Origin of the sequence: Staphylococcus sp. HMSC62D11 (genome assembly GCF_001839145.1) — a bacterium.
Classification (GTDB): Bacteria; Bacillota; Bacilli; order Staphylococcales; family Staphylococcaceae; genus Staphylococcus; species Staphylococcus lugdunensis.
The window spans coordinates 1-57671 of the sequence record NZ_KV840174.1; the positions used below are offsets into that span (position 1 = coordinate 1).

The 57671-nt window shown below is 33.9% G+C and carries 54 protein-coding genes and 1 pseudogene (1 of these 55 running past the window's edge); 36 read left to right on the forward strand and 19 right to left on the reverse strand.

Going from position 1 to position 57671, the window contains the following annotated elements; translation table 11 throughout:
* Positions 1 to 394 precede the first annotated feature (394 nt).
* The 3 genes from HMPREF3267_RS00020 to HMPREF3267_RS00030 are packed head-to-tail and all read right to left on the reverse strand — an operon-like array spanning position 395 to position 3626.
* Entirely contained in the window at positions 395 to 1615 is a 1221-nt protein-coding gene (locus HMPREF3267_RS00020) for a NupC/NupG family nucleoside CNT transporter (RefSeq protein ID WP_002479009.1), read from the reverse strand.
* 9 nt (positions 1616 to 1624) lie between these two features.
* Positions 1625 to 2536 carry a pseudouridine-5'-phosphate glycosidase gene (locus tag HMPREF3267_RS00025; RefSeq protein WP_002492513.1) on the reverse strand — a complete coding sequence of 304 codons (912 nt, stop codon included), beginning with the start codon at positions 2534 to 2536 and terminating at the stop codon, positions 1625 to 1627.
* A complete protein-coding gene (locus HMPREF3267_RS00030) occupies positions 2520 to 3626 on the reverse strand; it encodes a carbohydrate kinase (RefSeq protein WP_002460690.1) in 1107 nt (368 codons plus the stop codon). The genes HMPREF3267_RS00025 and HMPREF3267_RS00030 overlap by 17 nt, the downstream gene beginning before the upstream one ends.
* 300 nt (positions 3627 to 3926) lie before the next feature.
* Here HMPREF3267_RS00030 and HMPREF3267_RS00035 point away from each other — a divergent pair, with 300 nt between their 5' ends.
* Both HMPREF3267_RS00035 and HMPREF3267_RS00040 read left to right on the forward strand, forming a co-directional pair.
* Positions 3927 to 4745, forward strand: coding sequence for a CPBP family intramembrane glutamic endopeptidase (locus HMPREF3267_RS00035; protein WP_062078223.1), 819 nt, complete (start codon positions 3927 to 3929; stop codon positions 4743 to 4745).
* A 19-nt stretch (positions 4746 to 4764) separates the two neighbouring features.
* A complete protein-coding gene (locus tag HMPREF3267_RS00040) occupies positions 4765 to 5346 on the forward strand; it encodes an NDxxF motif lipoprotein (protein ID WP_002460688.1) in 582 nt (193 codons plus the stop codon).
* 158 nt (positions 5347 to 5504) lie between these two features.
* Here the strand turns inward: HMPREF3267_RS00040 and HMPREF3267_RS00045 are convergent, their stop codons facing one another.
* The gene (locus tag HMPREF3267_RS00045) at positions 5505 to 6305 is read right to left on the reverse strand and encodes a CPBP family intramembrane glutamic endopeptidase (protein ID WP_002479005.1); all 801 of its coding nucleotides are present in this window, start codon (positions 6303 to 6305) and stop codon (positions 5505 to 5507) included.
* A 288-nt stretch (positions 6306 to 6593) separates the two neighbouring features.
* On the opposite strand from HMPREF3267_RS00045, the gene HMPREF3267_RS00050 reads away from it, so the two are divergent.
* Positions 6594 to 7241: a CPBP family intramembrane glutamic endopeptidase gene (locus HMPREF3267_RS00050; protein WP_002479004.1), complete on the forward strand. Its 648-nt coding sequence runs from the start codon at positions 6594 to 6596 to the stop codon at positions 7239 to 7241.
* Between the two features lie 91 nt (positions 7242 to 7332).
* Here the strand turns inward: HMPREF3267_RS00050 and pcp are convergent, their stop codons facing one another.
* From pcp to HMPREF3267_RS00065, 3 genes are read right to left on the reverse strand one after another with little or no spacing between them, the layout of a single operon-like run.
* Complete coding sequence (gene pcp, locus HMPREF3267_RS00055; protein ID WP_002479003.1) at positions 7333 to 7971, reverse strand: pyroglutamyl-peptidase I; 639 nt, start codon at positions 7969 to 7971, stop codon at positions 7333 to 7335.
* 44 nt (positions 7972 to 8015) lie between these two features.
* Positions 8016 to 8942: a DUF979 domain-containing protein gene (locus HMPREF3267_RS00060; protein WP_002460683.1), complete on the reverse strand. Its 927-nt coding sequence runs from the start codon at positions 8940 to 8942 to the stop codon at positions 8016 to 8018.
* Positions 8923 to 9639, reverse strand: coding sequence for a DUF969 domain-containing protein (locus HMPREF3267_RS00065; protein ID WP_002460682.1), 717 nt, complete (start codon positions 9637 to 9639; stop codon positions 8923 to 8925). The genes HMPREF3267_RS00060 and HMPREF3267_RS00065 overlap by 20 nt, the downstream gene beginning before the upstream one ends.
* A 284-nt stretch (positions 9640 to 9923) precedes the next feature.
* On the opposite strand from HMPREF3267_RS00065, the gene HMPREF3267_RS00070 reads away from it, so the two are divergent.
* Positions 9924 to 11297, forward strand: a complete 1374-nt coding sequence (locus HMPREF3267_RS00070; protein WP_002492370.1) for an MFS transporter — start codon at positions 9924 to 9926, stop codon at positions 11295 to 11297.
* Between the two features lie 117 nt (positions 11298 to 11414).
* On the opposite strand, the gene HMPREF3267_RS00075 is transcribed toward HMPREF3267_RS00070, so the two are convergent.
* The gene (locus HMPREF3267_RS00075) at positions 11415 to 12395 is read right to left on the reverse strand and encodes a choloylglycine hydrolase family protein (protein WP_062078221.1); all 981 of its coding nucleotides are present in this window, start codon (positions 12393 to 12395) and stop codon (positions 11415 to 11417) included.
* Between the two features lie 210 nt (positions 12396 to 12605).
* Here HMPREF3267_RS00075 and HMPREF3267_RS00080 point away from each other — a divergent pair, with 210 nt between their 5' ends.
* From HMPREF3267_RS00080 to HMPREF3267_RS00095, 4 genes are read left to right on the forward strand one after another with little or no spacing between them, the layout of a single operon-like run.
* On the forward strand, positions 12606 to 14537 hold the full coding sequence (locus HMPREF3267_RS00080; protein ID WP_002460677.1) for a BglG family transcription antiterminator: 1932 nt from the start codon (positions 12606 to 12608) through the stop codon (positions 14535 to 14537).
* Between the two features lie 15 nt (positions 14538 to 14552).
* On the forward strand, positions 14553 to 14999 hold the full coding sequence (locus HMPREF3267_RS00085) for a PTS sugar transporter subunit IIA (RefSeq protein WP_002478998.1): 447 nt from the start codon (positions 14553 to 14555) through the stop codon (positions 14997 to 14999).
* Entirely contained in the window at positions 14999 to 15283 is a 285-nt protein-coding gene (locus tag HMPREF3267_RS00090) for a PTS sugar transporter subunit IIB (RefSeq protein ID WP_002460675.1), read from the forward strand. Before HMPREF3267_RS00085 ends, HMPREF3267_RS00090 begins: the two co-directional genes overlap by 1 nt.
* Positions 15284 to 15297: 14 nt before the next feature.
* Positions 15298 to 16659: a PTS ascorbate transporter subunit IIC gene (locus tag HMPREF3267_RS00095; RefSeq protein WP_002460674.1), complete on the forward strand. Its 1362-nt coding sequence runs from the start codon at positions 15298 to 15300 to the stop codon at positions 16657 to 16659.
* A 61-nt stretch (positions 16660 to 16720) separates the two neighbouring features.
* On the opposite strand, the gene HMPREF3267_RS00100 is transcribed toward HMPREF3267_RS00095, so the two are convergent.
* Complete coding sequence (locus HMPREF3267_RS00100) at positions 16721 to 17683, reverse strand: oxygen-dependent tRNA uridine(34) hydroxylase TrhO (RefSeq protein ID WP_002478997.1); 963 nt, start codon at positions 17681 to 17683, stop codon at positions 16721 to 16723.
* Positions 17684 to 17913: 230 nt separating this feature from the next.
* Between HMPREF3267_RS00100 and HMPREF3267_RS00105 the strand changes: the two are divergent.
* From HMPREF3267_RS00105 to rbsK, 4 genes and pseudogenes are all read left to right on the forward strand, one after another.
* Positions 17914 to 18890, forward strand: a pseudogene (locus tag HMPREF3267_RS00105) (SMP-30/gluconolactonase/LRE family protein).
* 149 nt (positions 18891 to 19039) lie between these two features.
* Positions 19040 to 19606, forward strand: a complete 567-nt coding sequence (locus tag HMPREF3267_RS00110; RefSeq protein WP_002478995.1) for a VOC family protein — start codon at positions 19040 to 19042, stop codon at positions 19604 to 19606.
* A gap of 13 nt (positions 19607 to 19619) precedes the next feature.
* A complete protein-coding gene (locus tag HMPREF3267_RS00115; protein WP_002478994.1) occupies positions 19620 to 20024 on the forward strand; it encodes an SRPBCC domain-containing protein in 405 nt (134 codons plus the stop codon).
* Positions 20025 to 20146: 122 nt separating this feature from the next.
* A complete protein-coding gene (rbsK, locus tag HMPREF3267_RS00120) occupies positions 20147 to 21031 on the forward strand; it encodes a ribokinase (RefSeq protein ID WP_062078216.1) in 885 nt (294 codons plus the stop codon).
* An 89-nt stretch (positions 21032 to 21120) separates the two neighbouring features.
* Here the strand turns inward: rbsK and HMPREF3267_RS00125 are convergent, their stop codons facing one another.
* From HMPREF3267_RS00125 to HMPREF3267_RS00140, 4 genes are read right to left on the reverse strand one after another with little or no spacing between them, the layout of a single operon-like run.
* Positions 21121 to 21756, reverse strand: a complete 636-nt coding sequence (locus tag HMPREF3267_RS00125) for an ABC-2 transporter permease (protein ID WP_002478992.1) — start codon at positions 21754 to 21756, stop codon at positions 21121 to 21123.
* Positions 21756 to 22598 carry an ABC transporter ATP-binding protein gene (locus HMPREF3267_RS00130; protein ID WP_002460661.1) on the reverse strand — a complete coding sequence of 281 codons (843 nt, stop codon included), beginning with the start codon at positions 22596 to 22598 and terminating at the stop codon, positions 21756 to 21758. Before HMPREF3267_RS00130 ends, HMPREF3267_RS00125 begins: the two co-directional genes overlap by 1 nt.
* A 58-nt stretch (positions 22599 to 22656) precedes the next feature.
* Entirely contained in the window at positions 22657 to 23373 is a 717-nt protein-coding gene (locus HMPREF3267_RS00135; RefSeq protein WP_002460660.1) for a DUF3169 family protein, read from the reverse strand.
* Positions 23370 to 23573, reverse strand: a complete 204-nt coding sequence (locus HMPREF3267_RS00140) for a helix-turn-helix transcriptional regulator (RefSeq protein ID WP_002460658.1) — start codon at positions 23571 to 23573, stop codon at positions 23370 to 23372. The genes HMPREF3267_RS00135 and HMPREF3267_RS00140 overlap by 4 nt, the downstream gene beginning before the upstream one ends.
* 644 nt (positions 23574 to 24217) lie before the next feature.
* Here HMPREF3267_RS00140 and HMPREF3267_RS00145 point away from each other — a divergent pair.
* Together HMPREF3267_RS00145 and HMPREF3267_RS00150 are read left to right on the forward strand one after the other, a co-directional pair.
* Positions 24218 to 24589, forward strand: coding sequence for a hypothetical protein (locus tag HMPREF3267_RS00145; RefSeq protein ID WP_002478990.1), 372 nt, complete (start codon positions 24218 to 24220; stop codon positions 24587 to 24589).
* Positions 24590 to 25761: 1172 nt separating this feature from the next.
* Positions 25762 to 26604 carry an SDR family oxidoreductase gene (locus HMPREF3267_RS00150; RefSeq protein WP_002460656.1) on the forward strand — a complete coding sequence of 281 codons (843 nt, stop codon included), beginning with the start codon at positions 25762 to 25764 and terminating at the stop codon, positions 26602 to 26604.
* A gap of 187 nt (positions 26605 to 26791) precedes the next feature.
* On the opposite strand, the gene HMPREF3267_RS00155 is transcribed toward HMPREF3267_RS00150, so the two are convergent.
* Positions 26792 to 27151: a hypothetical protein gene (locus HMPREF3267_RS00155; protein ID WP_062078214.1), complete on the reverse strand. Its 360-nt coding sequence runs from the start codon at positions 27149 to 27151 to the stop codon at positions 26792 to 26794.
* A gap of 12 nt (positions 27152 to 27163) precedes the next feature.
* Positions 27164 to 28216 (reverse strand): LLM class flavin-dependent oxidoreductase, encoded by a 1053-nt coding sequence (locus HMPREF3267_RS00160; RefSeq protein WP_002478987.1) that lies wholly within the window; start codon positions 28214 to 28216, stop codon positions 27164 to 27166.
* Positions 28217 to 28861: 645 nt separating this feature from the next.
* On the opposite strand from HMPREF3267_RS00160, the gene HMPREF3267_RS00165 reads away from it, so the two are divergent.
* Positions 28862 to 30841: a GA module-containing protein gene (locus HMPREF3267_RS00165; protein ID WP_062078209.1), complete on the forward strand. Its 1980-nt coding sequence runs from the start codon at positions 28862 to 28864 to the stop codon at positions 30839 to 30841.
* Between the two features lie 505 nt (positions 30842 to 31346).
* On the opposite strand, the gene HMPREF3267_RS00170 is transcribed toward HMPREF3267_RS00165, so the two are convergent.
* Entirely contained in the window at positions 31347 to 33353 is a 2007-nt protein-coding gene (locus HMPREF3267_RS00170) for an amidase domain-containing protein (protein WP_062078207.1), read from the reverse strand.
* Between the two features lie 308 nt (positions 33354 to 33661).
* Between HMPREF3267_RS00170 and HMPREF3267_RS00175 the strand changes: the two genes are divergently transcribed.
* Positions 33662 to 36499 (forward strand): YhgE/Pip domain-containing protein, encoded by a 2838-nt coding sequence (locus tag HMPREF3267_RS00175; protein WP_037544332.1) that lies wholly within the window; start codon positions 33662 to 33664, stop codon positions 36497 to 36499.
* Between the two features lie 62 nt (positions 36500 to 36561).
* On the opposite strand, the gene HMPREF3267_RS00180 is transcribed toward HMPREF3267_RS00175, so the two are convergent.
* Positions 36562 to 37050 carry a hypothetical protein gene (locus HMPREF3267_RS00180; protein WP_062078206.1) on the reverse strand — a complete coding sequence of 163 codons (489 nt, stop codon included), beginning with the start codon at positions 37048 to 37050 and terminating at the stop codon, positions 36562 to 36564.
* 178 nt (positions 37051 to 37228) lie between these two features.
* Between HMPREF3267_RS00180 and HMPREF3267_RS00185 the strand changes: the two genes are divergently transcribed.
* A complete protein-coding gene (locus HMPREF3267_RS00185; protein ID WP_062078204.1) occupies positions 37229 to 37543 on the forward strand; it encodes a hypothetical protein in 315 nt (104 codons plus the stop codon).
* Positions 37544 to 37612: 69 nt separating this feature from the next.
* Here HMPREF3267_RS00185 and HMPREF3267_RS00190 read toward each other — a convergent pair whose 3' ends face one another.
* Positions 37613 to 38011 carry a YolD-like family protein gene (locus tag HMPREF3267_RS00190; RefSeq protein WP_062078202.1) on the reverse strand — a complete coding sequence of 133 codons (399 nt, stop codon included), beginning with the start codon at positions 38009 to 38011 and terminating at the stop codon, positions 37613 to 37615.
* A gap of 173 nt (positions 38012 to 38184) precedes the next feature.
* Between HMPREF3267_RS00190 and arcA the strand changes: the two genes are divergently transcribed.
* The 4 genes from arcA (at position 38185) to HMPREF3267_RS00210 (ending at position 43005) form a co-directional block, all read left to right on the forward strand.
* Positions 38185 to 39423 (forward strand): arginine deiminase, encoded by a 1239-nt coding sequence (arcA, locus tag HMPREF3267_RS00195; RefSeq protein WP_002492452.1) that lies wholly within the window; start codon positions 38185 to 38187, stop codon positions 39421 to 39423.
* 294 nt (positions 39424 to 39717) lie between these two features.
* Entirely contained in the window at positions 39718 to 40479 is a 762-nt protein-coding gene (locus HMPREF3267_RS00200; protein WP_002478494.1) for an alpha/beta hydrolase, read from the forward strand.
* 369 nt (positions 40480 to 40848) lie between these two features.
* On the forward strand, positions 40849 to 41988 hold the full coding sequence (locus tag HMPREF3267_RS00205; protein ID WP_037545682.1) for a CapA family protein: 1140 nt from the start codon (positions 40849 to 40851) through the stop codon (positions 41986 to 41988).
* Positions 41989 to 42162: 174 nt separating this feature from the next.
* Complete coding sequence (locus tag HMPREF3267_RS00210) at positions 42163 to 43005, forward strand: poly-gamma-glutamate hydrolase family protein (protein ID WP_037545679.1); 843 nt, start codon at positions 42163 to 42165, stop codon at positions 43003 to 43005.
* A 31-nt stretch (positions 43006 to 43036) separates the two neighbouring features.
* Here HMPREF3267_RS00210 and HMPREF3267_RS00215 read toward each other — a convergent pair whose 3' ends face one another.
* Positions 43037 to 43663: an FMN-dependent NADH-azoreductase gene (locus tag HMPREF3267_RS00215; protein WP_037543342.1), complete on the reverse strand. Its 627-nt coding sequence runs from the start codon at positions 43661 to 43663 to the stop codon at positions 43037 to 43039.
* Positions 43664 to 43906: 243 nt separating this feature from the next.
* Here HMPREF3267_RS00215 and HMPREF3267_RS12180 point away from each other — a divergent pair, with 243 nt between their 5' ends.
* The 15 genes from HMPREF3267_RS12180 to HMPREF3267_RS00285 form a co-directional block, all read left to right on the forward strand.
* The gene (locus tag HMPREF3267_RS12180) at positions 43907 to 44008 is read left to right on the forward strand and encodes an SE2200 family small protein (RefSeq protein WP_002478498.1); all 102 of its coding nucleotides are present in this window, start codon (positions 43907 to 43909) and stop codon (positions 44006 to 44008) included.
* A gap of 266 nt (positions 44009 to 44274) precedes the next feature.
* On the forward strand, positions 44275 to 44937 hold the full coding sequence (locus tag HMPREF3267_RS00220) for a Wzz/FepE/Etk N-terminal domain-containing protein (RefSeq protein ID WP_002460638.1): 663 nt from the start codon (positions 44275 to 44277) through the stop codon (positions 44935 to 44937).
* Between the two features lie 11 nt (positions 44938 to 44948).
* The gene (locus tag HMPREF3267_RS00225; protein ID WP_037540927.1) at positions 44949 to 45644 is read left to right on the forward strand and encodes a polysaccharide biosynthesis tyrosine autokinase; all 696 of its coding nucleotides are present in this window, start codon (positions 44949 to 44951) and stop codon (positions 45642 to 45644) included.
* On the forward strand, positions 45645 to 46412 hold the full coding sequence (locus HMPREF3267_RS00230) for a tyrosine-protein phosphatase (RefSeq protein ID WP_002460634.1): 768 nt from the start codon (positions 45645 to 45647) through the stop codon (positions 46410 to 46412). It abuts the gene before it with no gap.
* A gap of 34 nt (positions 46413 to 46446) precedes the next feature.
* Positions 46447 to 48246 (forward strand): polysaccharide biosynthesis protein, encoded by a 1800-nt coding sequence (locus HMPREF3267_RS00235; protein WP_002478500.1) that lies wholly within the window; start codon positions 46447 to 46449, stop codon positions 48244 to 48246.
* A 10-nt stretch (positions 48247 to 48256) separates the two neighbouring features.
* Positions 48257 to 49279 (forward strand): nucleoside-diphosphate sugar epimerase/dehydratase, encoded by a 1023-nt coding sequence (locus HMPREF3267_RS00240; RefSeq protein ID WP_002492483.1) that lies wholly within the window; start codon positions 48257 to 48259, stop codon positions 49277 to 49279.
* Between the two features lie 11 nt (positions 49280 to 49290).
* Positions 49291 to 50400 carry a polysaccharide biosynthesis C-terminal domain-containing protein gene (locus HMPREF3267_RS00245; RefSeq protein ID WP_062078200.1) on the forward strand — a complete coding sequence of 370 codons (1110 nt, stop codon included), beginning with the start codon at positions 49291 to 49293 and terminating at the stop codon, positions 50398 to 50400.
* A gap of 4 nt (positions 50401 to 50404) precedes the next feature.
* The gene (gene wecB / locus HMPREF3267_RS00250; RefSeq protein ID WP_002460630.1) at positions 50405 to 51532 is read left to right on the forward strand and encodes a non-hydrolyzing UDP-N-acetylglucosamine 2-epimerase; all 1128 of its coding nucleotides are present in this window, start codon (positions 50405 to 50407) and stop codon (positions 51530 to 51532) included.
* A complete protein-coding gene (locus HMPREF3267_RS00255) occupies positions 51529 to 52152 on the forward strand; it encodes a CatB-related O-acetyltransferase (protein ID WP_002460628.1) in 624 nt (207 codons plus the stop codon). Before wecB ends, HMPREF3267_RS00255 begins: the two co-directional genes overlap by 4 nt.
* 10 nt (positions 52153 to 52162) lie before the next feature.
* Positions 52163 to 53278: a glycosyltransferase gene (locus tag HMPREF3267_RS00260; RefSeq protein WP_062078196.1), complete on the forward strand. Its 1116-nt coding sequence runs from the start codon at positions 52163 to 52165 to the stop codon at positions 53276 to 53278.
* Positions 53279 to 53294: 16 nt separating this feature from the next.
* Complete coding sequence (locus tag HMPREF3267_RS00265; protein WP_002478504.1) at positions 53295 to 54476, forward strand: lipopolysaccharide biosynthesis protein; 1182 nt, start codon at positions 53295 to 53297, stop codon at positions 54474 to 54476.
* 5 nt (positions 54477 to 54481) lie between these two features.
* Positions 54482 to 55744, forward strand: coding sequence for an O-antigen polymerase (locus HMPREF3267_RS00270; protein ID WP_002478505.1), 1263 nt, complete (start codon positions 54482 to 54484; stop codon positions 55742 to 55744).
* A 23-nt stretch (positions 55745 to 55767) separates the two neighbouring features.
* Complete coding sequence (locus tag HMPREF3267_RS00275; protein ID WP_062078194.1) at positions 55768 to 56976, forward strand: glycosyltransferase family 4 protein; 1209 nt, start codon at positions 55768 to 55770, stop codon at positions 56974 to 56976.
* 1 nt (position 56977) lies between these two features.
* Positions 56978 to 57535 carry a sugar transferase gene (locus HMPREF3267_RS00280; protein ID WP_002478507.1) on the forward strand — a complete coding sequence of 186 codons (558 nt, stop codon included), beginning with the start codon at positions 56978 to 56980 and terminating at the stop codon, positions 57533 to 57535.
* Positions 57535 to 57671, forward strand: the start of a protein-coding gene (locus tag HMPREF3267_RS00285; RefSeq protein WP_002478508.1) for an NAD-dependent epimerase/dehydratase family protein. Its footprint extends 733 nt past the window's final position; the window shows 137 of its 870 coding nt (coding positions 1-137); the start codon lies at positions 57535 to 57537; the stop codon falls past the right edge of the window. Before HMPREF3267_RS00280 ends, HMPREF3267_RS00285 begins: the two co-directional genes overlap by 1 nt.

Consider the following 57671-nt stretch of genomic DNA (forward strand, 5'->3'; position numbering starts at 1 on the left):
ATGAAATTGTTGAAACAATCCCAGATAATGAATTTGATGAATTCAAACACTATCGTGGGACTACATCTTATTCCCCTAAAATGATAACGAGCTGTATATTATAATACATAAGAGAAAAGACAATTTCTATTAAATAATTTTAATAGAAATTGTCTTTTTTACATTGTTTAAGAACTTAATGTCCAGACCTTTTTAGTATAAATCCACAAGAAAAGTACGTCTTAATCATATTTGTTAATGTTAAAGACACATATAAGTATGGATTATATAAAGAAGCACAAAGACGATTCTTAATTTTAAATCATCTTTGTGCTATTATATTGGGATTTATGTCCCACGTTCGTATATATATTTATTGGATTTAAGAGCTACGATAGTGTAGAGGATGATGTCATTATAATACCAAACCGATAAGGCTTGCTGACACGATTGAAGCTAGAGTTGCACCTAAAAGTAGTCGTAGTGCAAATGTCGCTACTTTATTGCCTTGCTCACTACTAATTCCTTTGATGGCTCCCACCATAATACCAACTGTCCCAAAGTTGGCGAAACTGACTAAGTATACCGAAATAATACCTTGTGTTTTAGGTGATAAAGATGAAGCTATCTTTTGGAAGTCTAACATTGCAACAAACTCATTCGTAATTAATTTAGTAGCCATAATCGATCCAGCACGAATCGCTTCTTCCCATGGTACACCCATAATAAAAGCGATTGGCGCAAAAATATAACCAATGATTTGTTTGAAGTCTAGACCCACCAGATCAAAGACAATTGTAATGCCTTTCATTAATGAGATAAATGCGAGTAACATGATGGCGACCGTTACTGCAATCTTGAAACCATCAATCGCGCTGTCTCCAATCATTTGGAAGAATGCAGGTTTCTTTGCTTTAGTTGAACCATTTACCGTCTTCTTGTTTGTTGCTTGTGTATCAATCACGTTTAAATCTACTTCCTTGTCATCAGAATGATAAGGATTGATGATACTTGCGATAATTAATGCGCTGAAGATATTTAACATAACGGCAGTTACAACGTATTTTGGTTCAATCATCTGCATATAAGAGCCTAGCATTGCCATACTAACTGCACTCATCCCTGAAGTTGTAATCGTGTATAACTTTTCTTTAGACAGCTTTGGAATAATATCTTTAACTGTTAAGTAAACTTCAGGTTGACCTAACATCGATGTTGAAATAGCAATATAGCTTTCTAGTTTTCCCATGCGTGTAATTTTATTGATAATATAACCGACAACTTTAATAATGAAAGGCAAGATTTTGAAATAATTTAATATGCCAATGAGCACTGAAATAAACACTAATGGCAATAACACATTTAAGAAGAAATTATAGCCACCTTTATTTTGCAAGTCTCCAAATACAAAATCTATACCAGCTTTACTAATATTCATCAGCCCTTCAAAGAAAGTTCCCATGGCGGTCAGAATATGTAAACCTATCGTGGTGTTCATCATAAATAAGACAAGCAGTACTTGGATTACTAACATAATCAATGGTTTTTTATAGTCAATTGCTTTCCTATTAAAGCTAAAAATAAATGCTACGATTAAAGCAAAAGCAACACCTAACATCCCAAATAGTATTGACATGATTATCACCTACAGTTGATTGAAAGCAACCGCTATTTGAGCACCAACGACAGCGTTATTTTCAACTAATTTAATATTTGTTTGTAAACTTTTTCCTGCAGTTTTTTCAACAATTGTTTTGAGTAAGAATGGTGTAGAATCTTTCCCGTGGATACCTTGAACTTTTGCTTCTTTGACAGCATCATCAATGATTGCATCGATGTAGTCTTTAGGTAGTTCATCTTTTTCAGGAACTGGATTAGCAATGACCATACCACCTTCAAGATGTAAATCTTGTTTAGCTTTAAAAATACGTGCTATTTCTTCGGGTGTGTCTGCACGACTTGTCAATGCTACGCCACTTTCTCTAGTGAAAAATGCGGGCAGTTCGTCTGTTTGGTAGCCAATAACAGGCACACCTTTTGTTTCTAAATATTCCATTGTTTTTGGCAGATCTAATATTGATTTAGCGCCTGCACAGATAACGCTAACATTTGTTTTTGCAAACTCATCTAAATCTGCAGAAATATCCATGGTTTCTTCTGCACCTTTATGCACGCCACCAATACCACCAGTGACAAAGAATGGTATGTCAGCTAATGCTGCACAAATCATTGTAGATGCTACAGTTGTGGCACCAATGCGTTTAGTAGCAATGATTTCTGGTAAATCACGACGAGAAACTTTAGCAACATTTTCACTATGTGCGAGTGTTTCTAAATCTGCCTCGTTTAAGCCGATTTTAATTTTTCCATTTATCAAAGCAATCGTCGCTGGAACAGCACCATGGTCACGAATGATTTGCTCTACATTTTTGGCCATTTCGATATTTTGAGGGTAGGGCATACCATGAGAAATGATTGTTGATTCTAAAGCGACGATCGGTTGATTATGCTTTTTCGCTTCAGCTACTTCGCTTGAAAATTCAAGATATTGCTTCATAATTATATTCCTCCATATCACGTTTAAGTTGTTCATTATCAAGGTTTTGACGTACGGTATAATTTGTTTCAACCGTTTTTAAAGAATTGACCATGCCGGATTTAATAATATCTTGGAGTGAGAAGTCATTGAGCCAACTATAAATCACTGCACTAGTAAAGGAGTCACCAGCTCCAGTCGCATCGACAAAATGCTGTGCTGGAGAAATAGGTACGATGTGTTCTGTATGACAATTTTTAAAAATAAGTGGTTCAAGACCGTTTGTAATGATGACATTAGACACGCCGAGTTCAACCCATTTTTCTGCAGCACGTTGCATGTCAGAAATATTGCGAATTGACATATTAAGATATGTCTCACTCTCATCACGATTGATGATTAACCAATCTACGGCATGCAAGGATTGAGGCATGCGTACCATCTTAGGTGAAGAAACTGGCACGATAACAAACTTAATATGATTCTTTTGGGCAAAAGCACTAAGAAATTCTAGCGCGCTTTTAGGTAAATTCAAATCAGCAACGAGACACTTTGCTTTAGTTAAAATTTGTGCATAACGTGCTAAAAAATCAGGTGTAATCTGTTCATAGATTTCCATATCAGCAAAGCCATATTCCATATCGCCATCTTTAATGACAGCAGTGTATGAGCCTGTGCTAGCATTTTCTATTGGTTGTATGGCGCTTAAATCCATGAAAGGTGAAGACATTCTATTAATCATATCCCATTCACTATCATTACCACTTGCAGTTAAAAAGGTCACTTTCTCTCCTAAACGGCCTAAATTTTCTGCAATATTCCTACCAACACCACCGATGGATCTGGAGGAGGAAACAGGATTAGATGTTTTTGGTTGTAAGGGTGTATCAATATAGAATTTGCGATCGACGTTAGCCGCGCCAATGCAAACAATCGGGCTTTCTTCATTTATGACATAAGCCTTACCAAGTATGTATCGTTGGCGCATTAATCCGGAAATAATATTTGCAACTGCCGGTCGTGATAATCCTATGCGTTCAGCTAATTCAAGTTGTGTAATATAAGGGTTTTCTTTAACCAAGTTGAAAATTGCTTGTTCATTTTTATTCATCTGTGCACCTCCTTATAAACATATGTTTTTAATATAAACAAATGTTTTAATATTCATATATATAGTAACATATTACATGCATTTTAGTAAACGTTTACAATCGAAATTTTGCATATAGAAGTGTGTAAAAAGTCATAAACATGAGGAATTATAGGTTTTTAACTAATTTGTGAACTGAAAATAGTTGATGTTATATATGATGGTTTAAGAGAATTATTAGTTTATTGAAAAATATGATAATATGTATTTGTATTTGAAGTTAATGTAATCATAGTCATTTAAGGGAAGGAAAATACATAAATGAACTATATAAAGATTTTGGGGATGTTTGTTTTAGCATTTTTGATGATTATTGTTGCACAAGCCTTAGGAGCTATTTTTGATGAGATGATTCCATTTTTAGGGATAGGTATAATCATCAGTGCATTAATTTATTGTATTGTGATTTATTTTTTTGTGCGGTTAATGATAGAAAAGGGACTAAAGCAAAGACGCGTAGATTATCGAATTGTATCACCACATTTTGATATCAGAGCGGTTATACTTGGTATCATTTTACCGCTTAGCGTTATACTATTCTATTTGATTTTTGTGCCTGGGGAACTTAAAATCTCACATTTTAAGACACAGGATACGTTGTTCCGTTCGCTATTTTGGGATATTTTCCAAGTGGCTGTAGCCGGTGCTATAGTTGAAGAGCTTGTTTTTCGTGGTCTATTGATGGGCTATATTGAGAAAAAGACTAATATTGTTGTTGCCATTTTGACTACGAGTATATTTTTTGGCGCAATTCACGTACTTAATGGCGCGTTAAATGTAGGAAGCTTTCTTCAATTATTAGTTGGTGGTTCTTTGGCAGGTGTTATGTTTGGATTAACTGCTTATGTCTTCCGTAGTATTTGGGCAAGTGCGACATTGCATTTCTTCTGGAACATCAGTCAAGTCTTTTATATCACAGAGAAACAAGTTGACGATAAAGTATTTCAATACATACTCGATAGTCATAACTTTGCACTTACAGGTGGTGAATTTGGTTTTGAAGCGTCAATCATATCTATTTTGGGTTACGTGAGTGTTATTGTAGTGTTAGTTATGTTAAGGCGGAGATTAAGACAATAGATAAAATAGGAGTTTGATTATGAAAAAATTTGTACTTATATTAACATTATGCTTGCTATCATTCATAATTGTCGCTTGTGACACAGAAGACGATCACGATGATGACGATGATAGTGTGACGAAGAAAAAAATACCTACTCAAATTTTCAATAAACAAACAACAAATGATTCAATTTCTGAAAAGACAATGAAGCAAGATATTCAGCTTTATTTAGATACTGATCGTGAGTTGACAGATGCAAAATTCTACTATATGGATATCATAGATTCTGATGATAAGTTAACGACATCACAACAAGATGAATTTGCTAAATTGATGCAACTTACTGATCAAAATGATCAAAATTTTGCGCGCTATATTCATAATAACGTGTTACCAAAGGGTGGCTATGATAAGTTCACGAATAAAATAAGTGAATATACAAAAGCAAGTAATAAAATAGACAAGAAGAGTTATGAACTTTCTAAAAAAGATGACGCATCTGTACTTGATGATATTAAACAGTTAAATGAGGATAGAGACGTTGTCAATGGAAGAGAACAGAAGAAAATTGAAAAGTTCTTAAAAGCAAAAGGCATTAAAACAAAGGCATATGATTAATTAAACAGAGTAGCCACGTGCTTTAGTTGTATTGTCTTGAATTAATTGAATAAAAATAAACGCATATAAAAATGGCAGTTTTCATATAAATCCAAAGAAAATTGCCATTTTTTAATACTGCGAAACTGTTTATTTTTTATGTCATAGCCTTTTTCTGACTAGTGAAGTAAGACATAGAAGTAGCCTATGAGCAGGATAATACCAGTAGTACTATTATGAATCATATGAACCATCATGCTATCTCGAACATTACCGCGTCGTGAATAAGCAAGATAAAAAATAATTCCCATAAACATAAACATTAATATTGAAATAATGTCAGTTACGCTATGTTGTAAAGCAAAGATCAAGGATGACAAGATTAATGGCAACCAGAAAGCTGCACGACTAAATAATGTTTCCTTAAAAATACCTCTATAAATGAGCTCTTCAAGATACGGCGTGAGTATACTAATTGTTAGTATAAACATCAAAAATGGAAAAATTTGAGGTAATTGACTTGCATCTGAGATCTGATGATTCGCATCACCTAATAGCATTTTGTCATTTTCGCTTTGCCCCGATCCAGTTGTGATATGTAGCAAATAACTAAAAGCCAGTGCCAAAACACGTAACAATACTGCCCAACCAATATTAATACCGATATCTTTTAGTTTAAATTTCTGACGTTCTTCATATGAATGGCGTATGTAATAACGTCTAATGAGCCACGTAATGATTGTCGCTATAACTATAAATAGGCATGTAAGTATTGCTCCGCTGAATGAATTAAATATAGAAGACAACTTGAGGATTCCAAAAATTATTAAGATCACCATTTGTGATAAAAGCATCCAGCCAATAAAGATCAAAATATTTAGGATGATATTACCTCTAGGTTTTACATTTTTGGTACTGCTTTCTATCGTGCTATTTGTTTCGTTGTAGCGCTGTTCTGTTGAAGTATGGTAATCATTCACTATAAACCCACCCTTTTATGTTGATTTTGAAATCATAACAATGCAACATTGCGCATCTACATGAGTAATGTAACATATAATTGACATCATCTACAAGTTGTTATAGTGCTTCACAAGAATTTTAAAAAAAGGATGCTTAAAATTAGCTTAAATTGTTTCGTAAGAACTTGTGCTTGTGTTAAAAGCACGATAAAGTTTGCTTATAAAGTATTTGAAATATACGTATTAGTGAAGAAATATGACAGTAATACAATGAGTTTCATAATAAAAGACAGAGAGGTAAATATTATGATAGAGACACATCAACCGCTTCATCAATACCAATTATCGACGAAACATTATTGGAAATTGTTATTACAAAGTATCATGTTTATCATATTATTGTTTATAGCTGAATCATTAGATTTTCTTTTTTTAAAAAGTGGTTACTATTATTTATTATCGCTAGCCTTTTTAGTCGGTATATTTGGTTTAATGAACGCATTCAATTTGCATGTCTTTAATTTTAATAAGCTAACCAAGCGGCACCTTGTTTATGTTGTTGTTGGTGTCATTATATCCATTGTATGTGATTATATTGCAATGTTTTTTATTTCTACGACAGCAAATCAAGAGGAATTAGATGCATATTTAAGTGGTGTACCATTGTTACTACAACTGTTATCTATTGGGATTGTAGGACCAATTATAGAAGAGTGTATTTTTCGTGCCTTCATAATTAAAGGGATTTTTCGTCGAATTCCCATTGTTGGGGGGATCGTTTCAGTCATTGCCTTTGCCGCAGTTCATGGACCATCTAATGTTATAGAATGGATTGTCTATGGTATTTCAGGAATCATCTTAGTTGTAGCTTTTTTAAAAACACAACGTTTAGAGGTACCTATTTTAATCCATATATGTATTAACGTTGAAGCGACTATCGTTTCATTTTTGTAAAACGTTTACATATTGTATCACAAAGTAAATGAAAGCCACAAAATGTGTTGTTTAAAGCATTTTGTGGCTTTACAAATGTAATAACTATATTTTAATGTGTCTCACCTAAGGCGATTTTTTGGTCATCACCATAAGATATCGCTTTTATGGCAGCAGTTAAGCCCTTTGTCATTGTGTCTATTGACATGGAAGGTGTTTCAGGTTTAGTTGTTACTTGTTCAGGAATAAAAGGAACATGGATAAAACCAAATAAAAGACCTGTAAATTGTGTATCAGCAAGATAACCAAGTTGATATAGAACGTGGTTGCAGACAAACGTGCCAGCAGTGTTTGATAATTTTGCTGGAATACCTTCAGCTTTAATCGCTTCTGTCATTGTTTTAACAGGCAAATTTGAGAAGTATGCAGGTGCACCATCAGGCTGAATCGCTACATCAATAGGTTGATTACCTTTGTTATCAGCGATACGTGCATCATCGATATTAATACCGACACGTTCTGGTGTGATTTCAAAACGTCCACCGGCTTGTCCAATAGCTAATACGGCATCAAAATGTTGTTGTGCTAATTTCTGTGCAATGACATCTTTAGATTCATGAAAGACTGTCGGTATTTCTAGTTTAGTAATAGTATGTGCACCGATGTTCGTGTCTAAACGTTTAACGACTTCTAATGCGGGGTTAATTTTTTCTCCACCAAAGGGATCAAATGCTGTAACGAGTATGTCCATAAATATATTACCTCCTAAAATTTTTACGGAATGCGTGTCTATAGTTAGAATGCCCAGAAATACATTAATGCAATATGAACAATAATTAGCGCGATAGCAATTGGTGCTTGTGCTTTAATGACGCCAAATTCATGTTTCATTTCAAGCAAAGCGACAGGTAACGTGTTAAAGTTAGCAGCCATTGGTGTTAATAAAGTTCCACAAAATCCACCAGTCATCGCTAAGGCACCTGCAATCACTGGATCGCCACCTTGTGCAATGACAAAAGGAATACCAATACTTGCAGTAATGACAGTGAATGCTGCAAAAGCATTACCCATCAATATAGTGAAGATCACCATACCTAAGATATAAGCGATAGCACCGATAAAATGATTGCCTTCAGGTAAAAATGATGAAATACCCTTAGAAATGACTTGGCCTACGCCACTAGCAGTAAAGAGAACACCTAATGCTGCTAAAAATTGCGGTAATATACCTGTAGTACCAACTTGTTGTGTCAAACGATCGCTATCATACAGGATGTAGTGTAATTTTGGTCTAATAATCCATACAGCGGCGATTAAACCGAGTACTGATGAAATACCTAAGCCAATGGCACCACCTAAAGGCGTCCAGTTTGAAACAACAACTGCAATAACGGCTAAGGCCACTGCAGGAATAAATAATTTATTACCATAACGGTCAGATCCTCGTTCAGCTTCTTTCTCAGTGACATCGATAATGTTTTTAATTTGGACTTGTTTAAAGAGTGTTAATGCACCCATACATAATACGAGCGCACCATTAAGTGCATTTGGAATATAAGGACCAGCAATAAAAAGTATAGCTAATATAGTCCAAAATAGTGCAGTCCCAATTCGTTTTTGTTTATCAGTAGCTCTTAAAGCACGATAAGCAGTATATAAAAATTGTAGTCCAATTAAAATATAAAAAAATTCAAGAATGTGGTTAATTGTTGTTTGACTCATGTGTTTTCACCTCGTTGCGACCATATTTTTTATTGAAATAACGATCTAACATCATGTTTTTAATCCATATAAGCAGTAATGTAATAACTGCTACTGGAATTGATGCAAGAACTAAGTCGATGGCGTTTACTTTAATATGTAATGAGCTAAATGTTCCAACCATCAACAAGACCCCAGCAGCCCCAACAAATAAATTTTGGCCGAAGAAGTTCCCATAGTTTTCCATTGCTGATGCTTCAGCTTTAAGCTTTTCAATATCTTTGGCATCAATCGTAGCATCAGTAAGATTATAACGTGTACGTAAAGCACCTTGTACCATAGGATTGATAAGTGGACGCACAAATTGAGGGTGCCCACCAACACGAATGGATGCGATGCCTGCAATCTCTCGAATAATTAAATAGAGTGTAAGTAGCCTTCCAGCGGTGACGCGTTTCACATTACTGATTAATTTAGAAGCTTGTTGTTTTAAGCCAAAACGTTCAATCAAACCAACCATAGGCAATGTCAACATGAAGAGTGTAACTAAACGGTTGTCAACGAAAGCCTTGCCTAGAATAGACAAAACCTCTGTGAAATCTAAGCCAGATACAAGACCAGTAATTAATGCAGCTACAAGAATAACCGCAATCGTATCAAACTTAAATAAAAATCCCAAAATAATAATTAATATCCCAATCAATTTAAGCCATTCCATAATAATCCTCCTTAACAAATAATCATTGCATATATATACTGCAATTTTCTTAATATTAGCATAACTAAAAAATAAAATGAATTACATTTATGATGAATAAAGAATTGAAAAAATAAATTTTAGCGGTAAATAAAATACCTATGCGATTTGTTTGGTGAAGTCGTTAATTAGAAAAGTCATTATTCGTATAGTGTTGCAAGCTGAAGCATGATATAATAACGAATGGTTAATTGATAATTATTCTCAATAGGAATTGACCTTAGAATGTTAAAGGAGTGAATGATGTGTCTATCAAAGACCATAAATTTGATTTAAGTCTAGTACTCGCTGCATGTTTGGCAGTGTTAACATATTGGATGTTTGCCCAGTCATTTATTAATATAGGTGCAAGCGTACAACATACTTTTGGAGCAGTGGATACGACATTAAACTTATCTATTAGTATTGTTGCGTTTGTCACAGGGATTTTTATGGTTGGTGCAGGTGATGTTGCGGATAAAGTTGGAAACTTAAAAATGACTAAATTGGGGCTGATGTTAAGTATTATTGGCTGTATATGTTTAATTAGTACCCATTTAACAGCATTTCTGATTATTGGTCGTATATTTCAAGGTTTATCTGCAGCGGTACTATTACCGTCTACGATTGGCTTAGTGACGGATCGTTTTAGTGGGGAAACGTTACGTAAAGCATATAGTTATTTGATGATTGCCACTGTTGGGGGGATTGGTTTTGCTTCATATATTGGTGGGACAATATCACAATACTTACATTGGCAAAGTATTTTCGTTTTATCTATTATTTTATCTGTGGTTGCTTTATGGATATTAAAGAATAAACAAGAGGTGCCTCGTGCAGAACGTAATCATCAGCCATTTGATTATGTTGGTATGTTCATTTTTGGGGTGTTTATTGCTGCTTTAATGATATTAATGACACAAGGGTTTAACTATGGGATAGGTACATTTACTATCACACTTGTAGTTGTAATGATTATGGCGCTCATTATTTTTTATTTATATGAAAAACGACAAAAAGTACCATTCATCGATTTTTCAATTATCAAAAACAGAGCTTTTTTAGGATCAACAATTAATAATTTTGTGGTTAATACAGGGACAGGAACAACGGTTGTCTTTAATGTTTATGCCCAAAAGCAACTCGGATTGACTGAAATGCAAACAGGCTTGGTAATAGTACCTTATACGATTATGGCAATTGCGATGATTCGTTTAGGTGAACTTGCGATTAAACGCTATGGCGGTAAAAGTATGTTAATCGCCGGTCCATTATTCCCAACATTAGGTATTATGCTGATTAGTATGACATCGTTAACGACACATTTGTATATTGCGATTGTAACAATTGCTTACGTGATTTGTGCTATCGGCAATGGCTTAGTTGCAACGCCAGGATTGACAATTGCGATTTTTAATATGCCAGAGCACAAAGTAAGCTTTGCTACAGGACTTTATAAAATGGGTGCGACGCTTGGTGGTGCATTCGGCATTGCCTTTAATACGACCATATTTACTGTATGTTTGCAATTCTATACAGTTGAAACGGCAGCTATGGTTTCGTTTATTGCAGGTGCCATTGTGATGATTTTAGGTGTTATTTCAGCCTTTGTATTGATACCGCGCAATGTAAAAGCTTAAAATTCGATTTTAAATCATTTCTGGATGGGATATCAATAACAAAATAATAGCACAAAGATGATTTGACATTAAAAATCGTCTTTGTGCTTCTTTTATATTTATGCTAAAACTGTGTGCTTAATTTAGCTTAGTGGTTGATATGCCAGATATTGGTTCGAATAGTTGTAAGTGCGACTGGTTAAGCAAGGATTCAGTTAGTGATAATTCAATAATCTGATTGGATTGATAATATTTGACGAACATCGTGCGTGAAGTTAGATTAAAGACGGTTTGATATAACGTATAATGCAAATCGTCATTTTGTGAGCGTACGGCACCTTTTGGAATGCTTACAGCATCAAGAATTCTGAAGGCGTCAAGAACTGCATAATCGTCATCAGAAGGTTGTAGATGACGTATAAGATAAGCTGCACGTACAAAGCGCTCTGGAGAGGTGAATCCGCCAGGTAAACCTCGTGTGCCACCTTCACTACCAAGCGTTGTTAGTTCGACATCATTAAATTGTTTGGCTGAAGGACGATAAGGTGTGATTGCGACATAGTTTTTTAAATTTTCGTAATGCCAATTTAAGTCGGGATTATTCGTCAACACAGCAATTGGATTGTCATGAATGACTACACGTCCTTGGTCAAATGTTAGCTCAACTGTACGACCACTAGCATCAGAAACGTGATAATGTAATGGTGGTACATCGTTGATATCATTTAAAGTTACAGCTACAACGTTAACTTGATCCGCATGAGCACATAACTCTTCTATAGATTGATGGTAGCCAAGTACCCAAGTAAGTACTTCATTTTGTGAAATGTTCATAGCATCGTCACGGCACTGAGAGGCATAACTGCAATAATCACGATCGTACTGAGTGGAGATGGCTAATCCGTGTTCATTCATACCATCACCAAAAATAAATCCTTCCATGTCGCTGCCAGTACCAACAAAGCCATAAAGCGTTTGTCCTTGATAATCGACACGTGATTTCCATTCATAATGACGTGGCTGGACGGCAGGATGTCCAGTTAAAGGCCAGTCATAATCCATTGTTCTTCCTAGAATAACTTCATTATTATGTGATTGGAAAGTAAAGCCTGTACACATGTTTACAACAACCTCCAATAGATTTAATTGAGAATTATTTTCAATTATAATAGGTTGAGACAGCTGTTTCAACTTTTTAAAATAAAGAGAAAATATGTTAAATGATGTTATGCTATAGCTATGAAATTTTGCGGATTTTAAAACGAAATAAGTTGCACACCTATTCACTAAAGAAATCGCTTACAATTATAAAAGGAGGCGTTGATACAATTGTTAAATAATCGGCAAAGTAAAATTTTTGACCTTTTAGTGAAATCAGAGCAATATACTACAATTGCAGATTTAGCAACCATGTTTGACGTCTCTCAACGTACGATTCAATATGACCTCGAACATATTGAGGATCTACAGCGAGAAAGACAATTTACGTTACAACGACACAAATCATATGGAGTTAGAATCCACAATTTACAAGAGACGTTGTCTAAAAATGATGAACTTATTTATACGGATGTACACTTATCAAAAGATGAACGTGTATTAAATATCATATTAAAATTATTCGAAACATCACAACCGTTGACTTCAAGTGATTTGGCACAAGCAATGGCTGTATCACGACGAACGATTGTCAATGATTTGAAAGCGATTCAGCATTGGTTAACACAATATCAACTCGAATTAGCCTATATTAAAAATAAAGGTTTTATGATTACAGGGGATGAAGAAGCTTACCGCAGTGCCTACGCTAACAGAATTCAAGTATATTTTAAAACAATGTCGCCATTCATCACATTAGATATATTTACGGATGAAGAATTGACTAAAGTGAGAAACACCGTGATTCATACATTGACACAAATGGATTATCATCTTGTACAAAGTGCGATTGATGGATTGATATATCATGTGCTTATCGCTATTCATAGGCTAAAGGGAAAGTTTTCATTTGATGTGCCAAGCGAACAAGCTGAAACATTGAAACAAACGTATCAGTTTCAAATTGCATCACAGTTAAAAGACAACTTAGAAGGACAATTTAATATTAAATTTCCAGATTCAGAAGCAATTTTTATCACGCTGCATTTATTAGGGTCAAAAGTTTCGACAAATGCAGAAATGCGGGGGACGCAAGAAGGTTTAGAAACTGTGTTGCGACGTTTTATTTATCAAGTCAGTGCTGAAATAGGCATTGACATGCATAAGGATGACAAGTTATTTGATAACTTATTGCTTCATATGAAACCAGCGCTTCATCGACTTAAATATCGAATGAGTCAACAAAATCCATTGCAAGAAGAGATTTATCAACAATATCATCAGCTTGTTGGAATCATTGAGAGCCAAATTACGTTGTTAGAACAGACCTATGATATTACATTTACGGTAGATGAACTTGCCTTTATCGTGATTCATTTCGCGTCAAGTATTGAACGTATTGCCCAGCATCAAGATCAAATTAAAGTTGTACTATTGTGTGGTTCAGGCATTGGCACATCACAATTATTAAAAAATAAGCTGCGCAATGTTTATCCAGAATTTGATATTTTAGATGCTTACTCGATATATCAAATTGATGAAAGTCAATTGTTAGCACGGGGCATAGATTACATCATTTCAACAGTTCCATGTGAGGCAACACAGATTCCCGTTATTATTGTTGATCCTTTTCTTAGCTTAGCGGCAAGAGAAAAATTAAACCACATCGTCAATACGCATCGTGAACAAAAGGTGCAACGTCTTGACCAAGAGGGTTATACGTTACGACAGTTGTTGCCAATTCATCGCATTCAAAAGTGTCAACAGCATATGCAGCGCAATGAAGCCATCGCACATGCAACAACGGCATTAATACAAGATGGTATTGTAGCGCAGGACTATGTTGAAGAGATGATTGCACAGTTAGAAAAATTTGGGCCATATATGGTGATTAGTCCACATATTGCATTGGTTCATGCAGGCACGGCACATGTGCTTCAAGATGCAGGATTTTCAATGTGTTACTTTGAGCATGGCGTGCGTTTTGGACATCAACATTATGACCCAGTGCATATTGTTATTGTATTGGCAACAAAAAATCCTACTTTTCATCTCACTGCACTTGGGCAACTTAGTGCACTGATTACGAATGACAAAGACAGGCAACATATTTTAGATGGGCAACTTGAAGTTGTTCATAGATTTATCGACGATTTAGATTGAGAGGAGGAATGCAAGGTGACATTAGATTTATTGACAGAAGATAAAGTAGTAGTCAAAACATCTACCACAGACTGGTCAACTGCCATTCATGAAGCGGCACAGCCACTCATAAATGCAAATGTTATCAATGAAGGTTATGTAGATGCCATGATTAATAGTGTCAATGAATTTGGACCATATATTGTCATTGCGCCCGAAATAGCCATCGCCCATGCTAGACCAAATGGTGACGTGAATGAGGTAGGGTTAAGCTTACTTAAATTAAAGGAACATGTTAACTTTTCGGAGGAAGGACATTATGCATCATTAGTGTTTGTGCTTAGCGCAGTAGATGGGCAGTCACATCTTACAGTATTACAAGATTTGGCCAGCGTGTTAGGTGATAAAGATACAGTTCAACAATTATTAGCAACTCAAGACAAAGCAGAAATTTTAAATTTATTAAAGGAGACGGATGAATAATGAAAATTTTAGTCGTATGCGGACATGGTTTAGGTAGTAGTTTTATGGTAGAAATGAATGCACAAGAAGCACTGAAAAATTTAGCTGCACCAGCAGATATCGAAGTAGAGCATAGTGATATTATGACTGCAAGTCCCGAAATGGCAGATTTATTTATTTGTGGACGCGATTTAGCAGAAAATGCACAGCGCTTGGGAGACGTCTTAGTGCTAGATAATATTTTAGATAAAGAAGAATTGCAACAAAAATTACAACAAAAATTACAAGCATTAAATATGATTTAAAGGAGGCGACGCACATGCATGCCATATTAGATTTTATTGTTGATATTTTAAGTCAACCTGCGATTCTAGTTGCATTGATTGCGTTAATTGGTTTGTTAGTACAGAAAAAATCAGCCACAGCGATTACAACAGGTACCATTAAAACAATGTTAGGCTTTCTTATTTTAAGTGCCGGTGCAGGCGTTGTGTCTAATTCATTAGAACCTTTTGGAAAAATATTCCAACATGCATTTGGTGTTCAAGGTGTCGTGCCAAACAACGAAGCAATTATTTCATTAGCATTAAAGGACTATGGGACAACAGCTGCGTTGATCATGGTATTTGGTATGTTAATTAATATTGTGATTGCACGCATATCAAATTTAAAATATATTTTCTTAACAGGACATCATACCTTTTATATGGCTGCCTTTTTAGCCATTTTATTGACAGTCGGTCATATTAAAGGTTATTTAACTGTAACAATTGGTGCTGTGTTACTAGGCTTATTAATGTCCATATTACCAACGTTAGCACAACCTACTATGCGTAAAATAACTGGAAATGATCAAGTTGCATTAGGTCATTTTGGAACAATCAGTTACTGGGCAGCGGGTGAGGTTGGTAAACTATTTAAAGGGAAATCTAAATCTACGGAAGAAATTAAATTTCCTAAAGGATTAAGTTTTTTACGAGAAAGTACAATAAGTATTTCTATTACCATGGCACTGCTATACTTGATTGCTTGTCTATTTGCCGGTGTAGGTTATGTGCATGATCATATTAGCCAAGGACAAAACTTTATAGTCTTTTCAGTTATTCAAGGTGTGACCTTTGCGGCAGGTGTTTTTATTATCTTAACAGGGGTACGTTTAATTTTAGCTGAAATTGTTCCGGCGTTTAAGGGTATTTCGGAAAAACTAGTACCGAGCTCTAAACCAGCATTGGATTGTCCAATTGTCTTTCCATATGCACAAAATGCTGTGCTAATAGGATTCTTTGTTAGTTTTATTACCGGGGTAATCGGCATGTTCATTCTATTCTTCACAGGAGGCATTGTCATATTACCAGGTGTTGTTGCACACTTTTTCCTAGGTGCAACATCTGCTGTCTTTGGTAATGCTCGAGGCGGTATTAAAGGTGCTGTTGCTGGTGCGGCCTTGAATGGTATATTAATTACGTTCTTGCCATTATTATTTATCCCTTTCTTGGGAGACTTAGGTTTAGCGACAACAACATTTTCAGATACAGACTTCTTAGCTGTAGGTATTATCTTTGGTAATATCGTTAAGTATGCAGGTATTATAGGTTCTGTCATCTTTATAGTCATTTTGGCAGCAGGCGCTATCTTCTTAAAAGGAAAAGCAGATAAGAAATATGAACAACAGCAATCATAATTAATAAAAGAAGGACTCGAGACGCAAATAGCATCTTTCGAGTCCTTCTTTTGAATTGCAATTAAGCATGTGCGCGTTCTGGCACATCTTTAAAATTTTCTAAACGATGTTTCCATGCTTCATCACTAATATTATGTTCAGCAACATAACGATTGCGCTCATGTTTAGCACAGTCATAAGAACAAGCGCCAAGATATTTTGCTTCATTTTCCTCGGAAACCAGAATTTGTTTATTACATTCAGGGTTGGCACAGTTGATATACCGTTCGCAAGGCGTACCGTCGAAATGTTCTTTGCCAATAACGGTCTTTTCAATTTGATTGATATCAACACTGATACGTTCATCGAAGACGTACATTTTACCGTCCCAATATGCACCTTTTGTTTCAGGGTCTTTACCGTAAGTTGCGATACCACCATGTAATTGACCTACGTTTTCAAAGCCCTCTTTGACTAGCCAACCAGAGAATTTTTCGCAACGAATACCGCCAGTACAATATGTTACGATGTTTTTACCTTCTAATTGATCTTTGTTTTCACGAATCCAATTTGGTAAATCTCTGAAACGTGTAATATCTGGACGAATTGCACCACGGAAGTGCCCTAAATCGAATTCATAATCATTACGAGCATCCAAAATAATTGTTTCATCATCTTCCAAAGCTTTTTTGAATTCGCTTGGTGAGTAATATTTACCAGTTGTTACACGAGGATCTACATCATCTTCTAAACCTAACGCAACAATTTCATTACGAGGTCGCACATGCATTTTTTTGAAAGCATGCCCTTCAGCTTCATCAATTTTAAACGTCATATCTGCAAAACGTTCGTCTGCATGCATATGTGCCATATAGTTTTCTGTATCTTCTTTCGTACCTGATAACGTACCATTAATACCTTCAGTAGAAACTAAGATTCTACCTTTTAAGTTGTTTGCTTTACAGAATGCTAAGTGCTCAGCTGCAAATGTTTCAGGGTCATCAATGGTTGTATATTTGTAATATAGCAGTACATTATAATCCATAATTTGTGATTCTCCTTATTCTAAAAGTTATATCGTTAAATGTAGTAAATGACAATAATCAAATTTTCTTAAAAAAGACATTACTATATTTTATCAAATATGATTCATTATTCAATAGATTAAGCCGCAAATACATCAACAGACGGATATGGAGAATGATATTTTTTTGATGAAAACGGTCACATATAATATGATAGAGCTATAAATTGCGATGTAAAGGAGAATAAATCATGTGTGAACAAGCACTTCCTACATTAAAATACATTGGTGCCTCTAAAAGCGCTGTACCGATTATTTCTGAGGCTGATTTACAAACGGTAACGGCGGAACCTTGGTTAAAAGTTTCGGATGATGGCTTACAGTTAGAAGGTTTGATTTTTGATCAGCAAGGTGATTTATATTTGTGTGAAGTTTTTGGTGGGCGAGTATTTAAAGTTGATGTTGCCAAGAAAAAATTAAGTACGGCTTTTCAAGCGCCTAAAGTTAATCCCGCAGCAGTAAAAATTCATAAGGATGGCCGTTTGTTCACGTGTTATTTAGGGGACTTTAAGACAACAGGTGGCATCTTTGCGACGGATGCACACGGTCAACACTTTGAAGATATTATTTCGGATATTGGTAATGATTATTGTATAGATGATATGGTTTTCGATAGTAAAGGTGGATTCTATTTTACAGATTTTAGAGGATACTCTACACAGCCACAAGGTGGTGTTTATTATGTTTCACCTGATTTTCAAACCGTCACACCTGTCATTCAAAATATTTCAGTAGCCAATGGAATTGCATTAAGTACGGATGAGAAAATTTTATGGGTGACAGAAACTACAACAAATCGATTGCATCGTATACAGCTTGAAGATGATGGTGTGACGATTGCACCGTTTGGCGCGACAATTCCATACTATTTTACTGGGCATGAAGGACCGGATTCATGTTGCATTGACAGTGACGATAATTTATATGTAGCCATGTATGGCCAAGGTCGTGTACTTGTGTTTAATCGCCGTGGCTATCCAATTGGTCAAATTCTAATGCCCGGTCGTGATGAAGGGAAAATGTTGCGTACCACGCACCCTCAATTTATTCCAGGGACAAATCAATTACTCATTTGTACAAATGATATTGAAACAACTCAGAAGGCGGTTCGATGATTTACACAGTGAATGGATTTGCCAAAGCGCATAACAGTTACCAATTTCAATAAATTAAACAGCAGGTACGTTTTAAACATAAGCAGGAATAGATGGTAGCATCAAATTTCTGTTGTCAATAGCTGCAAGAAGATAAGACTGTGATAGCAGTGATGATGATTAGGGTAAATAGGTAAAGTAAATGAAAATGAGATAAAGAGAGATGAATAAAATCATGGCTGTAACAAGAGGAATTAATCATATTGGCTTAACCGTACCCGATATAGAACAAGCGACGACATTTTTTCAAACGGCATTAGATGGTAAAATCGCTTATGATAGTCAAAAATTAACAGATGAACCACGTGCAGGACAATTTGTTGAACGTGTATTAGGTATTGAAAAGGGAGCTAAGATTATAAAAAAACGTATGATGGTCTTTGGTCACGGTCCTAACATTGAAATGTTTGAATTTAAAGATGCATCGCAAGCATCGGCGATTACATTACAAGATATGGGTTATACGCATATTTCATTTTATGTAGACGACTTTCCTGCAGCTTTAGAAAAAGTAAAGAAAGCAGGTGGCATTCCTTTGTCAGAGCCACATGCGAATACGCGCTATGAGGATACACCAGGAAATCAAACTGTATATATTCAAACGCCATGGGGAAGTTTATTAGAATTGCAAACAGTTCCTCAAGGATTTTACTATCCTAAAGATAGCGAAGCAACATTGTTTACGCCTGAACCTATAGATTTGAACCAGAAAGATGATACAACACCATAGGAGGATCGTTGACATGGAATTAAATGCAAAGATGCAAATTAATGTTGAACCAGATAAAGCATATGAGGCCTTTGTTGACCCAGCGAAAATTGGAAGATTTTGGTTTTCATCAAGCTCAGAACGTTGGGAAACGGGGAAAACGATTCAGTTACAATACAAAGAATATGATGCTACTACGGAAATTTTTATAAAAGAAACAATACCTAATGAACAAATCAAATTCCAATGGGGAACATATCAAGGCGAGATATGTTTTGAACCAAGTGCAGAAGGGACAATTGTCAGTGTTCGCGAGTATCCTTACCATGAACAAGATGTCCAGATGATGTTAGACAAAACTGAAGGTTGGGTATACATGCTAACTTGTTTAAAATCTTATCTCGAATTCAACGCAATTATACGGGGTGGGTTGCGTTGAGTACCTGCTTTTTTACGTGAGTTTTTACTGATTAACAAAGTAAATGGCTGTGTGTATATTGGTTTAATTTTAAAAAGATATTTGGTTTTAAATCATAATAAGACAACAGGGAGGAAACATAGATGAAGCGTATTTATGTTGTAGGCAGTATGTCTATGGATTTAGTTGTTTCAACTAAACGAGTACCACAAAAAGGTGAAACGATATTAGGAGCGTCTTTTTTCACTACACCAGGTGGTAAAGGAGCTAATCAAGCGGTAGCTGCTGCACGTCTGGGTGAGCAAGTTTATATGGTGGGACGTATTGGAGATGACCAATTAGGAGAAGAGATTTATGAGAATTTACAGCGCAATAAGGTGCGAGTAGATTATGTAAAGCCTGTTGCTGATTCGGCATCAGGAACGGCACATATTACACTTTGTGATAATGATAATAGTATTATCGTAGTACCCTCAGCAAATAATGAAGTGACTTCAAGCTATGTATCCACGGCTTTAAAGCATATAAAAGCTGGAGACATTGTGCTGCTGCAACAAGAAATACCAGAAGATACTGTCAGTGAAGTCATTACATATTGTGCAGAACATGATATTATTACGATTTTAAATCCAGCGCCGTATAGAGATTTGACTGCAGAAGTTATTGACCAAGCAACCTATTTAACACCGAATGAAACAGAGAGCGCAGCTATGTTTGGTACTAATATTGATGCTGCTCTTGAACAATTTCCTAACAAATTGATTGTGACGCTCGGACACCAAGGGGCAGTGTATCATAATGGTAATATAAAAGTGATGATACCAGGTTTTGAGCGTCAAGTTGTAGATACAACAGGGGCAGGAGATACATTTAACGGCGCGTTTGCTGCTGGATTACAAAAAGGATATGATATAGACCAAGCACTTACATTTGCTAATTTAGCAGCAAGCCATGCTGTAACCGGTATGGGTGCCCAAGGTGGTATGCCATATTTTAATGATCTCGTAGATGAATTTGATGTTAAGTAGTGATACTACGCAATTTTAAAAATGAGCTAGAAATCTGTGGAATAAAAGTAGATTTCTAGCTCATTTGTGTTAAATATAAGAATTTAAGGTTATAGTTCTTGGCGTTTAAATATTTGCAATGATGCAATATAAGAAAGGATTAATAGAGCGCATCCTATTATACCGTATATAATAAGCACCCATAGAGTTGTTAGATTGCTAAGCACACTATCAAATGATCCGTTATCACTTAGCGATGGGATAACAAATCCAAAGAACACGAAGAAAAATAAGCCAATAACGATGAATGATGTTGAAATCATAATGACATTGGAATTTTCCGGTCCAAATTTAAAGGTTAAAGGGAACATAATGGCATATGTACCTGAGCCACCTATCCCAACGAGTATCGAAATAAGCGTTAAATTGATATTTTGCGTCACAATGAAACATGCGCCAGCACCCATAATTAGGCCAATCAGGATAAGTATTCCATAGTAGACAAAATAACTTTTAACATAAGTTGCTCGACCTGTAGGTAAAGTCGAAACATAGTACATCCAGCGTGAATCTTTTTCATGTTTAATATTATCAGTGACCGGTGAAATAAGGAAAATCATAGCTAAAAAGCATGTCATGATTGGATTGAAAAAACTAAACATAATAGCTGAGGCCAAAGCAACGATGAGATATGTGAATAATGATTTTTTCGATGTATAATAACTGCTTAATAATAAACCCTTCATTATTTATCACCTCTCATAATGATTTTTGTGGCATCATCGATTGATTTTAATGGTTCAGCTTCAGGAACTAGGTTTCTGTCATGAATCAACGCTTCTATGCGATCGTTACGCTTTCTAGAAGCAATGATATAATCATTGGATACATTGAATTCTGCTAACGGCACATTAACAATGCCATAATGTGAGAGTAAATGCGATTTATCTACATGTAAGACAATTTTCCCGTCTCGCATAAATACAAGCTTTGTGGCTAGTGTTTCAATATCTTCTGAAATATGCGAAGAAATCATAATGCCATAGTCTTTAGCAACGTAGTCTTGTAAGATTTCCATGACTTCTTCACGACCTGACACGTCCATGCCAGCAGTTGCTTCATCCAGGATGAGCAGTTGACTATCATGTGCTAAGGCAATGGCGATCGCTGCTTTCATGCGCATACCGCGAGAGAAAGATTTAATCGCATTTGATGTAGGTAAATCAAAGTCTTTTAGCGTCGATTTAAATTTATTGCTATCCCAAGTCGTATAAATATTTGTGAAAACTTTGTCTATGTCAGTTAAAGTCAATTTGTTTGGGACCCTTAAATCATCAAAGACTACACCGATGTGTTCTTTATATTGGTTGTTCCTTGCAGTAACAGATTGTCCAAAAAATTTAATGTCACCAGAGTCTTTAAAACGATTGCCAACCAAAGTATTAATTAACGTGGATTTACCACTGCCATTTTTACCAATCAGCCCCAATACTTCACCTGGTGCAATCGACAACGAAATATCGCTAAGATTAAAGTCAGACTTGGTATATGATTTATTAAGATTGCTAACTTCTAACAACTGTGTCATTAATACACACTCCCTTTTTCTATTTTATGTTTAATAATGAGCGTCATACACTATTATTTTATGCTTTATAAAACTGTCGTAATTTTATTAAATAGCCTAAGCTGTTATAAATAAAAATAACAATGAGTGCTAATAAGCCAGGTGTCTGGTTTAAACCAGTATAGATGGAGAAAATACCGATGAAGACAATGGCCATTATCAGTAGGACAAGATTTACTTGATAATTTTTATACATAGAGATTAATACAATATGACGCTCACCATCATCTAATAAAGCTAAAGCTTTCTCTGTGTAATGTTTTTCGGCTATTTTAGGTAGTCGAGCATCAAAACGACGTGAATAGAAGCCTAACATCAATGAGGGGATTAAAGTTAATAAATATGGGATAAGAGCATAAAAAAATTCATTAGGAGCTGCATTGCCTAGAGCAATAAAAAAGATAGCTATAAAACCAATGGCCAATTGTAAATGAGCTATAATGTGTACTTTGTTATAGTCTAAAGTTGCTTGCTTCTCATAATGATCTATATCACTGCCGTCATCAACATTTGAAATCATATATTTATACTTTAATGAACGTTGTTGTACATACCATTGATATAGCATTAATGCCAAAATAAGTAACGAAGTACTTACGCATATAATAAGGTTCAGGCGACTACCAGAGAAATTTGTTGAAGCAATAAACGTGCCAACACGTTCTATATTGCTACCAATTAAGCCACCGATGATACCACCAATGATTATAAAGAATATATAACGGCCTACTTTCATAAATCTTCCTCCTCAATGATGAAGACATCTTCTACAGATTCTCCAAAAATCCGTGCGATTTTCATAGCGGTCAAGATAGATGGTGTAAAATCATTACGTTCTATTAAAGAAACGGTTTGTCTAGAAATCCCTGCTTTCTTTGCAAGTTGCGTTTGATTATAACCATCTCGAGCACGCAGTTCTTTCAGGCGATTGCGCAATAGACATCAACTCCTTAATGTCACAATACAACATCTTTGTCATTTTGACAAGTATATTAGTCAAAATGACATAAATATTTGTCTTTTAATTATTAAAAAATAGACTCCGAGATATCTGTTGTTAGACAACTTGAAGCCTAAAATGGCGTTATAATCGTGACATTAACCATTTAATTGAGCGAAAGCATAAACCGAAAATTTCTGGTATATACAGTAACACTGCGTCAATCAATGACTTGAAACTTTTGCGATGTTTGCGTTTATTGCATTGATTTTCATTTTTATATAATCGATTTTCAGTAGAAGTCACTATTTCACCAACCTTTAAGCTCAACATAACATAAAATGATAATAAATGTTAATATTGACTGTAATAGAAAAGAATATGAGTTTAGTGTTATTTGTAGATAATAAAAGATAAATCTTGACAGTTATTTATATATACACAAAATTTTGTATAATATAATTTTATTATTGGCAAAATGTGCAATATAAGTTATCTTGGCTTTTTTAGTGAAAGATTTAGTATAATGTTAAAATAAGAGGACAATATGTAAGCGAAATGATACAGTTTATTAAAACGATCATTTAAGAAGAAAAGCGTGTTGTTATTGACTAAAATCATATTGAGAAGGAGAGCACACATGGTTACGATAAAACCTCATCAAATAGGTAGTAAAAATGATAATATATTATCTGCAATTGCATATTTAAGCATCTTCTTCGCACCAGTTATTTTACCCGTTGTGATGTGGATTATGATGGAAGACACGATCAAATATCATGCAAAATATGCTTTTTTTAATCATATTGCATGCTTACTATGCATATTTGGAATTCCAGGTTCTGGTGCGTTTCTTTTTGTTTCTGCAATGGTAGTGCCAGAATACATAGAGATTATACAGGTAATAGCTCCCGTTATAGCATTTATACTATTTATTCTCCTGGGAATCTTATTTGTAATTAACATTATGCGTGCAGTAAAGCTATTTATGACCATAAAAGTACCCCGTTAGCTAAATTAGGGAAAGCTGACGAGGTACTTGTGTAGGGAACCCAGCTGCGTGCTTGTTGTATTATATCAACAAATCACATACTAGGTTATATAAACAAAGAGATTTTTAGCAAGCCAACAACAGTAAATGTGTTAGTTATGAGGTTGAGACATTTAGCGATGTCTCTCCTCTTTTTTTGATGAAATTAGCCTATTATAAAGCCATGAAGAATGTACTTACCTTAGATGAAGTGTATTATTTAAGAGGTGAAATACTTTTCCATATAAACAAATTTTGCTCAGTTTACTTATGGATATGGAGCAAAATATCATGCGATACAGCTTCAAATAAGTTGCGCGTCTTTGATGTTTGTGTGAATCATTACATAAATTTAAGTCATAAAATAGTCATGATGTCAGACATACGAATATGACGTTTAGAAAGGATGAATGACAGCTTAAGGTGTTGATGCTTAGATGTTTTTCACTAATTATCTATCATGCGGAATAGATATACTTAAAGTTAAGTTATAGTTGTATTAATGTAGATATCTCGAATTATTTTCATAATTCATAGCTGTTAAATTTTAACTAAATTAAGCTGTCAATTCAATGTTTGTCGTTATCTTCCAAATAGATGCTGAGTTTAATCATTCGTGTTGTGAAATATGCAACATCAGTGGTGTTGATAGTAAATTAATGTGAAGTAAGTGAACTGTTATTAATAAGTGATTCTATGGAAGTATTTGAAAACCAAAAAATGTAAAGTGACGGTTGAGATTTCTCATAGGTGGAAATAGCAGACTAGACATGTTAATGGAAACAAGAACGACATATTATCATGCACATTCGTTACTGGCTTTAGAATAGGCGTCCTTCAATCAAGCTATACAGCAAAGAAATAATAGTAATTATTTATGACTTAAAACGGAATCGTTACTTCTTTGTGTATGTTACTAAATTACCACAGCTGGAATAAAGTCTCCTTAATATGAGCTCTCAATTGACTTACAATTTTGTCACATCCAAAACAAAATGTTGCTAATATATTTGGATATAAATAACAATTACATCATGATTTATAAATTGAATTATAAGCTTATATGAAGGTAAACTAGGACCATAACTATGATTTTAATATTATAAAAGATTTGCAAGTGTAGTTCATAAATTTTGAAAAAAGGGGCATATCAGATGAAAATCTTACTTACTGGAGCAACGGGACATTTAGGGACTCATATTACTGAATTAGCAATAAAAGCACGTATCAAAGATTTTAATATAGGTGTTAGAAATTTAGAGAAAGTACCAACTCACTGGAAGGACAATGTGTCAATTCGTCAATTAGATTATTTTGATGTAGAAAGTATGACACAAGCGTTTGAACACATAGATTTAGTTATCTTCATTCCAAGTATTATTCATCCGTCATTTAAACGATTGCCAGAAGTTGAAAACTTAGTGCAAGCAGCACAAAAGGCACAAGTGAAACAGATATTTTATATTGGTTTTTATGCAGACCAGCACAATAATCCATTCCATATGAGTCCATATTTTGCCTATGCAGAACGCTTACTAGCTTCTAGCCGTCTTAACTACACGTATATTCGCATGGCGATGTATATGGATCCATTGAAACCGTACTTACCTGAATTAGTAAAAATGAAAAAGCTTATTTATCCAGTGGGTGATGGCCGTATTAATTATATTTCGCGTCACGATATAGCTAAAGGTGTGATTGCTATCTTGCAACAACCAGAGGCATGGGGTGGACGGTATTTATTATCTGGGCATAGTTATAGTATGCCAGAACTAGCCACAATACTTTCAGAAGCAGCTGGTAGTACAATCAACTATGCGCCTGTCTCGTTAGATACGTTTGCTTCTATGTATGATGAACCAAAAGGATTTGGAGCGTTATTAGCTTCAATGTATGATGCAGCTGCTAGAGGCTTATTAGATCAACATGCTGATGATTATCAAAAGCTTGTGAATGACACACCACAGACATTTGCACAATTTTTATCACAGTCTTAAAAAATAATAACGGGACAGCATTCATTATGAATTCGTAGTCCCGCCCGCGGTAAGGTTGACTAGGATTGATAAAGCTTGGTATCAGCGTATTTTCAATCCAGTCAACTACTGCCAATAATATCGTTCATAGCCTAGAACATAATGATGTCCCAGACTCGCTTCATTTTTCTAACTATTTGAACTATGTTTAACGACGTTTACCGTCAAAAGTATCTAAGAGACTTAAAGTTGCAAGTCCTAATAAATCTAAAGCATGTTGTGCGCCTGCTTTACCGTGGCCTGCTTCAAAGTGTTTATAAGCGGCTACACCTAACACGCCAATAGTTGTTAAAGAAGCAAGGCGTGAAATGTTTTTGTTTAAAAAACTTACAGAAAATAATGCTGCACTAGCAGCTTCTAATCCACCTACTAATGGGACAAGTTTTTCATCAAGACCAAAGACATTACTGAATGTATCTTTCATTTCTTGATCACCTTTTAATTTTGGCTTTGAAGCCTCAAATAATTCTTTCGCAATTTTAACATTTGTGACGTATCTTAATATCATTTAAAATTCCTCCTACTTATCTTCAAAATATTTATCTACAATAGGTTTGACACGTTCGCCAAATAAACGAATAGACTTCATTGTGTTTTCATGTGGCATAGAGCCTACGGGTGTGTGGATCATAAAGCGTGATAAACCTAATGTTTCAATCGTCTCAATTATTTTTTGTGCTACGGTTTCAGGGCTTCCAAGATAAATGGCACCTTGCGGCCCGATTTCTCTTTCGAATGCATTCTCATCAAACTCGGGCCAACCGCGTTCTTGTCCTAATACATCTTGATGTGCTTTTAAAGATGGGAAAAATTCTCTTCTAGCATCTTCATCTGTTTCAGCAATATAGCCCCAAGAATGTACAGCAATAGGTAATTTCTCAGGATTGTGTCCGTATGAACGTGCCACAGATTTATAAATTTCGATATGTCGTTTGAAACGACGTGGATTACCTCCAATGATGGCATACGTAATAGGTAAGCCGAATGCACCAGCACGCAATGATGATTCAGGTGTGCCACCAGTCGCGATAGAAATTGGTATTGGTCCATGTTCAGCACGCGGATAAATACCTGTTTCATCAATGCTGGGACGTAAAGTTCCTTCCCAGCTAATCACGGGTTGCTGGTTAATTTTTAACAATAATTGCAACTTTTCATTAAAAAGATCCTCATAATCATTAAGGTTATAACCAAACAGCGGAAAGGATTCAATAAATGAACCTCGGCCAATCATGATTTCAGCACGTCCATTTGATACAGCATCTAATGTTGAAAAACGTTCATAAACACGTACAGGGTCATCAGATGAAAGGACGGTTACTGCTGATGATAAGCGAATATGTGATGTGGTAGCAGCAGCAGCGGCTAACACCGTTACTGGATCTGAAACGGCGTAATCCTCTCTATGGTGTTCCCCTAATCCATAGATATCTAAACCTAATTGATCAGCTAACTTTATTTCTTCTACAATATTACGTATGCGTTGGGCATTGCTGATTTTTTCCTGTTTACCATCTGGCATATAGATGTCACTGTTATCAGCAAATGATGTTAAACCTAATTCTACTTTCAATATGAACACCACCTAGGTATAAAAATTATACTGATATTTTATGCTTATTTCATTAAAGTGTCAATAACAATGTTTCCGGTATCTTTTTTATTTAAACTATAAAAATAGAAACATTAAATACTCTGTATTAGCAGTATATGTTCCTATCTTTATGTATGTAACTGATCACTTTACCTTGTTAAAAAGAGTGATTAATCAAGAATCCAATAAGACACAAGCAACCGATAAGACAAACACATAAGCCAGGTAAATAAAGCTTTTCTCTTAAGTCTACCGATGTTGTTCGATGCGAAATTAGCCAACTTAATATCATTAGCGTTATACCGATAACGATTAACAATAAAGAGATAATAAACATAGAAAGCCCCCTTATCAAAGACTATGGAATGCTTGAGGTACTAATTTTAAGCAATATACATATTCCCTAAAAGCACATAAAAAATGCGTGAATATGAAGTGTTTGTAAATTTGTAAAATTTAATTAACTAAAATTATGAAATGATAGAATTTGTGTAATAAGTGCATCTGTTGCAAAAAAGAGTGACTCGTGTGTAAAATAAAGTTGATAATTATCAACCAATCGTGTATAACATAGCTATAAATAGTTATAAATTGTCAAGGAATATTAGAAAAAGGGTGACATAAATGAGGTTATTCAAATCATCACAAGGAAGACAACCATTCGGCACCTATATTAAACTATCATGTTCTGCATTGCTTATAAGTAGTGTGTTTGTGAATTATAGTTCAATAGAGAATGTTCACGCTGAAACCGCAGAAAATCAAAGTATAGATGAAAATCATCATAAAATATCACAGTGGATTAGTGATGCTAAACAAGATATAAATGAATTAAATGCATTAAACGATAGCGTTCGTAAACAATTTGAGAAACAGCTAGATGAGGCTACTTCACGTCAAGAAATTAAACAAATTGTCGCTGATGCAACAGATGAAAATCAAGCGCGTGAGGACAGTAGCGAAGCGGATAACACTTCGTCACAAGATACAAAGCATTCAGCACAATCAACTACAACGACAGATATTACTGCTGAGTTAGATAAAATTTTAGCTGATTTAAATGCAGTTGTTGATAAGGATATTACCGATACACCAAAAGCGTCTGAGGCACAACGTGGAACTAAAGACAACGAACAGTACGATGCATCAAAGGTGCAAGATAAAGAACGTCAAAATGACCAAAAATCAACAACAGTGCTAGATGATTTAGCGCATATTAAAGATCATGTTAAACAAGCTGATAGTGCTGTAACTAAAGATGACAAGGAACAAACCGAGCCAAATAATAAAGAAACAAAAAGTAATCAACAGCAAACTCCAACAGTAAAATCACACGAAAAGAATGAGGATCAATTGAAGCCACAACATCGTGATGCGAATCATTCAACACGGGCTGATAAAGCAATAGATTCAGCTGCATCTAAACAAGATACAAACAGCACTCATCTGATGGAAAAATTAGACAAACAGTTAACACCAACGGAAAAAATTGAAGCTGCTGTTACTAAAGTTCAAAATGATAATCATCATAACAATAAAGATTATGCTGATAAACGACTTAATCAATTAGCGACATTGAAAGAAAATGTCGCTAACAGAGTTGATATTGCTCAAGATAAGAAAAAACAAATCATAACTGATATTGAGCGTGCAGCAAACAAGACTACTGCTAATCGCCAAATCATACAAAATGATTTAGCTCAGGCAGAAGATAAAGAAGCTGTAGTTAAAGATATTGTTACAACTATTTTTAGCCCGAACGAGGCACAACAAATATTAAAAAATATGTCAGTTAAAGGGAAAACAGACAAAGAGATTGCAGACCAATTGTTGCAGCATATTGATAAACTAGCTTTAACATCAAGTGACGACATATTAGCATCAATGTTTGATCAAACAAAAGACAAATCACACCTTATCGAAACCATTTTAGGCATGAAACTAAGCCCGGAAGAAGCCAAGAAAGCGGCTCAACGTTTAACAAATGCAAAATTATCTAATAAAGCATTAGTTCAACAATTGAAAAAGGAATTTGGACTTAATGGTAAAGCCAATGCAGATGATATTTTGCAAAGTATATTAGATCAGTCAACCAATCAGAAAGAAGCAATTAAAACGATTTTAGCCACTAAAATCAACGAGGAAAAAGCACGACTTTTAGCAGATGTCATTTCTCGTGTAAGTAAAGATAAAAAAGACGTATTGCAATTAGTGAAAAGTGCACTTAATGGCAAAGCAGATGATTTATTACAATTGAAACATAGACTCGATCAAGCACAACATCAAGCAGATGATATTTTAGCGCCAATTAAAAATCGACCTTCCTTACTTGATCGACTTCATGCAGATGCACAACGACATCGAAGCGTACTTGATCAAATCGACGATATTCCTAACCCAACACAAGGGTTATCATTAGGTCATATTAATAATCAAGACAACTTTTTAAGCGGATTATTTGATGATAATGGCTCGCTATCATTACCTGCCTCTGGTCAGGTACTTAAAACTTATTGGCCGGTACTAGCAATAGGCATGATACTTATTGGTGGAGGATTATTGTTGCTTGCAAGAACTCGAAAACAGCATAATGCAAAATCATAAAAATCACATAAAATTAGACGAATAAAGCGTCAGTTATGATATACACCCCAAAAGTTGGATTAAAATGCAACTTAATGGGGTGTATTTTTATGGAGTAACATTATAAATCTGAAGTTAAGTAAAAATAATTCAACCATGCATAGAAGGAAAGGTGGCTATGCATATATTAAAAAAATGGATGTACTAGCGATGTTGACACGCAATCATATGTTTAAGGTGATAATCATACTTACTATAAGTTAGTGATACGCCAAAGTGAAAATGACAGGTAATTATAGAATTATTACATTTACCAAAAATACATATCCATAATATTCTGTAATGTCATACTTATATTTTATAGCGAGCCAACAATACGAAGTCTTGTAAATAAAGAAGAGAGCGGTACTACGAATTTATAATGAATTCTGTCCCGCTCCTTATCCTAGGAATTCTGTCCTAGACTATATATTTTGAGATGTATGTCTTATTTTGGTGTTTATTGTTATCTATTGAATAACTTACATTATTTTCCACTAATATAACTTAATTGATCCGCTGTATTAGCATCGAGTGTGCGATATGAAATGATACCTAAACCTTTGACATTAGATTCAGAAATGACGATAGAACCATCATCATTGACGCGTTCTACAAAGGCCACGTGTCCGTAATAACTACTTGCACCTGCTTGACCAGCTTCAAAGACCACTGCACTATGAGTTTTAGGTGTGGTATCAACATGATAACCTTCAGATTGTGCACGATTATTCCAATTATGTGCGTCACCTAAATCTCCACCAATAGCTAAGTCAAATTGTTGCATACGTTTATAAACATACCAAGTACATTGACCTTGTGGATATGGGCTTGTTGAATTGGTGTCAATAAATGGTTTAAAGTCATTACCTGTGTTATCCATGCTTGGATTGCTAGAATTGTAATGTGTTAAATCTGGTAGTTTTTTGTGATCAAAATCTGTTAAATGATAATGTTTGATGAGTTGATTTAACTTTGTTGCATAGTTTGGGTCTGTTGCATATGTTCTAGCTAAATGCGCTGTGGCGTCACGATAGCTAGATGTTTCACTTTTCCATGTTGGTTGATAAATCGTTGCATTACCATCAATGCCCTCTTTAATCAGTTGAACATAATCTTCTAATGAAGCTTTTTTATTCGGATATTTACGGAAAGCAGCTTGGATACTATATAATTGATTATTTGCCGTAGCCTCTAGTGTATTAAATTCACTAGATTCTCCTTTATATGCGCCTTTAATACCGAACAAATTAAAGTTTGGTGCTTTGGCAAGCGTACTCTGACCGGAATCAGATTCTAAAATTGCTTGTGCAATCATGACAGAGGCATAGATATCATTTTCTTGTCCTAATTGATGGGCATCAGTACCAATTGCCTTAATAAATGTGCGTGTTTGTTGACTGTCAACCACACTTAAGTCATCAGTAGAACTTGTATTGTCTGAAGCTTGGGGTATTGTTGCAAATAGACTTGTTGCACGTGTATTGGCTTGTTTTGTAGCTTCTTCAAATGATTGAGCTGGGACAGTAGCATGGGACACGCTATCTTTTGATGGTAATTGTGGGTTGTCAATTTGATGACGTGTTTCACGATCTTTCTTGACATCGATATGCGCGTATTTTTGGTGTGTTGTCGTTGTTGCGTTACTTTGTTTATGTTTATCTGATGTTTTATCTTGTGTATAGTCTTGCTGTGTTTTCTTTGCATTATCACTGTATTCATCCAAAATTGAATCTATAACGGCATCTGAAGCTGAATCGGTTGCCTCTTTGTTTGAATCATTCTGTTTATCTTGCGCGGTATCATGTGATGGCGCTTCTTGGTGTGGTTTTTCCTCAGATGACGTCTCTTTGTCATCATCCTTTGATGCTTCACTATCATGTCGACGCTGTGTATCTTGAGCGTGATTAGAAGCATCATCTAAGTTATCTAATTCATCTAACGCATCGCTGACTTTATTATCATCTGTTGTCGCGTCTTTAGCTGATTGGTCATTTTGTTCTGATGTCGTTGTTGAATGCTGTTCTGTTGAGTCTGTTGTAGATGCTTTGTCTTGTTGCTCAGCTGCAGGTTCCATATCATCAGACGTATCTTGAGCGGTACGCTCGGTTGTTTCAGAATCAGATGAAAAAATTGCTGTCAATAGCTCTGACAATGAATCCTGTTGACCACGTGGATTTAAATAATTTGAAGATAAAGTATCGTCGGAAAAGAGCTTATTAAATATAGATAAGTCATCTTCATCATGGGAAGCTTTTTTTGCTCGAGTATATTGTTTGAACTTAGTAGTTTTAGCAGATTTCTCTTGTTTCTTTGTTGTTTGTTCATCATTAGTGTCAGAAGTATCATCGTTATCTGATTTATCTACAGACGCATGGTTACTTTCATTATGGCTTTGGTTTGTCAATTCAGTCGCATGTGCGATATCGGATGTAAATGTAGGTACGATAAGTGTTGTTGATAATAAGTAAATGAATATTTTTTGCTTTGACATCTTTAGAAGAACTCCTTGGAAATTAATTTCTGTAATACGGTAAAATGATCATGTGACTGACATTAGATTTACTTTGTCACACTGGCATGTATTTGATATAATTTAGTTTAGATTTGTTTTTGTTGATATCTATCAACCAATGATTAAACCTTGTAATAAAAATTATTATACTAGTATTGGTTAGAAAAAAACAGTCCAAGGACTAGATAAATAACAATATATTTATACTATCAGTTTAAAATAATCTAATGTAACATAAATGAGTAGCTTATGTGCGTAGGACAGTATTTTTTATAGGGAGTGTGACAATGAAAAACGCACTGAAATTATTTCGATTTGATTTAAAACGAATTGCGAAAACGCCAGCAGTTTGGATTATCATAGCAGGTTTAGCAATTTTGCCGTCTTTTTATGCCTGGTTCAATTTATGGGCCATGTGGGATCCATATAGTAAGACGGATCATATTAAAGTAGCCGTTGTGAATGAAGATCAGGGAGACAAAGTTCGAAATAAAGAAATCAATGTAGGTAATTCAATTGTTAACAAGCTTAAGAAAAATGGAAAGTTTGATTGGCAATTTGTTAGCAGAGCGAAAGCAGACCATGAAATCAAAATGGGGAAATACACTGCAGGCATATACATACCTAAAGAATTTTCACATGAAATAACGGGAACATTACGCAAACAACCACAAAAGGCTAATGTTGAATATAAAGTAAACCAAAAAAACAATGCTGTTGCACCTAAAATGACAGATACAGGATCGACAGTAATTGTTGATGAAGCAAATAAAGCCTTTGATGAAACCGTCTCTAAAGCATTGTTGACAGAAGCAAATAAAGTAGGACTAAAAATCGAAGATGAAGTACCTACGATAAACAAAATAAAAAATGCTGTTTATGCAGCGAAACAATCATTGCCAAAAATTAATGCAATTGGTGATAAAATACTCTATTTAAACGATCATCAAGATCAATTAGATCAGTATGCAGATAAGTTTCGAGGACTTGGTCGTTACAAAGGTGATATTGTATCGGCACAAGATAAGTTAAATGCAGTCAATGCATCCATACCTGCTTTAAATGAAAAGGCAAAACTCGTATTAGCTTTGAACGCCTATATGCCTAACATTGAACGTGTGTTAAATGTTGCTTCTAATGACGTGCCACAACAATTTCCTAAAATTAACCGCGGTGTCTCACTCGTCAATCAAGGTATGAACACTGCACAAAGTGGGTTAAATGATGCCGACCGTTATTTAACCATAGCAAAACAGCGTGTGGGAGATTACCAAGAAGCAGCTGGACGTGCGCAAGATGCGAATAACAACATTAACTCACGTTTACAACAAGGCAGTGTAAGTCAGCAAAGCACTCAGACATCCAGCCATGGTGTGCCTTATAAAGTTGAGCAAGTTAGCACGAGCAGCTATGATGTACCGCAAGCTGGACAAATTGTTTCAAACAATGATGTTAAGTCCATGAATAGCGCTTTAGCAGAAGCACTATTATCACTATCTAAACAAGCAGATACGCAAGTTGAAGGAAACCAATCCGATTTAGCAGCATTAAAAAATATAGCTTATGGTGTGATTGCATCGGATAAACCAGATGAATTTAAAGAAAGTTTAAATCATGTGTCATCTCGTATTGAAGCTACAACACAATATAATCGTCAATTTATCGATACGTTAAAAGAACTTGAAAAAAGTGAACATGTCGATTTAAGCTCACAAATCAACAAGATTAATAACACAAATAAGCAACTGAATGATTTAATGCGTTCAGTAAATCAATTATCTGATGCCTTATCTAATGGTAGTACGGGTCAAGCTCAAGCCGTAGATATATTACGTCAATTACCAAATGTCAATGAGCAACTTAAGCAGTTTCGTTCATTTATCAAGCAAGATCTTAATCAACGCTTACTCGACATATCTAATGACATTACAGATGTGTTAAATAAGGGGCAACAAACCTTATCTACTGTGCAGTCTAAGCTCACAAGCATTGAGAACGTGATTGAAGCAGGGCATCATATTCTTAATAACGGACAACAAACGGTAAGTCGTATTCAAAGTGAATTACCTGCTATCGAGCAAGCTTATATTAATGCGATGCAAACGGCACAAGCTTATTTCCCAACGATCAAACAGAATGTAGCTAAAGCTGCTAACTTTGTAAGAAATGATTTACCACAGTTAGAACAACGGCTTGCTAACGCTACAGCGACGGTAAATGATAATATTCCAGCATTATTTTCTAGATATGATCAACTTGTTGGATTGTTAGATAAGAACCAGCCACAAGCGAAGCAAGCATTAGGAAATATGGCTCAATTTATTGAGCATAAATTGCCTGGCATTGAGAAAGATTTAACTAAAGCGGATAAGATTTTCAGGCAGCTAGATAAAGATGATGCCGTTGATAAAGTGATCGATACATTGAAGAATGACTTGAAGAAACAAGCTGACGTCATTGCACATCCAATCTCTAAAAAGCAAATTGATATTTTCCCAGTTAAAAATTATGGTTCAGGTATGACACCATTCTATACGGCATTATCAATTTGGGTAGGCGCACTATTGATGGTAAGTTTATTGTCTGTAGACAACAAACATCAAGTTCTAAAAGGTCGATTGACAACACGACAAATCTATTTAGGAAAAGCCGGACTGTTCTTATTATTAGGTGTGGTACAGGCACTAATTGTGACATTAGGAGACTTGCTTATTTTAAAAGCAAGTGTAGAATCACCTATACTATTTGTATTAATAGCACTTTTTGCTTCATTAGTCTTTAATACCATTGTTTATACATGCGTCTCATTACTTGGTAATCCAGGTAAAGCCATTGCCATTATTTTGTTAGTATTACAAATCGCTGGTGGTGGAGGAACCTTCCCTGTAGTGACTGCACCGGGATTCTTCCAAACGATTTCGCCTTATTTACCATTTACGTATGCGATTGATTCATTACGTGAAACTGTTGGAGGTATAGTACCAGCTATTTTAATTCCAAAATTGATTATTTTAGGATTGTTTGGTCTCGGCTTCTTAACGATTGGTTTATGTTTAAAACCAATTCTTGATCCGATGATGCGCAAAGTCACTAAAAAAGTTAATAAAAGTAATGTTACAGAATAGCTATAAGAAAAGCGCATGCCTCGTGATGATATGATGTCGACACGAGGCATGCGCTTTATTTGTTAATGGTTCGTTTTAGATTGTGTAGTAGATGCAGCGGAAGAATGGGAAGCAGAACGGTTAGTATTACTATCACTATCATTACCGCCACCACCTTGGCCACTGTGCTGTTGTGACTTAGCGTTGTTGCCGTGGTTTGAATTCGCATTGTTATTTGTCTTAGGTGTTTCATTTGATTTTTGTTGCTCAGCAGACTGTTGAGATTTTACAGGTTGCTGTTGTTGATAATGATATTGGGGTGCCTGTTGCTGAACATTTTGTCCATTGTTGGAAGGTGCTGTAGTAGCATTGTTTGCCGACTGCGGTGTGTCTAATTGTGCATCGTCTTCAGGGCTGTTGTCTTTGTGTGTATCATTCTTTTTCTTAGTAGATTCAACCTTGTCTTTCTGGTCGGAAGTTGAATGATGCGTTGTCGTAGCTGCAAAAAACACAGAAAAGCCTAAAGCAACAACGAGTAATAAAATAGTTATAGCTGCTAATACTTTTTTCAAAAATAATGCCTCCATCGTCTAAATGATTATGTATTAAACTTCACCTTATATCTATGTATTGAGTTTTATGATGCAAATAATGTATGCTTTATCATTTTACACTATTAAAAAAATGATTTCGACTTAATTTTCATATAAGGCTAAAGTCTAATATGTAGGAGACATACTAAGATTAGCTATGAACTCTGTCCTGCTCCCAACTCACAGTAAGAAAGTAGTAGAAAAGTATAATCAAAAGTTCACTGGTGTTACAGCGAATGGTCGTAAAGCGAGTAAAGTTCAATTTGTCGTTAAAGGTAACTTAACATATGACAAGTTAGTTAAAGCTTATGGTAACAACTTGAAAAAAGTTAAAGATGATACAAATAGAAAAGATATAAGCCTGTTCGTCTATAAATCAACAAAAAAGGGTTTAGGAGTTACATGCTTTGTTAAACATGGCAAAGTAGTTGAAGTAGATATGAGCGATGCGAGATTTACAACAAGTAAATAATATAAGTAGTCTATGAAGACAGTGATAAAAGACGTCTTCATAGCTATTTTTTCGTCTAGACATTTGAGGTTATTCCACATTACATAAGACATTAAAATCCAAGTTCATTGTTTCATTGCCACGCTCATTACTTATAACAATATATTGCTGTTGCGTGTCAAGATGTTTAATATAGCCAGAGATTGAATGGATATAACCACTGCGCCAATAACTAATAATAGCGAGTTGCTGGTGGACGAATTTCGTTGTTAAATTGCGATTGATGAGTGTTAATTGGTCTTCAGATAAGCTGGGCATGTCAATTTTATTTTGTTCTTCGATATAGTCACGCAGCTGTTGATATTGCTCTGGCATTGTCGCAAACGGTGCCCATTTGACGATACCACGACCTTGTGGAATATTACTGTCTAAGTATTCTCTTGGTATTTTTCGATAATCGGTTTCATGTCGATATTGTTTAGGAATCATAGTTATCACCTCGAACTCATTATAGAACATATGTTCGTAAATTTAAATAGAAAACTACAATTTTCAAAAATATAAATAATCGCAGGACATAGAAGTGGATTAATAGGGTATAGGTAATTCGTAGAAAGACTTTATGCATATCATGATTGATTGAACAAAGGGGAAATGAATTTATGTCACATGGTCCTATTCAAGTGAATAGTGAAATTGGAACATTAAAAACTGTATTGCTAAAACGACCGGGGAAAGAATTAGAAAATTTAATACCGGATCATTTAAGTGGTCTATTGTTTGATGATATTCCATATTTAAAAGTGGCTCAAGAAGAGCATGATCATTTTGCACAAACATTGCGGGATGAAGGTGTAGAAGTACTATATTTGGAGCAATTAGCAGCCGAAGCAATTGTAGAGCCGAACGTACGTGCACAATTTATTGAAGAGGTGTTGACAGAATGTCCAGAAACGATTCTCGGACATGAACAAGAAATTAAAGCCTACTTTGCTACATTGACTAATGAGGAATTGATTGAAAAAATCATGTCTGGTGTTCGCAAAGAAGAAATTAAATTAAAATCAATTCATTTAGTGGAATATATTGATGATTTATACCCATTTTATTTAGACCCAATGCCAAATTTATACTTTACACGTGATCCACAAGCTTCTATTGGACATGGGATGACAGTAAACCGCATGTATTTTGGTGCACGCCGTCGAGAGTCTATTTTTATGTCATATATATTAAAGTATCATCCTCGTTTTAAAGATGAAGATATTCCAGTATGGTTGGATCGACAGACACCATTTAATATTGAAGGTGGGGATGAACTCGTATTATCTAAAGAAGTATTAGCTATTGGAATTTCCGAACGCACGTCTGCCCAAGCGATTGAACGTTTAGCACGGCAAGTCTTATTTAATGCAGATGCAACATTCACAAAAGTATTAGCGATAGAAATTCCTAATAGTCGTACCTTTATGCACTTGGATACTGTCTTTACGATGATTGATTATGATAAATTTACGATGCATGCAGCTATTTTCAAGAAAGAACAAAATATGAATATCTTTACTATTGAGCAAAATACACAAGGTGATGATATTCAAATTACACGGTCAAGCGATTTAAAAGCGACATTAGAGCAGGCACTTGGTATCGAAGAAATTGAATTTATTCCTACAGGTAATGGAGATATTATCGATGGTGCTCGAGAGCAATGGAATGATGGTTCTAACACATTATGCATTCGTCCAGGAGTGGTTATTACATATAATCGCAATTATGTATCTAACCAATTATTACGTGAAAAAGGGATTAAAGTGATTGAAATTAGAGGTAGTGAACTCGTGCGTGGTCGCGGAGGTCCAAGATGTATGAGTCAGCCTTTATATAGAGAAGAGATAGATTAGCAAAGTGGTTCTTTCTGATATGATTATAATGCTATAACACGGAAAATTATTGGAAAATCATGTATAGCAATATGAGCAAGATTATGATTGTAATATATAAGGCCCCTCATTATTTTGGTTTAATAAAGTTTATTAGACTATACGATAGGGCCTTATTTTTTGAGCTGTATACAGATTTTAATTGATATGAATGTCTGAGCATTGTTTGATTTTAAAAGAGACCAAATAGCGTGCTAAAGTGTAAAATGATATGATTAGAATAATCTATTGATAATGAGAGGAATGAACATCAAGATGGCTTATATTACATTAAATTATCAATCGCCAACGATTGGCATGAATCAAAATTTAACAGTTATTCTACCAGAAGATACGAGTTTTTTTAAAAGTGATGGAATTGCTAAACCACTTAAAACGGTTATGCTGCTACATGGATTATCAAGTGATGCCACATCATATATGAGATTTACAAGCATTGAACGCTATGCAGAATCACATCAATTGGCCATTATTATGCCTAATGCTGATCATAGTGCTTATGCCAATATGGCGTATGGCCATCGTTATTATGACTATATTTTAGAAGTGTATCATTATGTGCATCAAATTTTTCCTCTATCAACGCGTCGTGAGGATAACTTTATTGCTGGTCATTCTATGGGTGGTTATGGAACGATGAAATTTGCACTGACACAAAGTCATTTATTTTCCAAAGCAGCACCAATGTCTGCCGTCTTTCAAGCACAAACCTTGATTGATTTAGAATGGACAGACTATCATCCGCAAGCAATTACAGGCGAACATACTAATGTTAAAGGCACAAATTTAGATACATATCATTTGGTTGATGCAGCAGTGGCACGAGAAGAAACACTTCCAGAATTATTTATTCAGTGCGGAACCGAAGATTTTCTGTACCAAGATAACTTAACATTTATTGACTATCTAGCAGATAAACAGATTCCTTATCGTTTTGAACCTAGTCCAGGCGCCCATGATTACACTTATTGGGATAAAAGTATTGCGCGTGCCTTAGCATGGTTTGTTAATGATTAATCCATTAAAATACCTTCCATAGTAAAATAGGAGGGTATTTTTTTATATTTCGCTTATATTGCATTGGTCATATATATAGTTTTAAGTTTATTGTCATCATGATGCAAAGATGTCATGCTACGAAAACCTACTAAGGCATTACATTCCTTAGCGCGTGCTACTGAAATATACGACTAAATTAATTCATCAAAATTAAAAATAGTAATCATATCATAAACATAACTTTGCAATTTATCATTATTTGTATTATATAATAGTGGTGTTTTATTACCATTATTAAAATTGAATGTAATTAGAATATATTATAGAATTAAAAAGTAGATAAATTGGATTTTGGGCCGCTAAAAATGCATGTTAGGAGGTATGTGTATGCAGAAGTATCGTATTGTATGTGTGATTGCCTTAGTTTTAATGTTGATAATGAGTTATTTAACTTTAACCACAAAGGTTAATGCCTCAGCATCTGTCGTAGCTGTTGGTGATAATTTAATACATCCAGTTGTTTATAACGATGCTAAAGTAGGTTCGAATAAATATGATTTTAAACCTATGTACAAGCATGTGAAATCAAATATTCAACAAGCAGACTTCGCGTATGTGAATCAAGAATCACCGATTGGTGGAGATGATAAGCCGTACTCAGGATTTAAACAATTTAATACACCGAGTGATGTAACTAAAGCCATTGTAGATAGTGGGTTTAACATCATAAATGGTGCAAACAACCATTCACTGGATCAAGGTGATTCAGGAGTAACCAATCATATAAATGCTTGGAAACCCTATCGCCATGACGTGTTGTTTTCTGGTGTTTTCAAGTCTCAAAAAGAAAGCGAAGCGGTACATACAATTACGAGAAATGGTATTACTGTAAGCTTACTTTGCTATACATATGGTACAAATGGCCAAATATCTCAATATCCTTATACAGTAAAAACCTTTGATGAAGCAACGATCAAAAAAGATGTGCGCAAAGCAAAGGAACATAGTGATGCGGTTATTGTTTCAGCACATTGGGGCAATGAGAATCATACAATGCCGAATGAGAAGCAACAAAAGTATGCGCAGTTGTTTGCAGATGAAGGTGTTGACGTTGTTTTAGGAATGCATCCACATGTCATTCAACCGGTTAAATGGGTAAAAGGAAAAAATCAGCATCGAACGTTAGTGGCATATTCACTTGGTAATTTCTTAAACGGGCAATATACTTCAACGGAATGGAACCAATTATTAGGACGGTTGAATTTTAATTTAGAAAAAACTTCTAAAGGTGTTACCGTGAACAACGTAAAATGGCGCAGCATGGTTAACCATTATGAACAAAGCAAACCTATGGATAAACGTACGCGCAAACATTTTGTATTATATAATTTACACGATTATACACCGGCGTTGGCTGAGAAACATGCCTTACGCCAAAATATACAAAGTCAATGGGACATCCCACACTTACAGCAAATGACTAAAAGCATTATTGATGATGAATTTTTAGACGCACAAAGTATTTAGTGCGTCACGTTTCACGAGAAACATCGCTTGTCATCCAACCATTGAGCTAACGTAAAATCATGTTAAAGTATATGTGAAAAGGTCTAACGTTTTCATTAAATATAACAGGAAAGATTTGTTTTTTCTTGTGAATAAGCTAATATAAAAGCTATAAATTGATATTGGAGATAAAATATGTCACCACAAAAAGCCAAACAACGCACAAATAATAAAAAAATATTTCTGTTTGTTATGATACTCATTACCATTATATGCGTAAGTTTAGCAATTTTTTATCATAGGACAACGACAGAGTTACATCACGGAGTATTTAATCGTGGTGAACTAGCACAATTAGCACCAGATAAAGTTCCTGTCCCAGATGTGAGACGTCCAGATTACTTTAAATCAATGACTCAATTATTTGCTCATACTAAAGAAGGGCGAGATTGGAAGAAAGAAGTCATACATACAAAGAGCGATGCAATCATTATTGCACCGCACGGGGGTAATATTGAAAAAGGAACAACGGAATTATCGCGACTTGTTGCACGAAAGAACCATTATAATTTCTATTCATTTATAGCTTTGCGTCATCATGCAGAACGTTTACATGTAACGTCGGCGCATTATAATGATCCTCAACTATTAAAGATGCTTCAAAAGCAAGAATATGCCGTTGCGATACATGGCGCAAAAGGGAATCACCCGATTGTCTATATTGGGGGATTGGACACACCTTTAAAATTAGCCATTCAAAAGCAATTGATTAAGTCACATTTTGTTGTTAAACCTGCGCCAACATATCTTGGTGGCGAACTGACAGGTAACTTTGTCAACAAGGATTTAAAGCATGCAGGAGTACAATTGGAGCTCACCACTGCATTGCGCAAATCTTTTTTCGTCAATGATAATTTTAATCATATCGCTAAGGATAAGCATCAAGATTTTACAAAGCGTATGTATGTTTTTGCAGACGCTATTGATCGCGCAATAGATGAAATAGAACATAAGAAAAGCACGTCTGACTCAGATTAAATGGTCGGACGTGCTTTTTAAATAAAATTTATTAGAAGTTTTTAGCAACTTCTGCAGCTTTTGCTAGACTAGCTGCTTTGATTTCTTCTGTTTTTTCTGGTTCTGCATTGTGACCTTCAATAATGACATTCTCATATGATGGCACTCCTAAGAAAGTCATAATTGTTTTCAAGTAACGGTCACCAGATTCCATTTCAGCTGCGGGGCCTTCACTATAATATCCACCACGAGATTGGATATGTAGTACTTTTTTATCTGTTAATAAACCTTGTGGGCCTTCTGCTGTGTATTTGAATGTTTTACCGGCAACAGTAATAGCGTCAATATAAGCTTTTAATACAGGAGGGAATGATAAATTCCACATTGGTGACACGAATACATATTTATCAGCGCTTAAAAATTCATCAAGAATTTCAGCTAAACGTTCAATTTTTTCTTTTTCATCACCGTTGAGTGTTTCACCGTTTGCTGCTTTACCCCATCCTGTTAAGACATCTTTGTCAATGAGTGGAATGTAAGTATTGAATAAATCGATATGCACGATGTCATCTTGAGCATGTTGTTCTTTATAAGCGTTTAAAAAGGCTTTACCAGCTGCCATAGAGTTAGATGCCAGTTCATCTAATGGATGTGCAGTAATATAGAGTAATTTAGACATGAGTTGAGCTCCTTTAAATTGTGATTTAGATATAATTATTATACTTCTAATTGCATATAGCGCAAGCACTTTGTTTTAAAATCATACTAATGGCGTATGTATGATTGATATTATTGATAAGTGATGCATAAAATAGAATTCTTATTTTTAAAAATAGAAGATAAATGTGTATAATAGGTATATGAAGCTTTCACACGACACGTGAAGAGTTTGAATTTTGATTTACCAAAAGGAGTGACAAGAATGAAAGGTCTATTCATTACAATTATATTAGGTGCAGTTGGTTTTGTAGCTTTCAAAAAATATCAAGAGAAAGTAAATAAAATGCCAAATATTGAATATTAAAAACAACAAGCCAGGATATTTTCACATCTAGAAAATATCCTGGCTTTTGTTTTATAGGATGGGCAGTGTAAATCGCAACTTTATAGTGAAAATTTACATGATGTTTACAAAAAATTAAATTTAATTTATAAAAGTTATTGTAGGATTAAATGTAATTGTATATTTCTTAAAAAAGTTTATAATACTTAGATATAAAGAGTAATTCTAAACATACTAGATAATTTCACAAATAAATACAAAAATTCAAATTACTTCTGGAGGTCAAAATGGAAAAAACGCTTGATTTATCGATGTTTATAACTGCACTAAAAAAGAATTGGAAGTTATTTATTTTAATACCTGTGGTTTTTGTAGTTATAAGCTTATTAATAACTATATTTTTAATGAAGCCTAAATATGAGGCAAATACACAAGTGTTAGTAAACCAAAAAGAAAGCAATGAACAATACAGGGCTCAAGAAGTTCAAAGTAATATTCAACTTGTTAATACGTATTCTGAAATTCTTAAGAGTCCACGTATATTAGAAGACGTAGCGAAAAAAGATAAAAATCTCTCTGCAAGTGAAATTGGCAACATGCTTACAGTCACAAAACAAGCTGACTCACAAATTTTAAATGTAAGTGTTGAAAATCATAGCAAGGCAGACGCAGAACGCATAGCAAATGAAATTGTAAGTGTATTTAGTAAAGATATGCCGAAAATCATGGATATAGATAACGTTTCGATATTATCGAAAGCAGATGGAACTGCATCCAAAGTTTCACCTAATTTGTCGCAAAACTTAGCAATAGGACTTGTATTAGGCTTAGTACTCACTATTGTAATTATCATTTTTAAAGAATTATTTGATAGAAGAATTAAAACAGAAGAAGATGTTATTAGAGAGTTGGACATTCCAGTTCTAGGTTCAATCCATAAATTGAAATAGGAGACGAAAGTATGACTAAAAAGAATGAGAAACGAAAAAATTTAAGTACGCCATTGTTTACTGAAGATAATTCTAAATCAATCGTGAGTGAAAAAGTTAGAGGTATACGCTCTAATATCATGTTTTCAGGTGTAGAAGAAGTTCAAAGTATCATTGTTACTTCTGAAAAGCCAGCTGCAGGTAAAAGTATTATTTCAGCGAATATCGCAATCACATATGCACAAGCAGGATATAAAACATTAATCATAGATGGAGATATGAGAAAGCCCACGCAACATTATCATTTTGAAACGACGAATTATGATGGATTATCAAATTTAATTATAGGAAAGTCTAACTTTGATAAATCGATTATCAAGACGAGAGTAAAGAATCTTGATTTAATGACAGCAGGTCCCACACCACCTAATCCATCTGAATTAATTGGTTCTGGGGCATTTGAGAACATATTACGTGATTTAAATGAAATATATGACTTCATTTTAATTGACACACCGCCAATCATTTCAGTTACAGATGCACAGGTATACTTAAGATTCGTACCTAATTGTGTCATGGTCATTGATGTACAGAATAATAATAAAAATGAAGTGAAGAAAGCAAAAGAATTAATTGAAAAAGTAGGAGGACGTGTACTAGGAGCAGTGTTAAATAAAACACCTAAAGAAAAATCATCTAGTTATTATTATTACGGAGATGATGAATAAATGATTGATATACATAATCATATTTTGATTAATGTGGACGATGGTCCTAAAACTAAAGAAGATGCCATTACTTTATTAACTCAAGCGAAGAATGAAGGGGTTACAGAGATTGTTGCGACACCACATCACTTAAGTCCCCAATATGATAACAGTTATAGTCAGGTTAAAGAAAGTTTAGAACAACTCTTAGATATGGATGAAGTCAAAGATTTAGGTATCAAGCTTTATCCAGGACAAGAAATAAGAATAACAGATCAAATACTGTCCTTATTACAAAAAGGAGATGCCATTGGATTAAATAACTCTAACTATTTATTAATAGAGTTGCCGTCAAATAGTGTTCCACACTATACAAAACGTCTTTTCTTTGATTTACAGTCGAATGGTTATATCCCCATCATTGCCCATCCAGAGAGGAATAAGGTCATCACCCAAGACTTAGATGTTTTATATGAACTTATAAATTCGGGTGCGTTCAGCCAGCTTACTTCAGCCTCGTTAATGGGAAAACTTGGAAAAAAAGTGCAAAAATTGTCCATTCAAATGATTGAAAATAATTTATCCCATTTCATAGCTTCAGATGCACACCATGTCACCCAAAGACCTTTTATCATGAATAGTTTGTTTAGCAATAAAAATTTACAAAAATATGAAGAAAACATAAAAAATTTTATGAATAATGCAAAATCTGTCATCAAAAATGAAAATATAGTAAAAAAACAACCACTTCAAGAATATAAGCATAAAAAATTGTTTGGTTTATTTTAATTTATACGCATGATGGATGAGGAGATGAAAACATGTGAACAAATTAAATGCTCGAGTAAGGCTTTTTGCTTTAATTATAATAGACTCGTTGATTGTAGCATTTTCAGTTTTTATTTGTTATAACATTTTGGAGCCTTTTTTCAAAGGATACGCCAATAAAATTCTAATTTTGACTTCAATATTGCTATTAATCGCGCATCATGTATTTGCTTATATTTTTAACTTATACCATCGTGCATGGGAGTATGCCAGTGTAAATGAATTATTAATCATAGTAGAGTCAGTGACTTGTTCTATTTTAGCTACAGTCATATTAGTTCCAGTATTTACGGGGCACCCACCGTTCTTTAGATTATATCTTATTACATGGATGATGGTGTTAATATTAATCGGAGGTTCCCGTATTTCATGGAGAGTGACACGAAAATTTGTCGTTGGCAAACATCAAAAGAAAAAACCAACCCTTATTGTCGGGGCTGGACGAGGTGGTTCTTTACTTATTCGCCAAATGTTAAGAAGTCCTGAAATGGGGCTAGAACCGGTATTGGCAGTGGATGATGATCCTCAAAAAAGAAAACTCACCATAGCAGACGGTGTAAAAGTACAAGGGACAATTGATGATATCCCTAATTTAGTAAATAAATTCCGCATTAAGCGTATTATTATTGCTATTCCAACACTCAAGCCTAATCGCCTAAAAGAAATTAACGATATTTGTAATAGCACTGGCATAGAATTGTTTAAAATGCCTAGCATTGAACAAGTATTAGTTGGTGAACTAGAAGTTAATCAATTAAAACGTGTAGAGGTAGAAGATTTACTTGGGCGTGAACCAGTTGAATTGGATATGGCTATGATTTCAAAAGAACTAACGCATAAAACGATAATGGTTACCGGTGCTGGTGGTTCGATTGGCTCTGAGATATGTAGACAAGTTTGTAAGTTTGAACCTGATTGTATTCTGTTATTAGGGCACGGCGAAAATAGTATTTATCTTATTCATCAAGAATTAAATGCAATTTACAAAGATAAAATTAGAATTATTCCAATTATAGCCGATGTACAAAATCCAGAACGCATTCAAGATGTGATGAATCGGTATAAGCCATATGCCGTATATCACGCTGCTGCGCATAAACACGTACCTTTAATGGAATACAATCCAATTGAAGCATTTAGAAATAACGTTTTAGGTACACGAAATGTCGCGATAGCTGCTAAAACTGCAGGGGTCAGAAAATTCGTCATGATTTCTACAGATAAAGCTGTAAATCCACCAAATGTGATGGGCGCGTCAAAACGTTTAGCTGAAATGGTTGTTCAAAGTTTAAATGAAGAAAATAGTAAAACCGATTTCGTAGCTGTTCGTTTTGGTAATGTATTAGGTTCACGTGGTTCAGTAATCCCATTATTTAAAAAACAAATTGAAGCTGGTGGTCCAGTTACAGTAACACATCCTGATATGACGAGATATTTCATGACGATTCCAGAGGCCTCAAGACTTGTGTTACAAGCTGGTGCCTTAGCACAAGGTGGAGAAATATTTGTTTTAGATATGGGCGAACCTGTTAAGATTGTTGATTTAGCAAAAAATTTAATTAGATTAAGTGGAAAATCCGAAGATGATATTCAAATTAAATTTACTGGTATTCGTCCAGGTGAAAAGATGTACGAAGAATTACTGAATGAAAATGAAATACATCCTGAGCAAGTTTATGAAAAGATTTATAGAGGCAAAGTAAGAAACTTTTCTAAAGACGAAGTAGAAGCAATCATCAATGATTTAGTGAAAGATTTTAAGAAAGAAAAAATAATCAAAATTGCTAATGATTAGGAGACTTAATATGTTTAAAGATAAAGTGCTACTAATAACTGGAGGAACAGGGTCATTTGGAAATGCAGTTATGGAAAGATTTCTTGATACTGATATTAAAGAAATAAGAGTTTTCTCCAGAGATGAGAAAAAGCAAGATGACATGAGAAAAAAATACAACAATGCCAAATTAAAGTTCTATATTGGAGACGTAAGAGATTCGCATAGTGTTGAAACTGCAATGAGAGATGTTGATTATGTGTTTCATGCCGCTGCATTGAAACAAGTTCCATCTTGTGAGTTTTTCCCTATGGAAGCTGTAAAAACGAATATTATTGGAACAGAAAATGTACTTCAAAATGCAATTCGTAATAAAGTGAAAAAAGTCATTTGTTTATCAACAGATAAAGCTGCTTATCCGATTAATGCGATGGGTATTTCAAAAGCAATGATGGAAAAAGTCTTTGTTTCCAAATCTAGAAATGTTGATGGTGAGCAATCATTAATTTGTGGTACGAGATACGGTAATGTTATGGCATCAAGAGGGTCAGTTATTCCATTATTTATTGAAAAAATAAAAGCTGGTGAGCCTTTAACAATAACAGATCCTAACATGACACGATTTTTAATGAGTTTAGAAGAGGCAGTTGAACTCGTAGTACATGCATTTAAATATGCCAAAACGGGTGACATTATGGTTCAAAAAGCACCAAGCTCAACAGTCGGCGACTTAGCTGAAGCGCTATTACAATTGTTTGAAGCGGATAATGAAATAAAAATTATTGGCACAAGACATGGTGAAAAGAAAGCTGAGACACTTTTAACTAGAGAAGAATATGCACAATGTGAAGATATGGGAGATTACTTCCGTATCCCAGCAGATTCTAGGGACTTAAATTATAGTAACTATTATGAAGATGGTAATAAAGAGATTACAGAGGCATACGAGTATAATTCTGATAATACGAATATATTAACAGTAGAAGAAATTAAGGAAAAATTATTATCTTTAGAATATGTAAGAACTGAATTAAGTAACTATAAACAAGGTTAGGTGGGTTTACATTGAAAATCGTTATAACTGGCTCGAATGGTTTTGTAGGAAAGAACTTAAAAGCAGATTTGAAAGCAACTACAGATAATGACATTCTTGAAATTAATAGACAGACTGACGCAGAAGATGTAAAAAAATATTTGTTAGAAGCTGATTCAGTTGTTCATTTAGCAGGTATCAACAGACCACAAAATGAAGTTGAATTTAAAGAAGGCAATGTTGATTTTCTGAAAGAAGTATTAGACATCTTAAAAGATAATCCGAAGAAGCCAGATATTATTTTATCTTCATCTGTTCAAGCAGAAAATGATAATCCATATGGAAACAGTAAACGCCAAGGTGAAGCAGTACTTGAACAATTTTCCAAAGATAATGGTAATAATGTGTTAATTTATCGTTTGCCTAACTTATTTGGTAAGTGGTGTAAGCCAAACTACAATTCTGTTATTGCAACATTTTGTTACAAAATCGCTAGAGATGAAGAGATTCAAGTGAATGATAAAAATGTAATACTTAAGCTTAACTACATTGATGATGTTGTCAAAGAATTTGAAAACGCGATTAATGGTAAGCCAAATATAGAAAATGGCGAGCCTAAAGTTGCCAATGTCTATGAGGTTAAATTAGGTAAGATTGCTGAACTTTTATTTCAGTATAAAGAAATTCCAAACGATAAAGCACTTCCTAATACCGAAGATCCCTTTGAAAGAGCATTGTATAGCACATTTTTAAGTTATTTACCTAAAGAAGACTTTAGTTATCCTTTGAAAATGAATGTAGACCAAAGAGGCTCTTTTACAGAAATTTTTAAAACAAAAGATAGAGGCCAAGTTTCAGTTAACATTTCTAAACCTGGAATAGTAAAAGGCAATCATTGGCACCATACTAAAAATGAAAAATTTTTAGTAGTTTCGGGACAAGGAGTGATTCGTTTTAGAAAAGTTGACGACGATGATGTTATTGAATATTACGTTTCAGGAGATAAGTTGGAAGTGGTTGATATTCCAGTTGGTTACACACATAATATCGAGAACTTAGGCGATACAGATATGGTGACTATCATGTGGGTAAACGAAATTTTTGATCCAAATAATCCAGACACATACTTTTTGGAGGTCTAGTTGAATGAAAAAATTAAAATTAATGACAATTGTTGGTACAAGACCAGAAATTATTCGATTATCTGCAACAATTAAAGCATGTGATAAGTACTTTAACCAAGTATTAGTCCATACAGGGCAAAATTATGATTACACACTAAATCAAGTATTCTTTGAAGATTTAGAGTTAAGAGAGCCAGACTATTATCTTGAAGCGGTAGGTAATCATTTAGGTGAAACGATGGGAAACATTTTAGCTAAATCATATGAAGTGTTAGCAAAAGAACGCCCAGATGCATTACTTATTTTAGGCGATACAAACAGCTGTTTAGCAGCGGTATCAGCCAAAAGATTAAAAATTCCAGTATTCCATATGGAAGCGGGGAATAGATGTTTCGATCAAAATGTACCTGAAGAAATTAACCGTAAAATTGTCGATCATGTCAGTGATGTTAATTTACCTTATACAGAACATAGCCGACGCTACTTATTAGATGAAGGTTTTCCAAAGCAAAACATTTTTGTTACAGGATCTCCAATGAAAGAAGTATTAGAAGAATACTTATATAAAATTGAGGAAAGTGATATTTTAACAAAATTAGAATTAGAACCTCAAAATTATATATTAGTATCTGCACATCGAGAAGAAAATATTGATAATGAAGCAAACTTTTTATCACTTATGAATGCGATTAATGATATTGCAGAAAATTACCAAATACCAGTTATTTATTCAACACATCCAAGAAGCTGGAAAAAGATAGAAGAAAGAGAATTTAAATTTCATCCATTAGTAAGACAACTTAAGCCATTTGGATTTTTTGATTACAATGCACTACAAAAAAATGCTTTTGTCGTACTATCTGATAGTGGCACACTATCTGAAGAATCATCAATTTTAAAATTCCCAGGTGTGCTTATTCGAACATCAACAGAGAGACCAGAAGTTTTAGACAAAGGTACCGTGATAGTTGGAGGCATTGCATTTAATAACTTAGTACAATCCGTAGAGCTTGCAAAAGCAATGGAAGAAAACAACGAACCTATGATTGATGCGATTGATTACAAAGATACAAACGTGTCAACAAAAGTCGTTAAAATTATACAAAGTTACAAAGATATCATTAACCGTAATACTTGGAGGAAGTTATGATAAATAAATTAATGGGTTTATTAAAGTCATCTTCGTCAAAAGAAAAAAATGTAAAAATTAACAGATTAGCATATGTTACTAATTCTACTTTTAAAGGTAATAACTATGTAGACAGATTTTGTAAAATCAGAAATTCAACAATTGGAAAATATAGTTACATTGGTTTTGGAAGTGATTTTAATCATGTTGAGATAGGAAACTATTGCTCAATTTCATCAGATGTAAAAATGGGTTTAGGAAAGCATCCATTAGAATTTTTTAGTAGTTCACCTATCTTTTATTCTAATAATAATCCTTTTGGTATTAAAGAGGCCTATTTTAAATTTGATGACAGCCCCAACAAGACAATTGTTGGACATGATGTTTGGATAGGTGCTAATGTCATTGTTCTTGATGGTATACAAATAGGGAACGGAGCCGTGATAGCAGCTGGTGCAATTGTTACTAGAAATGTTGAACCATATGAAATCGTAGGTGGTGTGCCTGCTAAAACGATCAAAAAAAGGTTTGACGATGAGACAATTAATAAATTGCTTGAAAGCAAATGGTGGTTAATGAGTCCTAATGAACTTAAATCAAAAAACTTTTCACTAACTAACTTAAAAGTTTCAAGAGAATAGGAAGAGATAAATGAAAATTTTAAATATAGTGTCTAGCAATATTGTTCAAGATCCTAGAATTTTGAAGCAAATGGAGACGATTAAAGGTATAACTAATACGCATTTAATGATTGGCATGAATAATAAAAATGTAACAAAAGAGCGGCTTGATAAACTAGATTTTCAATATAAGTTATTTGGAGAAAAAAGTGAAACCACTTCAATCTTTAGTAAACTCTTGAAGCGAATTAATTTTACTAAGAATGTAATAAAACAAATTAAAAAATATCAACCTGATGTTATACATGCCAATGATTTTGATGTTCTTCTAATGGTTTATTTAAGCGGGTATAAAAATGCCAATATTATTTTTGATGCTCATGAAATATATGCTAAAAATGCTTTTATAAATAAATATGCGATGATTTCTAAAATTGTAGAAATCATTGAAAAACATATTGTAGCTAAAAGAGTTGATGCTTTTGTTACAGTGAGTCATGCAGCAAAATCATATTATTTGAAAAAAGGCTATAAAAAGACACCTCACGTTATTACAAATGCTCCTATTTTAGATGAAACGATAAAATCAGGTGATAATAATAATGATATTAAAGAAGTTATTTATCAAGGGCAAATTGTTTCTAATCGTGGATATGAAGAATTTGTGAAAGCTGCTGCAATTCAGGATAATACGAAAGTTAATTATGTGATTAGAGGATTTGGACCACAAGAAGATGAAATTAAGAAACTCATTAATTCAGAAGCAGCCAATGTAAGACTAGATAAGCCAGTAGAAATGAAAGACTTGGTTAAAAAGTTAACTGAAAGTGACATCGGTGTCGTATTGACTAAGCCAGTATCTATAAACTATGAATATACAGTTTCTAACAAAATATTTGAATGCATTCATGCAGGATTGCCGGTTATTTTGTCACCAGTTAAAGAGCATTACTATCTTAATGATAAATATAATTTTGGAATTGTTATTGATGATGTGACACCTGAAAAAATAGCCGAAGCTGTTAATAAATTAGCCACTGATGACAAACTATATCATGAATTACGACAAAATGCGATTAAAGCTTCTAAGATACTAAGCTGGCAAAATGAAAGTGAAAAATTGAAAGAATTATATTTAAATATATAAAAGTTCTGGTGAAGTTATGAATAAATCAAAAGATTTTATATTCAGTATTTTGTCCAATGTAATACTTATGATTCTATTACAGCTTGTCCTTTTGCCTATTTACGCAAAAATACATACACCACAAGAATTTGGAGCATTTATTTTACTATTAACATTGGTAAATATTATATCGCCTATCTTAGGGAATACACTTAATAATATAAGACTAATAAACAAAACCAATTTTAACTTAATTGAATCAGAGTATTTATGTTTGGTAATAATAGGGTCATTCATTGTAATGATAATTACGATGATCTATTCATTTGTTAACGTATTTTCTTTGATGGATACTATTTTTTCTGGTTTATGGGCAGCATTTCTATTAATAAGAAGCTACTTATTTGTCTATTATCGATTAGATTTTCGATTTAAGTCGCTACTATATATAAGTATAGCTGTAAGTTTTGTTATGCTCATAGGCGGTGTGAGCATGTATTTTATGCATGTTTCCATATTTATCGTACTTTTTGCAAGTGAATTCATTATGACTATATTAATGATTATTGATTATAGAAGAAAGTTTGAAAATTTTAGACTTAAATTCTTAAATAATGAAGATTTTAAAAATTATATAGAACTTATAGGTGCTAATTCAGTATTAAATTTAATAAATTATTCTGATAGAATATTGCTGAATTTATTCTTAGGGACTATATATGTTCCTTTATTCTTTGTTGCAACTACTATAGGAAAAATATCTAATTTATTGATTAATCCTATTGTCACAGTGTTATTAAGCTATGAGGTTGATAGTAAAGGACAAGATACAATAGAGAATGTGAAAAAGGTATTTAAAATCATTATGGTTGTTTCAATTATGATGTCAATTGTCATTTCTATCGTTTCATGGGTTTTCATTTATGTATTTTACAATGAATATATAAGTAAAGTTCAAGCCTTAATCTTCTTAGCTAATTTAGGGGTGATATTGATGTCCAGTACTGCAGTATTACAAATTAAATTAGTAGCTAACAGTCAATTTAGGAATAACTTAATGATCAACGTAATGACTTTAATCATCATTGTTTTATTTAGTGCAATTTTAGTGCAATTTTTCAACGTATATGGGTATGCGATTGCTTTAATCATTTCTGCAATGTATAAGCATTTCGCCATTTACCATAAAGTTATGAAGATAATTCCAAATAAAGGGTGACTTGTGTGACTATTTTTTTATTTGTAATCATATCCGCTGTTTATGCAGTATTTCTATTAAGGTCGAATTTTAGATTTATAAGTTTGCTCTTTTTAGCTGTTTTTAGTATTAGTTTCTTACTTCCTGTCATAGTTGATAAGCCTTTTAATTATCAGGTTTATTTAGATGCAGGGGGTTATAGCTATACCAATAAACTATATTTACTAGCTTTAATTGTGTTTGTAATTAGTAATATTATTGTTCATTTCATGAATATTAAATTTAAAGTTAGAAATGTTTTAATAATGAAAAAAGAAAACATTAATAATATCTATCCTATTTATATCGTGGCGACAATAATAGTGATAATGTTAACAGGGCTAAATATAATTACAAGTGGTTCCACATCAACACTTGAAAGTAGTTCTATTGTAAAAATGTTACAAGGATCAGTATTGATGGGATATTTATATTTATCCTATTTATATCTCTTTAATTCTAAGAATATGAACGATAGAATAAAGAGTTTGATATTGGTACTTATTAGTGTCGCTTTAGTAGCAATATTTATTTTTGGTCGACGCATTCTAATTTATCCAACTATCGCGATTGTCGTTCTTTACATATACAAAAGAGGTAAAACGCCTAGTCTAGTTAAATTATCAACGATTGCGTTAGGAATCATTTTAATCATATTACCGTTAATGATGAGTATAAGAACGTTAGGTATTAAAAAAGGATTTGTGAATTTTAAAGATATTTTATTTGGTGATTATAATAAATATTTAGACTATTTAGCGTTAGGTACAGATGTAACTTATTCATATTCCTTAGCTTCAATATTAACGAATTATCATGTTCATATTAGTATATTAACGTTGTTCAAACCTTTATTTATTTTTATACCAAGAAGTATTTGGCCTAACAAACCAGGTGCCCTTTCAGAAGAAATAGTAAAGCAATTGAATTTACCCTTTGATAAAGGAATGTCAATTCCGCCTGGCTTTGTAGGAGAATCTTATTTATACTTAGGCGTTTTCGGTATTATTTTAGCAAGTGTAATCTTTGGAGTATTTTGTGGTTTAGCAGATCAATATAGTTTGAGTTTGAGAGCTACTAAAGATGGATGTCATAGTATAAATTTAATTTTAATAACTATTATATCTATTCAATTAATTATGGGGTCAGTTAGAGGCGATACTGCAACAAATATTCAAGAAGCATTTTATTTATTTATCCCAATGTCATTAATGTTTTGGTTATCTAAATTTAAGATAAAATATAAATAAATATTAAAATTTCAGGTGATTAAATGAAAAAGAAAAAATTATTAATATTATGTCAGTATTTTTATCCTGAATACGTTTCTTCTGCTACTTTACCAACGCAAATGGCTGAGGATTTAGTAAAAAAAGGTATGTATGTAGATGTTATGTGTGGATGGCCGTATGAATATAGCAATGAGAAGCAAGTTGAAAAGAATGAGAATTACAAAGGCATTAATATAAAAAGATTAAGATACTCAAAATTTAATAATAAGTCCAAATTTGGACGAATATGTAATTTCTTTTCACTATTTCTAATGTTTATTTTTAAAATGCCCAAGATGTTGAAATATAATCATATATTAGTGTATTCCAATCCTCCAATATTACCGTTAATCCCGGATATTTTGCATCGCGTATTTAAAAAGCAGTATTCATTTGTAGTGTATGATATTGCACCTGATAATGCTTTGAAAACCGGAACTACTAGACCGGGTAGTTTAATTGATAGATTAATGAAATATATCAATAAACATGTGTATAGCAATGCGAAAAACGTTATTGTTTTAGGAACTGAAATGAAAAATTATTTATTACAAAATAAGATTTCAAGTAAGCCTGATCGGATACATGTCATTCCTAATTGGTATACAGAATCAGAAGACGATAAAGTTCATAATATAGAATTCCGTGATTTAAGAAATCAATATGACAAAATTTTGCTTTACAGTGGAAATATGGGACAACTTCAAGATATGGATACTATTATTGATTTTCTTAAATTAAATAAGGAAGATAATAAAACACTAACAATTTTATGTGGTCATGGTAAGAAATATCAAAAAGTTAAAAATTCAATTGAATTCAATCATATCTCAAATGTCAAAATTTATAAATTTTTAACTGGCACTGATTATACAGATGTATTAAAAATTGCCGATGCGTGCTTTGCTTCATTAGTTAAAGAAGGTGTTGGCTTAGGTGTGCCAAGTAAAAACTATGGATACTTGGCAAATAAGAAGCCTTTAATTTTAATTATGGATAAACAATCAGACATTGTTAAGCAAGTTGAAGCTTACAATGCAGGTATTCAAATAGATAACGGAGCAGCACAAGATATATATAACTTTGTAACAAGGCATTCAAGAGAGGAATTAAAAGAATTAGGGGTCAACGCGTATCAATTGTTTAAAGATAAATATACAAGAGAACATAATACAACAAAATATTATAACTTATTGAATGGAGGAAATTAATGTGAAAAGAGCTTTCGACTTATTTTGCTCAATATATGGTTTAATTGTAGCAGGGCCTTTTTTACTTATTATAGCGTTACTAATTAAATTAGAGTCACCAGGCCCAGCTATTTTTAAGCAAAAAAGACCAACACTAAATAATGAGCTTTTTAATATCTATAAATTTAGATCGATGAAAATGGATACTCCTAATGTAGCAACAGATTTAATGGATCCAGCAGATTTTATTACTAAAACTGGTAAATTTATTAGAAAAACATCAATTGATGAGTTACCTCAATTACTAAACGTGTTAAAAGGTGATATGTCCATTGTAGGTCCTAGACCAGCACTTTATAATCAATATGAACTTATTGAAAAAAGAACAAAAGTAAATGTTCATACAATACGACCGGGTGTTACTGGGTTAGCGCAAGTAATGGGTAGAGATAATAATACTGACGATCAAAAAGTAATGTTTGACAAATACTATTTAGAAAACCAATCATTTTTATTAGACATGTATATTATTTATAAAACAGTCATTAATACAATCTCATCAGAAGGTGTTTCTCACTAATGAGTAAAAACATTTTAATTACAGGAACTGGTGGATATGTTGGCAGTCATTTAGCGAATAGTTTAGAAAAATCAGGAAATAAAGTAAGTAGGTTAAGTGTAAGAAATTCACTATGGGAAAATCAAAGTTTTACAGA

What these genes read in the sequence shown, in the direction of transcription:
- HMPREF3267_RS00020 (WP_002479009.1), bottom strand. Translation starts at nt 1,615, where the DNA reads ATGTCAATACTATTTGGGATGTTAGGTGTTGCTTTTGCTTTAATCGTA.
- HMPREF3267_RS00025 (WP_002492513.1), bottom strand. Translation starts at nt 2,536, where the DNA reads ATGAAGCAATATCTTGAATTTTCAAGCGAAGTAGCTGAAGCGAAAAAG.
- HMPREF3267_RS00030 (WP_002460690.1), bottom strand. Translation starts at nt 3,626, where the DNA reads ATGAATAAAAATGAACAAGCAATTTTCAACTTGGTTAAAGAAAACCCT.
- HMPREF3267_RS00035 (WP_062078223.1), top strand. Translation starts at nt 3,927, where the DNA reads ATGAACTATATAAAGATTTTGGGGATGTTTGTTTTAGCATTTTTGATG.
- HMPREF3267_RS00040 (WP_002460688.1), top strand. Translation starts at nt 4,765, where the DNA reads ATGAAAAAATTTGTACTTATATTAACATTATGCTTGCTATCATTCATA.
- HMPREF3267_RS00050 (WP_002479004.1), top strand. Translation starts at nt 6,594, where the DNA reads ATGATAGAGACACATCAACCGCTTCATCAATACCAATTATCGACGAAA.
- pcp (WP_002479003.1), bottom strand. Translation starts at nt 7,971, where the DNA reads ATGGACATACTCGTTACAGCATTTGATCCCTTTGGTGGAGAAAAAATT.
- HMPREF3267_RS00060 (WP_002460683.1), bottom strand. Translation starts at nt 8,942, where the DNA reads ATGAGTCAAACAACAATTAACCACATTCTTGAATTTTTTTATATTTTA.
- HMPREF3267_RS00065 (WP_002460682.1), bottom strand. Translation starts at nt 9,639, where the DNA reads ATGGAATGGCTTAAATTGATTGGGATATTAATTATTATTTTGGGATTT.
- HMPREF3267_RS00075 (WP_062078221.1), bottom strand. Translation starts at nt 12,395, where the DNA reads ATGTGTACAGGCTTTACTTTCCAATCACATAATAATGAAGTTATTCTA.
- HMPREF3267_RS00090 (WP_002460675.1), top strand. Translation starts at nt 14,999, where the DNA reads ATGAAAATTTTAGTCGTATGCGGACATGGTTTAGGTAGTAGTTTTATG.
- HMPREF3267_RS00095 (WP_002460674.1), top strand. Translation starts at nt 15,298, where the DNA reads ATGCATGCCATATTAGATTTTATTGTTGATATTTTAAGTCAACCTGCG.
- HMPREF3267_RS00100 (WP_002478997.1), bottom strand. Translation starts at nt 17,683, where the DNA reads ATGGATTATAATGTACTGCTATATTACAAATATACAACCATTGATGAC.
- HMPREF3267_RS00110 (WP_002478995.1), top strand. Translation starts at nt 19,040, where the DNA reads ATGAATAAAATCATGGCTGTAACAAGAGGAATTAATCATATTGGCTTA.
- HMPREF3267_RS00115 (WP_002478994.1), top strand. Translation starts at nt 19,620, where the DNA reads ATGGAATTAAATGCAAAGATGCAAATTAATGTTGAACCAGATAAAGCA.
- rbsK (WP_062078216.1), top strand. Translation starts at nt 20,147, where the DNA reads ATGAAGCGTATTTATGTTGTAGGCAGTATGTCTATGGATTTAGTTGTT.
- HMPREF3267_RS00125 (WP_002478992.1), bottom strand. Translation starts at nt 21,756, where the DNA reads ATGAAGGGTTTATTATTAAGCAGTTATTATACATCGAAAAAATCATTA.
- HMPREF3267_RS00130 (WP_002460661.1), bottom strand. Translation starts at nt 22,598, where the DNA reads ATGACACAGTTGTTAGAAGTTAGCAATCTTAATAAATCATATACCAAG.
- HMPREF3267_RS00135 (WP_002460660.1), bottom strand. Translation starts at nt 23,373, where the DNA reads ATGAAAGTAGGCCGTTATATATTCTTTATAATCATTGGTGGTATCATC.
- HMPREF3267_RS00145 (WP_002478990.1), top strand. Translation starts at nt 24,218, where the DNA reads ATGGTTACGATAAAACCTCATCAAATAGGTAGTAAAAATGATAATATA.
- HMPREF3267_RS00150 (WP_002460656.1), top strand. Translation starts at nt 25,762, where the DNA reads ATGAAAATCTTACTTACTGGAGCAACGGGACATTTAGGGACTCATATT.
- HMPREF3267_RS00155 (WP_062078214.1), bottom strand. Translation starts at nt 27,151, where the DNA reads ATGATATTAAGATACGTCACAAATGTTAAAATTGCGAAAGAATTATTT.
- HMPREF3267_RS00165 (WP_062078209.1), top strand. Translation starts at nt 28,862, where the DNA reads ATGAGGTTATTCAAATCATCACAAGGAAGACAACCATTCGGCACCTAT.
- HMPREF3267_RS00170 (WP_062078207.1), bottom strand. Translation starts at nt 33,353, where the DNA reads ATGTCAAAGCAAAAAATATTCATTTACTTATTATCAACAACACTTATC.
- HMPREF3267_RS00175 (WP_037544332.1), top strand. Translation starts at nt 33,662, where the DNA reads ATGAAAAACGCACTGAAATTATTTCGATTTGATTTAAAACGAATTGCG.
- HMPREF3267_RS00185 (WP_062078204.1), top strand. Translation starts at nt 37,229, where the DNA reads ATGAACTCTGTCCTGCTCCCAACTCACAGTAAGAAAGTAGTAGAAAAG.
- HMPREF3267_RS00190 (WP_062078202.1), bottom strand. Translation starts at nt 38,011, where the DNA reads ATGATTCCTAAACAATATCGACATGAAACCGATTATCGAAAAATACCA.
- arcA (WP_002492452.1), top strand. Translation starts at nt 38,185, where the DNA reads ATGTCACATGGTCCTATTCAAGTGAATAGTGAAATTGGAACATTAAAA.
- HMPREF3267_RS00200 (WP_002478494.1), top strand. Translation starts at nt 39,718, where the DNA reads ATGGCTTATATTACATTAAATTATCAATCGCCAACGATTGGCATGAAT.
- HMPREF3267_RS00205 (WP_037545682.1), top strand. Translation starts at nt 40,849, where the DNA reads ATGCAGAAGTATCGTATTGTATGTGTGATTGCCTTAGTTTTAATGTTG.
- HMPREF3267_RS00210 (WP_037545679.1), top strand. Translation starts at nt 42,163, where the DNA reads ATGTCACCACAAAAAGCCAAACAACGCACAAATAATAAAAAAATATTT.
- HMPREF3267_RS00215 (WP_037543342.1), bottom strand. Translation starts at nt 43,663, where the DNA reads ATGTCTAAATTACTCTATATTACTGCACATCCATTAGATGAACTGGCA.
- HMPREF3267_RS12180 (WP_002478498.1), top strand. Translation starts at nt 43,907, where the DNA reads ATGAAAGGTCTATTCATTACAATTATATTAGGTGCAGTTGGTTTTGTA.
- HMPREF3267_RS00220 (WP_002460638.1), top strand. Translation starts at nt 44,275, where the DNA reads ATGGAAAAAACGCTTGATTTATCGATGTTTATAACTGCACTAAAAAAG.
- HMPREF3267_RS00225 (WP_037540927.1), top strand. Translation starts at nt 44,949, where the DNA reads ATGACTAAAAAGAATGAGAAACGAAAAAATTTAAGTACGCCATTGTTT.
- HMPREF3267_RS00230 (WP_002460634.1), top strand. Translation starts at nt 45,645, where the DNA reads ATGATTGATATACATAATCATATTTTGATTAATGTGGACGATGGTCCT.
- HMPREF3267_RS00240 (WP_002492483.1), top strand. Translation starts at nt 48,257, where the DNA reads ATGTTTAAAGATAAAGTGCTACTAATAACTGGAGGAACAGGGTCATTT.
- wecB (WP_002460630.1), top strand. Translation starts at nt 50,405, where the DNA reads ATGAAAAAATTAAAATTAATGACAATTGTTGGTACAAGACCAGAAATT.
- HMPREF3267_RS00255 (WP_002460628.1), top strand. Translation starts at nt 51,529, where the DNA reads ATGATAAATAAATTAATGGGTTTATTAAAGTCATCTTCGTCAAAAGAA.
- HMPREF3267_RS00260 (WP_062078196.1), top strand. Translation starts at nt 52,163, where the DNA reads ATGAAAATTTTAAATATAGTGTCTAGCAATATTGTTCAAGATCCTAGA.
- HMPREF3267_RS00265 (WP_002478504.1), top strand. Translation starts at nt 53,295, where the DNA reads ATGAATAAATCAAAAGATTTTATATTCAGTATTTTGTCCAATGTAATA.
- HMPREF3267_RS00275 (WP_062078194.1), top strand. Translation starts at nt 55,768, where the DNA reads ATGAAAAAGAAAAAATTATTAATATTATGTCAGTATTTTTATCCTGAA.